This is a genomic window from Pseudomonas orientalis, assembly GCF_022807995.1.
Lineage (GTDB): Bacteria > Pseudomonadota > Gammaproteobacteria > Pseudomonadales > Pseudomonadaceae > Aquipseudomonas > Aquipseudomonas orientalis_B.
In genome coordinates this window covers 4387501-4443590 of record NZ_CP094351.1, presented here as the reverse complement: position 1 = coordinate 4443590, position 56090 = coordinate 4387501, and the positions used below count along the sequence as shown (strand labels likewise).

General features: G+C 59.5%; 51 protein-coding genes, 4 tRNA genes and 1 riboswitch (1 of these 56 running past the window's edge). Of the genes, 32 read left to right on the top strand and 23 right to left on the bottom strand.

Going from position 1 to position 56090, the window contains the following annotated elements; all coding sequences use genetic code 11:
* Positions 1-218 carry the 3' portion of a DUF2025 family protein gene (locus tag MRY17_RS19745; protein WP_181284747.1) on the top strand. It extends 106 nt beyond the left edge of the window, so only the last 218 of its 324 coding nucleotides appear in the window; the start codon falls outside the window, past its left edge; it ends in the stop codon at positions 216-218.
* A 31-nt stretch (positions 219-249) separates the two neighbouring features.
* Here the strand turns inward: MRY17_RS19745 and MRY17_RS19740 are convergent, their stop codons facing one another.
* Positions 250-570, bottom strand: a complete 321-nt coding sequence (locus tag MRY17_RS19740) for an antibiotic biosynthesis monooxygenase family protein (protein ID WP_181284748.1) — start codon at positions 568-570, stop codon at positions 250-252.
* Positions 567-1274, bottom strand: coding sequence for a CTP synthase C-terminal region-related (seleno)protein (locus tag MRY17_RS19735; protein WP_243352725.1), 708 nt, complete (start codon positions 1272-1274; stop codon positions 567-569). Before MRY17_RS19735 ends, MRY17_RS19740 begins: the two co-directional genes overlap by 4 nt.
* 80 nt (positions 1275-1354) lie before the next feature.
* Here MRY17_RS19735 and MRY17_RS19730 point away from each other — a divergent pair, with 80 nt between their 5' ends.
* Positions 1355-2239: a LysR family transcriptional regulator gene (locus MRY17_RS19730; RefSeq protein WP_191956765.1), complete on the top strand. Its 885-nt coding sequence runs from the start codon at positions 1355-1357 to the stop codon at positions 2237-2239.
* On the opposite strand, the gene MRY17_RS19725 is transcribed toward MRY17_RS19730, so the two are convergent.
* The 3 genes from MRY17_RS19725 to MRY17_RS19715 all read right to left on the bottom strand — a co-directional run bounded on the left by MRY17_RS19725 (position 2236) and on the right by MRY17_RS19715 (position 5052).
* Positions 2236-2754, bottom strand: a complete 519-nt coding sequence (locus MRY17_RS19725) for a DUF1003 domain-containing protein (RefSeq protein WP_181284751.1) — start codon at positions 2752-2754, stop codon at positions 2236-2238. The two genes, MRY17_RS19730 and MRY17_RS19725, sit on opposite strands and share 4 nt — an antisense overlap.
* A 73-nt stretch (positions 2755-2827) precedes the next feature.
* A complete protein-coding gene (locus MRY17_RS19720) occupies positions 2828-4147 on the bottom strand; it encodes a methyl-accepting chemotaxis protein (protein ID WP_191956764.1) in 1320 nt (439 codons plus the stop codon).
* Between the two features lie 278 nt (positions 4148-4425).
* Positions 4426-5052, bottom strand: coding sequence for a TetR/AcrR family transcriptional regulator (locus MRY17_RS19715; RefSeq protein ID WP_181284753.1), 627 nt, complete (start codon positions 5050-5052; stop codon positions 4426-4428).
* Between the two features lie 120 nt (positions 5053-5172).
* On the opposite strand from MRY17_RS19715, the gene MRY17_RS19710 reads away from it, so the two are divergent.
* From MRY17_RS19710 to MRY17_RS19695, 4 genes are all read left to right on the top strand, one after another.
* Positions 5173-6231: an MBL fold metallo-hydrolase gene (locus tag MRY17_RS19710; RefSeq protein ID WP_181284754.1), complete on the top strand. Its 1059-nt coding sequence runs from the start codon at positions 5173-5175 to the stop codon at positions 6229-6231.
* Between the two features lie 108 nt (positions 6232-6339).
* Positions 6340-7077, top strand: coding sequence for a hypothetical protein (locus tag MRY17_RS19705; RefSeq protein ID WP_181284755.1), 738 nt, complete (start codon positions 6340-6342; stop codon positions 7075-7077).
* 110 nt (positions 7078-7187) lie between these two features.
* Positions 7188-8729 (top strand): amidase family protein, encoded by a 1542-nt coding sequence (locus tag MRY17_RS19700; protein WP_243352724.1) that lies wholly within the window; start codon positions 7188-7190, stop codon positions 8727-8729.
* A 135-nt stretch (positions 8730-8864) separates the two neighbouring features.
* A complete protein-coding gene (locus tag MRY17_RS19695; protein ID WP_181284756.1) occupies positions 8865-9422 on the top strand; it encodes an AAA family ATPase in 558 nt (185 codons plus the stop codon).
* On the opposite strand, the gene MRY17_RS19690 is transcribed toward MRY17_RS19695, so the two are convergent.
* From MRY17_RS19690 to argH, 7 genes are all read right to left on the bottom strand, one after another.
* Positions 9352-9732: a helix-turn-helix domain-containing protein gene (locus MRY17_RS19690; protein WP_181284757.1), complete on the bottom strand. Its 381-nt coding sequence runs from the start codon at positions 9730-9732 to the stop codon at positions 9352-9354. The two genes, MRY17_RS19695 and MRY17_RS19690, sit on opposite strands and share 71 nt — an antisense overlap.
* Before the next feature lie 107 nt (positions 9733-9839).
* Positions 9840-10787 (bottom strand): hypothetical protein, encoded by a 948-nt coding sequence (locus MRY17_RS19685; protein ID WP_243352723.1) that lies wholly within the window; start codon positions 10785-10787, stop codon positions 9840-9842.
* 54 nt (positions 10788-10841) lie between these two features.
* Positions 10842-12011 (bottom strand): MFS transporter, encoded by a 1170-nt coding sequence (locus MRY17_RS19680; RefSeq protein WP_191956777.1) that lies wholly within the window; start codon positions 12009-12011, stop codon positions 10842-10844.
* Between the two features lie 152 nt (positions 12012-12163).
* On the bottom strand, positions 12164-12985 hold the full coding sequence (locus tag MRY17_RS19675; RefSeq protein WP_181284759.1) for an ABC transporter substrate-binding protein: 822 nt from the start codon (positions 12983-12985) through the stop codon (positions 12164-12166).
* 25 nt (positions 12986-13010) lie between these two features.
* Positions 13011-13775: an amino acid ABC transporter ATP-binding protein gene (locus MRY17_RS19670; RefSeq protein WP_065887758.1), complete on the bottom strand. Its 765-nt coding sequence runs from the start codon at positions 13773-13775 to the stop codon at positions 13011-13013.
* Positions 13776-13799: 24 nt separating this feature from the next.
* Complete coding sequence (locus MRY17_RS19665; protein ID WP_181284760.1) at positions 13800-14678, bottom strand: amino acid ABC transporter permease; 879 nt, start codon at positions 14676-14678, stop codon at positions 13800-13802.
* A gap of 106 nt (positions 14679-14784) precedes the next feature.
* On the bottom strand, positions 14785-16212 hold the full coding sequence (gene argH / locus MRY17_RS19660; RefSeq protein WP_243352722.1) for an argininosuccinate lyase: 1428 nt from the start codon (positions 16210-16212) through the stop codon (positions 14785-14787).
* Between the two features lie 193 nt (positions 16213-16405).
* Between argH and MRY17_RS19655 the strand changes: the two genes are divergently transcribed.
* The 3 genes from MRY17_RS19655 to vapC all read left to right on the top strand — a co-directional run bounded on the left by MRY17_RS19655 (position 16406) and on the right by vapC (position 18313).
* The gene (locus MRY17_RS19655; protein ID WP_181284762.1) at positions 16406-17365 is read left to right on the top strand and encodes a LysR family transcriptional regulator; all 960 of its coding nucleotides are present in this window, start codon (positions 16406-16408) and stop codon (positions 17363-17365) included.
* Between the two features lie 319 nt (positions 17366-17684).
* A complete protein-coding gene (gene vapB, locus MRY17_RS19650; RefSeq protein WP_034135537.1) occupies positions 17685-17915 on the top strand; it encodes a type II toxin-antitoxin system VapB family antitoxin in 231 nt (76 codons plus the stop codon).
* Complete coding sequence (gene vapC / locus MRY17_RS19645; RefSeq protein WP_181284763.1) at positions 17915-18313, top strand: type II toxin-antitoxin system tRNA(fMet)-specific endonuclease VapC; 399 nt, start codon at positions 17915-17917, stop codon at positions 18311-18313. Before vapB ends, vapC begins: the two co-directional genes overlap by 1 nt.
* A 136-nt stretch (positions 18314-18449) precedes the next feature.
* Here vapC and MRY17_RS19640 read toward each other — a convergent pair whose 3' ends face one another.
* The 5 genes from MRY17_RS19640 to MRY17_RS19615 form a co-directional block, all read right to left on the bottom strand.
* A complete protein-coding gene (locus MRY17_RS19640; RefSeq protein ID WP_124360550.1) occupies positions 18450-19097 on the bottom strand; it encodes an HAD-IB family hydrolase in 648 nt (215 codons plus the stop codon).
* A 72-nt stretch (positions 19098-19169) separates the two neighbouring features.
* Positions 19170-19883 (bottom strand): HNH endonuclease, encoded by a 714-nt coding sequence (locus MRY17_RS19635; RefSeq protein ID WP_243352721.1) that lies wholly within the window; start codon positions 19881-19883, stop codon positions 19170-19172.
* 99 nt (positions 19884-19982) lie between these two features.
* On the bottom strand, positions 19983-20561 hold the full coding sequence (locus MRY17_RS19630) for a BRO-N domain-containing protein (RefSeq protein WP_181284765.1): 579 nt from the start codon (positions 20559-20561) through the stop codon (positions 19983-19985).
* Positions 20562-20876: 315 nt separating this feature from the next.
* Positions 20877-22127: a ribonucleotide-diphosphate reductase subunit beta gene (locus tag MRY17_RS19625; RefSeq protein ID WP_243352720.1), complete on the bottom strand. Its 1251-nt coding sequence runs from the start codon at positions 22125-22127 to the stop codon at positions 20877-20879.
* Between the two features lie 765 nt (positions 22128-22892).
* Positions 22893-23162, bottom strand: coding sequence for a DUF2790 domain-containing protein (locus tag MRY17_RS19615; protein ID WP_124433734.1), 270 nt, complete (start codon positions 23160-23162; stop codon positions 22893-22895).
* Positions 23163-23562: 400 nt separating this feature from the next.
* On the opposite strand from MRY17_RS19615, the gene acs reads away from it, so the two are divergent.
* Positions 23563-25518 carry an acetate--CoA ligase gene (gene acs / locus MRY17_RS19610; protein ID WP_181285014.1) on the top strand — a complete coding sequence of 652 codons (1956 nt, stop codon included), beginning with the start codon at positions 23563-23565 and terminating at the stop codon, positions 25516-25518.
* 375 nt (positions 25519-25893) lie between these two features.
* On the opposite strand, the gene MRY17_RS19605 is transcribed toward acs, so the two are convergent.
* Positions 25894-26172 carry a hypothetical protein gene (locus MRY17_RS19605; protein ID WP_124359508.1) on the bottom strand — a complete coding sequence of 93 codons (279 nt, stop codon included), beginning with the start codon at positions 26170-26172 and terminating at the stop codon, positions 25894-25896.
* A 42-nt stretch (positions 26173-26214) separates the two neighbouring features.
* Between MRY17_RS19605 and MRY17_RS19600 the strand changes: the two genes are divergently transcribed.
* The 6 genes from MRY17_RS19600 (at position 26215) to argR (ending at position 31570) form a co-directional block, all read left to right on the top strand.
* Positions 26215-27000, top strand: a complete 786-nt coding sequence (locus MRY17_RS19600) for an ABC transporter substrate-binding protein (protein ID WP_124359507.1) — start codon at positions 26215-26217, stop codon at positions 26998-27000.
* A 92-nt stretch (positions 27001-27092) separates the two neighbouring features.
* Positions 27093-27782, top strand: coding sequence for an ABC transporter permease (locus MRY17_RS19595; protein ID WP_057723729.1), 690 nt, complete (start codon positions 27093-27095; stop codon positions 27780-27782).
* Entirely contained in the window at positions 27779-28477 is a 699-nt protein-coding gene (locus MRY17_RS19590) for an ABC transporter permease (RefSeq protein WP_181285017.1), read from the top strand. The genes MRY17_RS19595 and MRY17_RS19590 overlap by 4 nt, the downstream gene beginning before the upstream one ends.
* 1 nt (position 28478) lies before the next feature.
* On the top strand, positions 28479-29591 hold the full coding sequence (locus tag MRY17_RS19585; protein ID WP_181285018.1) for a succinylglutamate desuccinylase/aspartoacylase family protein: 1113 nt from the start codon (positions 28479-28481) through the stop codon (positions 29589-29591).
* A 27-nt stretch (positions 29592-29618) separates the two neighbouring features.
* Positions 29619-30383: an ABC transporter ATP-binding protein gene (locus tag MRY17_RS19580; protein ID WP_010208310.1), complete on the top strand. Its 765-nt coding sequence runs from the start codon at positions 29619-29621 to the stop codon at positions 30381-30383.
* A 206-nt stretch (positions 30384-30589) separates the two neighbouring features.
* On the top strand, positions 30590-31570 hold the full coding sequence (gene argR / locus MRY17_RS19575) for a transcriptional regulator ArgR (RefSeq protein WP_181285020.1): 981 nt from the start codon (positions 30590-30592) through the stop codon (positions 31568-31570).
* Positions 31571-31577: 7 nt separating this feature from the next.
* Here the strand turns inward: argR and MRY17_RS19570 are convergent, their stop codons facing one another.
* Positions 31578-37460 (bottom strand): dermonecrotic toxin domain-containing protein, encoded by a 5883-nt coding sequence (locus MRY17_RS19570; RefSeq protein ID WP_243352718.1) that lies wholly within the window; start codon positions 37458-37460, stop codon positions 31578-31580.
* A 296-nt stretch (positions 37461-37756) separates the two neighbouring features.
* On the opposite strand from MRY17_RS19570, the gene MRY17_RS19565 reads away from it, so the two are divergent.
* The 7 genes from MRY17_RS19565 to astE all read left to right on the top strand — a co-directional run bounded on the left by MRY17_RS19565 (position 37757) and on the right by astE (position 45564).
* The gene (locus tag MRY17_RS19565) at positions 37757-38977 is read left to right on the top strand and encodes an aspartate aminotransferase family protein (protein ID WP_243352717.1); all 1221 of its coding nucleotides are present in this window, start codon (positions 37757-37759) and stop codon (positions 38975-38977) included.
* 196 nt (positions 38978-39173) lie between these two features.
* Positions 39174-40193 carry an arginine/ornithine succinyltransferase subunit alpha gene (gene aruF / locus MRY17_RS19560; RefSeq protein WP_181285023.1) on the top strand — a complete coding sequence of 340 codons (1020 nt, stop codon included), beginning with the start codon at positions 39174-39176 and terminating at the stop codon, positions 40191-40193.
* 52 nt (positions 40194-40245) lie between these two features.
* The gene (gene astA, locus MRY17_RS19555) at positions 40246-41271 is read left to right on the top strand and encodes an arginine N-succinyltransferase (RefSeq protein WP_181285024.1); all 1026 of its coding nucleotides are present in this window, start codon (positions 40246-40248) and stop codon (positions 41269-41271) included.
* The gene (gene astD / locus MRY17_RS19550) at positions 41268-42737 is read left to right on the top strand and encodes a succinylglutamate-semialdehyde dehydrogenase (protein ID WP_181285030.1); all 1470 of its coding nucleotides are present in this window, start codon (positions 41268-41270) and stop codon (positions 42735-42737) included. Before astA ends, astD begins: the two co-directional genes overlap by 4 nt.
* Positions 42738-42887: 150 nt before the next feature.
* Positions 42888-44234 carry an N-succinylarginine dihydrolase gene (astB, locus tag MRY17_RS19545; RefSeq protein WP_181285025.1) on the top strand — a complete coding sequence of 449 codons (1347 nt, stop codon included), beginning with the start codon at positions 42888-42890 and terminating at the stop codon, positions 44232-44234.
* Positions 44235-44260: 26 nt separating this feature from the next.
* Entirely contained in the window at positions 44261-44548 is a 288-nt protein-coding gene (locus MRY17_RS19540) for a hypothetical protein (protein ID WP_003175651.1), read from the top strand.
* An 11-nt stretch (positions 44549-44559) separates the two neighbouring features.
* Entirely contained in the window at positions 44560-45564 is a 1005-nt protein-coding gene (astE, locus tag MRY17_RS19535; RefSeq protein ID WP_181285026.1) for a succinylglutamate desuccinylase, read from the top strand.
* Positions 45565-45695: 131 nt separating this feature from the next.
* On the opposite strand, the gene MRY17_RS19530 is transcribed toward astE, so the two are convergent.
* A complete protein-coding gene (locus MRY17_RS19530) occupies positions 45696-46205 on the bottom strand; it encodes a 6,7-dimethyl-8-ribityllumazine synthase (protein WP_057723717.1) in 510 nt (169 codons plus the stop codon).
* Positions 46206-46318: 113 nt separating this feature from the next.
* Positions 46319-46488, bottom strand: a riboswitch (FMN riboswitch).
* 190 nt (positions 46489-46678) lie between these two features.
* Between MRY17_RS19530 and ltaE the strand changes: the two genes are divergently transcribed.
* The 8 genes from ltaE (at position 46679) to mgtE (ending at position 54429) form a co-directional block, all read left to right on the top strand.
* Positions 46679-47683, top strand: a complete 1005-nt coding sequence (gene ltaE / locus MRY17_RS19525) for a low-specificity L-threonine aldolase (RefSeq protein WP_181285027.1) — start codon at positions 46679-46681, stop codon at positions 47681-47683.
* A 146-nt stretch (positions 47684-47829) separates the two neighbouring features.
* Positions 47830-50448, top strand: coding sequence for an alanine--tRNA ligase (gene alaS / locus MRY17_RS19520; protein ID WP_243352716.1), 2619 nt, complete (start codon positions 47830-47832; stop codon positions 50446-50448).
* Between the two features lie 97 nt (positions 50449-50545).
* The gene (locus tag MRY17_RS19515) at positions 50546-51787 is read left to right on the top strand and encodes an aspartate kinase (protein WP_057723714.1); all 1242 of its coding nucleotides are present in this window, start codon (positions 50546-50548) and stop codon (positions 51785-51787) included.
* A 174-nt stretch (positions 51788-51961) separates the two neighbouring features.
* Entirely contained in the window at positions 51962-52150 is a 189-nt protein-coding gene (gene csrA, locus MRY17_RS19510; RefSeq protein ID WP_003175645.1) for a carbon storage regulator CsrA, read from the top strand.
* A 62-nt stretch (positions 52151-52212) separates the two neighbouring features.
* A tRNA-Ser gene (locus MRY17_RS19505) sits at positions 52213-52303 on the top strand.
* Between the two features lie 108 nt (positions 52304-52411).
* A tRNA-Arg gene (locus MRY17_RS19500) sits at positions 52412-52488 on the top strand.
* Positions 52489-52561: 73 nt separating this feature from the next.
* Positions 52562-52638: transfer RNA gene (locus MRY17_RS19495), tRNA-Arg, on the top strand.
* A 348-nt stretch (positions 52639-52986) separates the two neighbouring features.
* A complete protein-coding gene (gene mgtE, locus MRY17_RS19490; protein ID WP_181285401.1) occupies positions 52987-54429 on the top strand; it encodes a magnesium transporter in 1443 nt (480 codons plus the stop codon).
* 95 nt (positions 54430-54524) lie between these two features.
* Here mgtE and MRY17_RS19485 read toward each other — a convergent pair whose 3' ends face one another.
* The 3 genes from MRY17_RS19485 to MRY17_RS19475 form a co-directional block, all read right to left on the bottom strand.
* Complete coding sequence (locus tag MRY17_RS19485; protein WP_003193592.1) at positions 54525-54851, bottom strand: Arc family DNA-binding protein; 327 nt, start codon at positions 54849-54851, stop codon at positions 54525-54527.
* A 382-nt stretch (positions 54852-55233) separates the two neighbouring features.
* Positions 55234-55413, bottom strand: a complete 180-nt coding sequence (locus MRY17_RS19480) for a PA3371 family protein (RefSeq protein ID WP_181285402.1) — start codon at positions 55411-55413, stop codon at positions 55234-55236.
* 11 nt (positions 55414-55424) lie between these two features.
* The gene (locus tag MRY17_RS19475) at positions 55425-55652 is read right to left on the bottom strand and encodes a hypothetical protein (RefSeq protein ID WP_181285403.1); all 228 of its coding nucleotides are present in this window, start codon (positions 55650-55652) and stop codon (positions 55425-55427) included.
* Between the two features lie 320 nt (positions 55653-55972).
* On the opposite strand from MRY17_RS19475, the gene MRY17_RS19470 reads away from it, so the two are divergent.
* Positions 55973-56049, top strand: a tRNA-Arg gene (locus tag MRY17_RS19470).
* The last annotated feature ends 41 nt before the right edge of the window (positions 56050-56090 follow it).

Below are 56090 nucleotides of genomic sequence, written 5' to 3'. Positions count from 1 at the left end.
CCTTCGGCATGGACGTGGCCGACGACGGCATTATTCCCACCGCCGAGTTCGTCTGGGTACCGGCTGCCGACCACACCATGATCCTCTCGCGAGCGCGCATTCAGTTACTGCTGGAGCAGAATATCGACGACCGGCTCAACATCAGCGAACCGTTGCGGGTGTATATGCGCCGGGTCGAGATCCCGCAGATCAGTGCGTTGCGCAGTCTGGTCAGCTAGGCCTGCACCTGTGTGAAGGAGGGCCGAAGTTTCACGTCGTGAATGCGTAATCGCGCTCTACCTTGCATACGCGAGTTTGAAACGCTGCGTACCAGAGGGAACGCCCTTGCTCTTGCACCTGTCGATGCTCGGCCTGCTGTTTCCAGGCCAGGATCGCCGCTTCGCTGCTCCAGTAGGACACGGTGATCCCCAAACCCGCTTCCCGCGCCGACTCCACGCCGAGAAATCCCGGCTGTTCACGCGCCAGTTCCAGCATGCGCGTGGCGGCCTGAGCGTAGCCGTGGTCGCCATCGGTGCGCAGTGAACTGAAAATCACCGCGTAGTAAGGCGCTGCCGGGGTCTTGGCGATCATGCCGAGGCCTCCCGGCACGCCTTCAGCAAGGCTATCGCCAGCGGTGGCGTGGTGCCTTTGAGGGCGGCGCGTTCGGGTTGGAACAGGGTAGCGATGAAAAAAGGATGATTCAGCAGCTCCATCGCGCGAAGTTCGCCAGCAGCATTATGGCCGCTGGGAATCATCTCCCCATCGAGCAGTGCATGAGCGAACTCTGGATTGATACCGAAGCTGCAACGATACCCTTCGTGGATATCCAGGCTGCCGTAGGCTTGGGTGATAAGCGTATTGGGTTCCAAGCGCACGGTGTCGCTTGCTTCCACCAGCGCACAACTCAATGGCGTGATGACTGCGCGTTTGGCGTCCGGTACCAACTCGCCGTGCTGGGCATCCGCCCATCCCAGCACGTTGCGGGCATATTCGAGCACTGCGTGCTGAAAACCCCCGCAGGTGCCGAGGAAAGGTCGCCGCTGTTCGCGGGCAAACTGGACGGCGCGCAGCGCGCCTTCGGTGTCGCGGTAAGGGCTGGCGGGTACGCACCAGAAGCCGTCGAACCCGTGCAGCGAGGCCGTGGAAGTGATGGTGTCGGTGCCGAGCCAGCGCACTTCGACGCTCAGCCTCAGGGCGTGGGCCGCTTGTTGCAGCGCTACCGGGATGGCCTGGTGCGCAATCACGTCGGGGTTGTAGTCGCCGATCAGAGCGAGGTGCAGCGGGGTGTCGTTCATCGTGTGCATCCCATGGCTTGTGGTGTCCTGGTGGGCACTATAGATTGGCGCTCACGCAATCGATATTGGCGTTTTCCCACATGCTCAATGCAGCCACGCACTATCAGCTCGACTACACCGACCTGTCGCTGGTCCTCGCTCTGGTTCGTGGCGGCACCCTGGCGCGGGCGGCGGGGTTGCTGCGGGTGGATGTGTCCACCGTGTTCCGGGCGGTACGGCGCCTGGAAGCCGCCCTGGGTCAGACGCTGTTTGAAAAAAGCCGCGCCGGCTATCTGCCTACCAGTCTGGCCAACCACTTGGCACAACAGGCCGAGCGCGCTGAACTTGCCCTGGAGGCTGCGCGCATCGGTGTGGAGCAGGGCGGTGAAGTGATCAGCGGCACGGTGCGCCTGACCTGTACCGACGCGGTGCTGCAAGGCCTGCTGCTGCCGGCCCTGGCCAGATTCATGGCGGACTATCCGGCGTTGATCCTGGAGCTGAGCACGTCCAACGATTTCGCCAACCTCAGCCGCCGCGATGCGGATATCGCGCTGCGCCTGACCAGGAACCCGCCGGAGCATCTTGTCGGACGTTGCCTGGGGACGGTGACCTATCAGGTGTGCGCCAGTGCTGACTATGCCCGTCGGCATACAGGCCAGGAACTGGCCGACCTGAGTTGGATCGCGCCGGACGAGTTTTTACCCGACCACCCAACGGTGGCCTGGCGCCGTGAACATCTGCCGGGCGTGCGTCCCCGTTATCGCTGCAACAGCATGCAGTCGGTGACTGAATTGGTACGCGCCGGGCTGGGGGTGGCGGCGTTGCCGGATTTCCTGATGAACGATGGCTTGCAACCACTGGGCCCCGCTTTGGCAGGACATGACACGGCGCTGTGGCTGTTGACGCGACCTGATTGCCGGGCGTTACGTTCGGTGGTGACACTGTTTGATGAACTGGGGCGGCATGTGCGCTGGCTGCACCATTAGGCTTTGCGCACGAAGTGCTCATGCATTTCGCAGGTCAGTGTCTCAATACGTTCGGTCAGCTGTTTGGTCATTTCGGTCAGCCGTGTGTTCTGCTCCAACAGCGCCAGCAACTGGTGGGTGGTCTGTTCTGCCTGGGCCTGGCGTGCGGTATTGGCGGTGGCCAGCGCTTCGCGATGTTGCGCGTCGGCGTCGGACTGGGCTTTGTCGCGCGCGGCCTGGCGCGTCTGGGCCAGCAGGATCAGCGGCGCGGCATACGCCGACTGCAGACTGAAGGCCAGGTTGAGCAGGATGAAGGGATAAACGTCGAAGTGGGTGATGCCGGTCACGTTCAGCACCACCCACAGCACCACGATGGCGGTTTGCGCGCCGAGGAACGTTGGGGTGCCAAAGAAGCGCGCGAAGGCTTCGGCCTTGAGGGCAAAGGTATCGTTGCCAAAGGTCGGCGCCAGGTGAGCGTGGTGGCGATGGAAACGCAAGTGGTCGACAGGGATTGGGTCGGGTTTATCTGAGGTCATGGCAGGCTCGAGTCGATGGCGTAAGGCTTACGCACTATAGACCGAGCCCTCGGCCAGGCACATGAAGAAGCCGTCAGCGATTGCCCCGTTCATTGGCAAACGCGCTCACTGCCTGCACCGCCTCGCTGGTGCCTTCGCGAATCTGCAGGATCACCGTACCGGCCTGGTTGGCCAGCTCCACGCCCTGAGCCGCACGGTCGCGGGTGGCGTCCATGCTGTCGATGGCCTGGCGGGTTTCGTCCTGGATCATGGCGATCATGCCGGAAATTTCCGCCGTAGAGCCGCTGGTGCGCGCTGCCAGTTGGCGAACTTCATCGGCTACCACGGCAAAGCCACGGCCTTGCTCGCCCGCGCGGGCCGCTTCGATGGCGGCGTTGAGGGCCAGCAGGTTGGTCTGGTCGGCGATACCGCGAATGGTGTTGACGATGGTGGTGATCTGTTGCGAGCGCTCGCCCAACTTGGCGATCAGTTGCGAAGATGCGTCAATATCCACGGCAATGTCGCGCATGCCGGTGGCGGTTTTCTGAATCACGTCGGCGCCTTTTTCGGCCATGTCCTGGGTATTGAGCGACAGGTGATACGCCTGCGCAGCGCTTTGCGCGTCAGCGGCATGCTGTTGCACACGGGCGGTGACGTCCGACGCAAACTTCACCACCTTGCACAGACGCCCGCTGGCGTCGTACACCGGGTTGTAGTTGGCTTCGAGCCACAGCGTGTTGCCGTGTTTGTCCACGCGCTCGAACTGGCCGTTGAACAGTTCACCCTGGTTCAGACGTTTCCAGAATTCGCTGTAGGCGGCGCTGCCGGCCAGCTCTGGTGTGCAGAACAGGCGGTGATGCTTGCCCTGGATCTGCGCCAGGCTGTAGCCCATGCGCTGCAGGAAATTCGCATTGGCGGTGATGATGGTGCCATCGAGGTTGAACTCGATCATCGCCATGGCGCGGTCGATGGCTTGCAACTTGGCGCTGGTTTCACTTTCGGCCTGCAGGCGTGGGGTGACGTCCATCGCGTACTTCACCACCTTGATCACGCGACCGGCGTCATCCTTGACCGGGTTGTAACTGGCTTCCAGCCACACCGATCGGCCATCGGCGCCCATCCGTTCGAAGGTGCCTGACTGGAATTGACCGTTGCGCAACTGCGTCCACAGCTGGTTGTACTCGGCGCTGCGGGCGAAGGCCGGTGTGCAGAACAGGCGGTGGGGCTGGCCGAGGATCTGTTCGGCGCGGTAGCCCATGGTCTTCAAGAAATTCTCATTGGCGCGCAGCACCGTGCCCTGCAAGTCGAATTCGATAACCGCCATGGAACGCTCGATCGCGTCCAGCAGGCTGGCCTGTTGGGCATTGTTGTGTTGCAAGGCGGTGATGGTTTTTTTGTAAGCGTTGAATAGCATGGTCGGGAGCTCGAGCAGGCATGCGTATGAGGATTCCATGTAGATGCGCCTGACCCCGTAGGGCATCTGGGCCTCACGGTTGACTTGCTCATTGCCAGCTTCCTTGTGCTGACAGAGGGGGGTGGAACAACGGGTTCAGAGTGATCGGCCAGCCAGGAAGTTCGCCGCTTGGGAGGCGTTTTTTTGACTAGGCGACCGATGGCGGCATTATGCTATCTTGGCGGCTTGACGGAGGAAGATTCAGACGAGAAGTTGTAAGACGACTCAGGCCGATTTATTTACCGGGTGTGTTGAGAATCGACCTCATAACCTGCGAGGAACAAATCAATCGCCGATTCGATCACATGGGCCTGGGACGCTGCGTCGAGGGTAGGTTGGCCAAGGGTAATCTGCGGCCAGAATGCGAAGGCCTTGAGCAGGCTTTGTATCTGGTGAGCGGCGAACGCCGGGTCGTCGCCATTCAGTCGCCCGTCTTCCTGGGCGGCGCGTACCCACTGGGTAAAGCCTTCTTCGCGCGCGCTCAGGCGGTTGACCATGTCCTGGGCGCGTTCCGGCGAATGAATGGTGGCCGCAATGGCCACTCGCGCCAGGTCGAGGAAGTTGGCATCCGACATCATCTTCATTTTCGCTTCCAGCAACTTGCGCAGTTGATCACGCAAGGGTTGGTCGCTGCTGTAGGCCACATCCAGTTGCGCGGCGCTGCTGGCCCACAACTGGTGGAGGATTTCGGCGAATAGCTCTTCTTTACTGGGAAAGTGGTTGTAGACCGTACGCTTGGAAACGCCGGCGGTGGCGGCGATCCTGTCCATGCTGGTGACCTCGAAGCCATTCTCGCGAAACTCGGCGATGGCCGCCGTCACAATGGCTTCGCGTTTACGGTTGGTGAGGCGTGGGGAGGCAGTCATGGAGAACGTTCGGCTCAAGGTGAAATTACACTTGGCAGTTTACTTGTTCAGGATTATGTTGCAATGTAGAAACTACACTGTGCAGTGTAATTTACCAGCGGACGTAGGAGTCACCGTGTAATGGCCACCCTTTCAACCCGTCTTGATCCCGCACCCACAGCGCTCAAGCCTGCCGAGCGGGACCTGGGGCATTTCAACAACGACGCGCCGGTGCCGCACGGTGGATTAGGCAAGACTCTGCGTATTTTTTGGAACATGTTGTTCAACAAACCGCGCACTACACGGCCTGTGGGCAACATCCCGGTACAACGCCTGACCCGCGAACATCTGATGGCAGCCCCTGATCACAGTGTATTCCGTCTGGGTCATTCAACCGTGCTGCTGAAAATGCGCGGTAAGTTCTGGATCACCGACCCGGTGTTCGCCGAGCGCGCCTCGCCGTTCAGTTGGGCCGGCCCGAAGCGTTTCCATCAACCGCCTATCAGCCTTGAAGAGCTGCCGCCGTTGGAAGCGGTGATCCTGTCCCACAATCACTACGACCATCTCGACCGCACGGCTGTCGTCCAATTGGCTGACAAGACGCAGTACTTTCTTGCGCCTTTGGGGGTGGGAGACACGCTGGTCAAATGGGGAGTGGATGCCGGCAAAGTGCGGCAACTGGACTGGTGGCAGGGCACGGAGGTCGATGGCATCCGCTTTGTCGCAACGCCGGCGCAACATTTTTCCGGGCGCGGCCTGTTCGACGGCAACCAGACCCTGTGGTGTTCCTGGGTGATGATCGATGACGCGCGGCGGATTTTTTTCAGCGGCGACACGGGGTATTTCGACGGCTTCAAGCGCATCGGCGAGCAGTACGGACCGTTTGACCTGACCCTGATGGAAACCGGCGCTTACAACATCGATTGGCCTCACGTGCATATGCAGCCGGAACAGACATTGCAGGCGCACATAGACCTCAAGGGCCGCTGGCTGCTACCGATTCACAACGGCACGTTCGACCTGGCGTTCCACGCCTGGCACGAACCTTTCGACCGCATCATGGCGCTGGCCTGGGAGCGCAATGTTTCGATCACTACGCCTGCCATGGGGCAGGCGTTCAGGCTCAACCAGCCCGAGCGAGGGCATGCGTGGTGGTTGGAAGTAGAGACTCATGACGCAAAGGAACACGCTGCAGGCTAACTGACGAGCCTGTGGAAAAAGGTATTTTCAGGGTATTTCAACGCTGCGACAAACGTCGGAAGGGAGTGCGATGATCCTTCGGAAATTTAATTTCGGGGAAACGTTGTCATGAACGACGACTGCAAGAAACTATGGCGATTGGGCATGCCCTGCTATTCCACGTCGCCGCACGCCTTTGCGCAAGGTGGCGCCGAACCTGGCTCTTCCAGCACTACCCGGGTGCGAACCGATGACGCCAGCCCCGGTGCTATCGTCTTCGCCGCCGAACGTGCTGAGGGTGCGGTACTCATACCCGGCTACAATGCCCTGGCGCCAATGATCAGACCCACACGAGACCCCGCTTTGTCGCTGATCGCCATCAGCGGCGTGGACCCCGCCGAGCCCGTGATGGTTGAAGTCCCCCTGGTGCAAAACAACAGTGCTTTTGGCGCCTCCCCGGTGTTAGATGGCTGGCGTATCGGCTACGTAAGCCGATACAGATGTGCGGGTCATATCGAACCCGCAGATCATAGTGCAACCTTGCGGCGAGCCTTCGCCATCCTGCGCCAGGCTGGTGCGGAGTTAGTCGCAGTGGACGCGTTGCGTACGGACGACCCGCTTGAGTCCGGCACTGCCATCGATGAGCTTGTGGCCGACCATCGTTTGGATGCCCTGGTGTCAAACGAGCAGAGCGAGGCGTTTCATGCCGCTTGCAGAAGCGGATACCCCAGTGCCTGCCAGGCACTGGAAGATGGGACCCGGCTTTGGTTTTACGGGGCCCGCTGGGCGGGTGATCGCGTGAAGGTTCTACTGCGAACTTATGCTCAACTGACATTATCCGGCGTGCCTGCAGCGGGTATGGAATGATCATACCGGGCAGCAGGATTAGCCTGCGTAAAGCTGCCGGAACAACCTCTTAGACTGCTGTCAGGCTATCGGACGATAGCCCTCATTCAGTCATTTACAGAGGGTATTTCATGATCGGACCCGTTTCGGCAGGTGGGTGGGCATCAGGCCTGCTTCAAGAACTTTCAAATCCGCCGCAGGGCTTCAAGGGCGCCTGTCAAATGGCAGGGGAGATGGCCAGCCGCGGCGCGGTCACCTCAGAGTCGCTGGTGAAGGACTCCATCAGACAAATCGCTAATATCGATCGTGGGCTGCAAGGCGGTAACGCTTTCGTAGAAACCAACCCGGATGCCCTCAAGGACGCCAGGGCTCGCGATCTGGAGCGTAAAAAGGGCCATGTGCGCGGGTATTTGCATGGCGTTCCGATCGCGCTCAAGGATGTATTCGAAACCAGGGACCGTATGCAAACAAGCGCGGGTTCCAAGGCTCTGGTGGGGAAAGCCGCCTCCAGAAATGCCAAGGTCGTGGATAACTTGCTAAGGGCGGGGGTGGTCGTTGTCGGTAAGACAAACATGAGCGAACTGTCCAACTTTCGCTCTGAATTGCCGATGGACGGCTGGAGTTCGCGGGGTGGGCAGACGCTCAATCCCCATCGCCTGGGTGGGACGGTTGCAGGGTCGAGTTCCGGTTCTGCCGTAGCGGTTGCCCAGGGGCATGTGCCGCTGGCGTTGGGGTTGGAAACCAGCGGATCGGTCATTACGCCTGCGGCTTACAACGGCGTTTTTGGCTTGAAAACCTCCGTAGGCTTGCTGAGCAATGAGGGTGTCATGACCAGTTCACGCATGGATACGATTGGCACGTTCACGCGCAATGTCTGCGATGCGGCAGAAGCGCTCAATGCCATGACCGAGACCCATGGCTACACGGAGGGCCTGCGGTCTGATGCCCTGAAAGGCAAGCGAATTGGCTACACGCCTGTGCCTGAGTTATCTGCAGAGGAGGCCAGTGATCCCGCGAAGCGGGCCGACCGTGAGCATTACGCACAGGCGCTTGAGGTGTTGCGGTCTCAAGGTGCGACCCTGGTGCCCGTGGGCACGCTCGAGGATGGCGTCGAAGAGGGAACCTACGCCGATTACAACGAAGCGTTGTTTTCAGACGTCAAACATCACATGCAAGAGTACCTTGCCGGACGCGAAGGCTTGCCTGTCAAATCGCTTTCAGAGCTGATTGCATCCATTAAGCGTCACCAGCAACCCGGTGAGCCTGATCACAAGCTGCTGGAGCTTATCAATGGCCTGGAAACCACTCAGGAGCAGCGCGATAAGCTGTGGGAAGCCGTCCTCCCTGTTTTTCAGAAAACCATTGATGATCCGATCAAAGAGCACACGCTCGACGCCATGGTGTCGAATTTTCTCTCAAATAATTATTTTTTCAGCGCTGCGGCAGGCTACCCGGGCCTGTCCGTTCCGTCGGGCATGGACGATGAAGGTATGCCAACGGCACTCTACCTTTACGGCGCGGCTAACAGCGAGGCCGCATTGCTGTCGGCTGCTTACGTGTATGAGCAAGCGACACAGGCGATCAAGGAGCCGGCTTTCCTGCCTGGCACTCCGTTTACGCCAGCACCGGTAGCGGCAGGTAACGCGCCTGAGGTACCAGCAGGGGGCGTCTGAATTGATCCAACCTCTGCTCTACGGCGTACGGCAGAGGTTGTTCCTGTGCAGCCAACTGACAAATAATGCGCAGGGTTGCGCCACTGCGGGCTCGATACCGGCAGGGCTTAAACTCAATGTCATGGAGAGAACACCATGGCTTATAGAATTCACATCCTGGGTGCTGCGGGCGTCGGCGCCACCACCCTGGGCAAGGCGTTGGCCGACTGCCTGAATGTGGCTTTTTTCGACTCGGACTTCTATTACTGGCAGCAAACCCCGGAGCCGTTCTGCGTCGCCCGGCCCAAAGATGAGCGCATCCGCCTGCTGCAAGAACACACCTCAAGCCATGAAGGCTGGGTGTTGTCCGGCTCACTATGCGGATGGGGAGATATCATGATCCCGCTGTTCACCCATGTGGTCTTTGTGCGCCTGGACCCCGACGTCCGCCTGCATCGCCTGCGCGTGCGCGAACAACAGCGCTACGGCGACCAGATACTCGAAGGCGGCAGCCGCCATGCTAACAGCGCCGCATTTCTTGCCTGGGCTGCGCGTTACGACGACGGTAACCACAGCCTGCGCAGTTTGCGTCGGCATGAAAGCTGGTTGAAACCACTGCGTTGCCCGGTAATCCGGCTGGACTCTACGCACCATTCGGTTGAGGCGTTGTTGAATCAATTGATGCAGCGGGTGAGCCCAGCAACCGGGAAATAATGCCAGGTGTGGCAGGCTCGGCCGATACGACGTCGAAGCGGCGTTTGCTCATTCCCCATCCCGGTGCAAAACCCGGGAAAAACACCAGCCCCTGGGCTTCCAGGCAAAACGCCAGGACCAATCGGGTTTCATCATCCACGTCGCCATGGCTTTCCAATTGTTGGATGGCTTGCACCGCCACACCAGCCTGACGGGCCAGTTCTTCGCGGCTCCAGCCCAACATGACGCGGGCCTGGGCGCTGTGTTGGGCGGTGAATTGATGAAGGACGATCTGCTGTTCTACGAAAGAGCTCATTGCCAGAGACGACATGGGGATTTCTCCAGGTTCGACAGGGGAGGCATAACTATACTGTGTTTTTATACAGTTGTTCCTACCGCTCATCAACTCAGGGCAATCGCTCGCGTTTCAGCTTGCGCCTACTCCACCCCTGGCGCCTCTCGGATGATCAGATGATCCAGGTTTTCAATATTCGCGCTGAACACCCCGAACGTCTGCTCGGGGTTTTTCTTGCTCGGCACTTGCCGCAGCTGCGGCGTGACGCCATAGAAAAAGCAATACAACGCCCGTTCGCTGGCTGCTGCGGCCTTGATCTGCTCCAGGAATGCCGTGCGCTTGCGGTAGTTCTCGATGAGTTTTTTGCTCAGGTAGACGTTGACGGCGTAGGGTTTTCTGTCGAGCCACACCTTCTTTTCGAAGTCGATGCGAAAGCTGTTGGTGTAGTCCTTGATGGCCTTGATCCTGCCCCAGTAGATCAGGCCCTTGTTGTCTTGCAGGTACTCGATTTTCTTGAAGAACGTCCAGTACGTCGCCGTGTGTTCGCCGATTTTCAACGGCATTGATTTGAGCTTGTCCTTGTCATCGATATTCGACACATAGCACTCCACCGGGTGGGCGAATACGCTGGTTTTGTCCGGGGGAGTGTCGTTGTTGCCGTGGGATGTGGAGACGCGATTTGAAGGGGCTTTCGTTGGTTCCTGCAGGGCGACGTTCCCGGTGCTTGTCAGGGGTCTCTTAGGTTCGTATTGACGCCGCGTAAGCACGAACTCCGAAGGGAAGTTTTCCTCGCGGTTGTCATCGCTTTCACCGGTCGCGTTCTTGTGCGCGCTGGCGTAGCGGCAACCGTCGATATGCCGGGTGCTGGTTTTGTTCTTGAAATGCGGCGTGCGTCGGTAGTTGACGTTCTTTGCGTTGAAGGTACTCAGTGTATTGCCGGCATCGAAGGCCGCGCGGCACACATCGTTGGGGCAGAGGAAGTGGTCTGTGTCGGAATCGAAGTCGGCGGTTTCGTCGAAATTCAGGTCTCGTACGTCATAGATCGATAGCTTGTCATCGAGACTCAGGCTGTAGGCCGTATCGAATTTCATGGGGCTCGGATCCGTGAGAGGTTTGGCTATTAATAGCGAGAACCTGCGCAAATATCAGCAAGAACTTGCGACCCGTCGCCCACTCAGGAAACACAGGGTTCCGCCGGCTGCGGTCAATGCCGCCAGAGCATAAAACATGCTGGCCGGCGTCGTATTGATCAGCAGATAACCACATATCACCGGGCTCATCGCTCCGCCAAACGCCGCCAGGTTCTGCGCGCCGTAGTAGCTGCCTCGCAGTGCATCGGGGGCGATGGTGTCGATAAACAGGAACTCTGCGGGGTAGATAATCATCTCGCCCAAGGTGAATACGAACATCGCCAGGCACCAGGTGACCAGACTGTCGGCCAGGCTGAACCCCATCAACCCGAGAATAAACAGCAAGGTGCCGAGCACGATCCAGTGGCGTAACTGCTCGCGCTTGAGAAAACGGCCAATCTGGTACTGCAGCAAAATCACCGTGATGGCGTTGCAGGCCAGCACGGCGGACAGAATCTTCAAGGCGGCTGCGGGCTTGTAGGCTACCAGCAGAAACTGCGACAGATACAGGGTGTAGCGCCCGTGGACAATGGTGCTCAACAAACTGCCACCGGTGAAGAGGATCAGCGTGCGGTCGCTGCGCAAGGTCTGCAGGGTGCGCAGAAAGCTTTGCGGTTTATGACGGGTATCCCGTGCGGTCGGGGCAATGCCGACCATCAGGAACAGGCTGCCAAAAGCAATCGCGCTGGCGATCAGGAACGGCGCCCAGGGCAACTGGCCGGCGATCACCACGCCGACCATGGGACCGGTGGCATAGCCGACGTTGGTCAGGGTGTAGCGCAGGGAAAACACTTTGGCGCGCTCACCCACCGCGAGGTTTTCGCTGATGATCGCCTTGGAACCGATCAGGAACAGCGCCGACGCGGCTTCAGTGATCACCAGGGTCAGCGTGGTGAGGTAGAGGTTGCTGGCAAAGGTCAGCAACAGAAAACCGATGGAGCTGGAGAGCATGGCCAGGATCAGCAGCTTGCGCTTTTCCAGGCGGTCGATGATGTAGCCGCCGTACAGACCGAGCAACGTGGCGATAAACACGGCAACGCCCATCAGCAGGCCGATATCCTGCTGGTTGAGGCCCAGTCGGGTACTCAGCCAGAGGGCCAGCAGTGGGCTGGTCATGGACCGGCTGACCACGATGGTCACCGAGCAAATCAACAGGCGGCGAATTACCAGGGAGTAGGTGGTCACGGTGGGGGAGAGCATCCTTGTTGTTGCTTAAGATCACACAGATCCAATGTGGGAGGGGGCTTGCCCCCGATGAGGGCGTGTCATTAAACGGATGTATAGCTGAACCACCGCAATCGGGGGCAAGCCCCCTCCCACATTTTCAGACCTTGTTTCTACTGGCCCGCATTGATGCTGATCTTCTCGACCGCACCCTGCTCCAGATTCCACTTTTTCAAAATCTTGCCGTACGTCCCATCATCAATCATGCCCTGCAACGCTTCACTGATCGCGGTGACCAACTCGGTATTGCTCTTCTCGATCCCAAGCCCGGTGAACTGCTTGGAAATCGCCAACCCCACCGGCTTGTACTTGCCCTTGTCCAGCGACATCAGGTAAGGAATCGTTTCGCTACCCTGCATCGCCGCGTCCAGGCGGTTCTGCTGCAGCTGCGCGCGCGCATCGGCCGAGCCTTCAGTACCTATGACCACGATCGCCGGTTTACCTGCGGCTTCGCAGTTTTCCTTGCTCCACGCGGCGATTTCCGACGGCCAGGTGGTACGGCGGCTGGTGCCGACTTTTTTACCGCACAGGTCAGTCAATTCCTTGATCTCTTCACGCTTGGCCAGGGTGTACAACTGCGGGCCGCTGGTGAAGTAGTCGACAAAGGTCACCGATTTCTGACGCTCGGCGGTGTCGGTCATGCCCGACAGCACAATGTCGACGCGCTTGGTGGTCAGGCCGCTGAGCATCTGCTCGAACCCGGTTTCCTGCCACTTGATCTTCACGCCCAACCGCTCGGCCAGGGCGTTGCCCAGGTCGAAGTCAAAGCCGGTGAGCTTATTGGTGGCCGGGTCCTTGAAATCCATCGGCGGGTAGTTCGGCACGATGGCCGCGCTGATTTCACCCTTGTCCTTGATGGCTGCGGGCAAGGCCGCGAACACCGCGCTGGAAGCCATCAGGCCGGCGAGCAACGAAGGAATAAACATCTTTTTCATGGGGGCGTTCTCGTTAGTTTTTTAGTTAAGTGCGAACGGCAGAAATAAAGCTTTGGGTACGCGGGTTTTGTGGGCTTATTAGAATGTCTTCGGGGCTGCCGGCTTCCACAATCTGGCCGGCGTCCATAAACACCATGCGGTTGGACACTTCGCGGGCAAAGCCCAACTCATGGGTGACCACGATCATGGTCATGCCGGTGGTGGCCAAATCGCGCATCACCGACAGCACTTCGCCTACCAGCTCCGGGTCGAGGGCTGACGTGGGTTCGTCAAACAGCATCAGCTTGGGGCGCATCGCCAACGCGCGGGCGATCGCCACACGCTGCTGCTGGCCGCCGGACAACTCCACCGGGTAGGCATTGCGCTTGTCCGCCAGGCCCACGCGGGCCAGCAACTCCAGCGCATCCTCGGTGGCCTCCTTGGGCGAGCGCTTGAGCACCTGGCACGGGCCTTCGATGATGTTTTGCAACACGGTCATGTGCGGGAACAAATTGAAACGCTGGAACACCATGCCGGTGGCCAGGCGCTGCCGGGCGATCTGCACTTCGTTCATCTCGTGCAGCTTGTTGCCGACCACCCGGTAACCGACCAGTTCGCCGTCGACCCACAGGCCGCCCTTGTCGATTTTTTCCAACTGGTTGACGCAACGCAGCAGCGTGCTTTTACCCGAGCCGGATGGGCCGATGATGCACATCACTTCGCCTTGCTCGACCTCGATATTGATGTCGCGCAGCGCGTGATACTGGTCGTAATATTTGTTCAGGTTGACGGCCTTGACGATGCTTCTCATGGGGCAAATCTCCTCAACCCAGGCTTACGAACGCTTGCCGGCGCCGCGGGCAAAACGACGCTCGAGGCGGCTTTGACCAAATGAAAGAACCGTCACCACCGCCAGGTACCAGATGCCCGCCACCATCAGCAGCTCCATCACCCGTGCGTTGGCGTAGTAGATGTTTTGCGCGTTGTGAAGCAGCTCCGAGTACTGGATCACGCTGGCCAGGCTGGTCATTTTCACCATGCTGATGAACTCGTTGCCTACCGGCGGAATGATCACGCGCATGGCCTGCGGCAGAATGATCCTGCGCAGCGCCTGCAGGCTGGGCATACCGATGGACTTGGCGGCTTCGTACTGGCCGGTGTCCACCGACAACAGCCCGGCGCGCACCACCTCGGCGGTATACGCGCCCTGGTTGATGCTCAAGCCGAGCAGGGCGGCCACGAATGGCGTCATCAGGTCGACGGTGTCGAGGCTGAACAGGCCCGGAATCGCGATCACCGGGAAGATCAACGCCAGGTTGAACCACAACAGCAGTTGCAGAATCAACGGCGTTCCGCGAAACAACCAGGTGTAAGTGATCGCCACGTAGCGCAGGATCGGGTTGGCCGACATGCGCATGATCGCCGTGATTACCCCGATGACCACGCCCAGCGCCATCGCCAGGATCGACATGATGATGGTATTGGCCAGGCCCCAGAGAATGGCCTCGGACGTGAGGAACTGGCCAATGTAGGACCATTCGATCTGACCATTGGCAAACGCACGCAACAGCGCCGCCAGCCCAATCACAATCAACGTGGCGAAAAACATCCGCCCGTAATACCGCCGCGGCACATGCTCGTACTGGGTGATATCGAACTGGTTCTCGGACAGCTTGCGCTCTATCTCCAGGCGCTCGGCCGGGGTTTGGTTCATGGTGATTCTCCGAAACTATTAACGCTCTAACGGGTGTACGCGGTCCAAGTTTGGGAGCTGGCTTGCCTGCGAAGAGGCCGGCCCAGACGCCAAAAAGTCCACAGACTCAAATCCGAAACCCCTGATATCCCTCAGCCCACTTGTGCTGCTCAGCCAACGCCACCTTCAACCGCCCAATCTGCTCCCGAACCCGCTCCGGCGCGGTCCCGCCCCACCCGCTGCGCGCCGCAATCGCCGCCTCCAGGGTCAAGCAATCGCGCACCTCAGGTGTGAGTCGCGCATCCAACTGCGCCAACATCGCCGGCGAGGCTTCCCACAACTCAATCTCATGCTTCTCACAGGCCTGAACCAACGCGCCGGTAATCTCATGCGCTTCTTTAAACGGCACGCCCCGGGTGGCCAGCCAATCCGCCACCTCAGTCGCCAAGGTAAAACCCATCGGCGCCTGCCGCCGCAGCTCGTCGACCTGCACCTTCATGGTCGCGACCATCCCGGCCATCGCCGGCAACACCAGCAGCAAGGTGTCCACACTGTCCAGCACGCTGTGCTTGTCTTCACTCAAATCGCGGTTGTAAGAAAGCGGCAACGACTTGAGCGTCGACATCAGCCCGGTCAAGTTGCCAATCAAACGCCCGGCCTTGCCCCGCGCCAGTTCGGCAATGTCCGGGTTCTTCTTCTGCGGCATGATCGAACTGCCCGTGGCGTAGGCATCGTCCAGCACCACCCAACGAAACTGGCGCGACGACCACAGGCAAAACTCCTCCGACAGCCGCGAAATATTCACCCCGAGCATGCCCGCCACAAACAGAAACTCCGCCACATGGTCGCGGCTGGCCACAGCGTCAATGGAGTTTTCGCACGGTCCGGTGTAACCCATTTCCTTGGCCGAATGTTCCGGCTGGCGTGCAATCGCCGAGCCCGCCATCGCCGCCGCGCCCAGGGGCGACAACGCTGCACGCGCATCCCAATCCACCAGGCGCTGCACATCGCGCAGCATCGACTGCGCATGGGCGAGCAAGTGGTGGGCGAACACAATCGGCTGCGCCTGCTGCAGATGGGTGAAGCCCGGGCAGATGCTCTCGACATGCTGCTCGGCCTGCTCGACCAATGCCTGCTGCAAACCCAGCACCTCGGTGGCGATGGTGCGCGCATGGTCACGCAGGAACAGGCGCAGGTCGTTGGCCGTCTGGTCATTGCGCGAACGCCCGGCGCGCAGCTTGCCGCCCAGGGCGCCGAGGCGCTCGGTCAATACGCGTTCGATAAAGGTGTGTACGTCTTCGTCATCCAGGGTCGGATGCAGGCGGCCGGCGGCGAAGTCATCGCCGATACGGTCCAGGGCTTCCAGCGTGCGCAGGGTCTCCGACTCATCCAGCAGCCCGGCGCGCTGCAACTCACGGGCATGGGCACGGGAGCCGGCGAGGTCATAAGGCGTGAGGCGAAAGTAGCGCTCAGGGCAGCGCGACAACGCGGCCAATGCCGCAGACGGACCGGTCTTGAAACGAGCGCCCCAAAGGCGGTCGGTGGGCTGGGACATGGGTATTCCTCACGCTTGTTTTTAGAAGAGTCGGAGGCAGTAACAAGAAAATTTCAACGCGTTGGAACCGGCGTCTGACGCGCCGTATTCAAGGTTGCCAAGGGCGGATGTTTATGTTCATTATCGCCGCCTGGCTATGTTCAAGGATTGGGTTCAAGCCTGTTGAATATGGCACTCGAGGTCAACGCGCATTATGGAAACCCCACTTTCCACTTCTGGAAACCTGCCCCCCAAACCCGGCACACGACCACCACTGCAACTGAGCGGGCTGGACTTCAAGTTGCTGCGAGTATTCATGGCCGTGGTCGAGGCCGGCGGTTTCAGTGCAGCGCAAAACGAGCTGAACGTGGGCCTGGCGGCCATCAGCAAACAGATCTCCGACCTCGAGATTCGCATCGGCATGCGCCTGTGCACACGGGGCCGGGAAGGCTTCGGGCTGACCGAAGAAGGCAAGTTGGTGTATCAAGCGTCCATTGAGTTATTTACCTCAGTGGACAGTTTTCGCGACAAGCTTAGTTCAGCGCAAAACGAGCTTATTGGCGACCTTAGTGTGGGCGTTATTGATAACACCGTCTCCGACATTAACTCGCCGCTTATTGCCGCCTTGCGCACCTTGCACAGCAAATCGCCAAAGATCAGATTGCGCCTGCACGCCTCGCAACTGGATGAAGTTGAGCGCGGCGTCGTGGAAGGGCGCCTGGTCGCCGGCATCGTCCCGGTGTACCAACGTCGCGAAGAATTCGACTACTTCCCGCTCTACGAAGAAAAGGCCCACGCCTACTGCGCCGTAGGACATCCGCTGTTCACCGCAAGCGACATCCCGCCCGAGGTACTGCGCCACTACGAAGTGGTCAACCACCGCTACGCCATCCACCGCGACAAGCCCAACTTCGTCAACCACGATAGCCAGTCCGCCTCGGCTTCCCAAGTGGAAGCCGTCGCCATCCTGATCCTCACTGGCCGCTTCCTGGGTTTCCTGCCGGAACACTACGCCGCGCCGTTGGTAAGGGAAGGGCGCCTGCGCGCCCTGTGCCCGGAGTTGGTCCACCTGAGCACCGCGTTCAACCTGATCCTGCGCCACAACGCCCCGAGAAGCCCGATGGTCAAAGCCTTCGCCACGGCGCTGGGCGTGGACCTGAAGACGCCGCTCTAAGCCCCGCCAAAGATCAAATGTGGGAGGTGTCGAGCTTCAGCGAGGCTCCGATGGGATCGACTCGGTTGCCCGCCGATCTATAAACCCGTATCGCTAGCGTTTTCGAAGCGAGAAGTGGATTTATTAACAAATTTGAGCACTCATTACTATTTTCGCGACCGCAGCGGATGATAGGTCTGTTTCACGAAGGCCGTGATCGCTTTCATGCTTGGCTTGCCGAAAATCAACGTTCGACCAGTAACGAAATGTATATCCCATTGACATATCCATTTCGTGGTGTAGCGTTGCGTAATCACACGACCACTGGAGGTAGGCCAATATGGACCAAGGTTCTGTATTTCAAAGCAACCGCAGCCAAGCTGTACGTTTGCCAAAGGCTGCTGCGTTGCCGGATGACGTAAAACGTGTAGATGTCGTCTCAATCGGTAGGGCCCGAATCATCACCCCAGCCGGTGAGTCATGGGACAGCTGGTTCGATGGCGAGGGTGTCACGCCGGACTTCATGAACGACCGAGATCAGCCTGCTGACCAAGAGCGGGAATCTTTTTAATGCTCAAGTTCATGCTCGATACCAACATCTGTATCTTCACAATCAAAAACAGACCCCAGCAGGTGCGCGAAACCTTCAGAAAGCACTATGGCCAACTAGCTATCAGTACAGTGACCCTGATGGAGCTGATTTACGGCGCGGAAAAATCACCTAACCCAGAGCGAAACTTGGCTGATGTCGAAGGCTTTGCAGCACGTCTGGAAGTTTTGAAATACGACCAGGATGCCGCTATGCACACTGGCCAACTTCGCGCTGAGCTAGCGAGAGCTGGTACTCCGATAGGCTCGTATGACCAGATGATCGCTGGGCATGCCCGTTCGCAGGGCCTGATTATGGTCACTAACAACCGGCGCGAGTTCGACCGCGTGCCAGGTTTGCGGGTAGAAGATTGGGTGTAAGCGGCGTGCTAAAACGCCTTACCGAATACGGTTTACGCACCACGCCGATCCAAATGTGGGAGCTCTCGAGCCCCAGCAAGGCAGCGATGCAGCGATCGGATCGACTCGGTGTTCCAGCCGATCCCAATGCCCCGCATCACCGCTGCAACCGAGCCCGCCTTTTCTTCTTCGCATGAAAATGCCGAAAGTGCGCATCCTGCGCCGCCGCCAGCAACTCCCGATCCCCACGCGTATCGCCCCAGGCCCTGAGCCGATACTCCCCCAGGTCCCCATACACCGCCTCAAGCCGCAGCACCTTGTTCTCACAACGGCAATTATTCCCCGTGAGCTTACCGGTCAGCACCCCGTCCACCACTTCAAGCTCAGTCCCGATCAAGCGGATCCCCAACCGATCGGCAAACGGCTGCAACACCAGCGCCGGCGACGCCGAACACAGCGTCACCACCGCGCCCGAGCCCAACTCCTGCTCCACCGACAACACCCCCGCCGGGCGCATCAACCGCGCCCAATTGCGCTGGCAATACTCCTCGGCCTTCTGCTGCACCCACGCCTTCTCCACCCCGGTCATAAAGGTACGGATCAACTGCGCCTTCAACTCATCCCGGCTGATCTGCCGCACCAAAAAGCGCAGTCCCGGCACGGCCAGCTTCACCATCCGGCCGTAAAACGCGCCTGTGCCAAAGGCAAACTTGAGGAAGGGCACGAAACTGTCGTGGTGGGTCAGGGTGCCGTCGAAGTCAAAGACGGAAAGTACTTTGGCGTCAACGGGGCCGGCTTCGAGCATGTCTGGGTTCACGGGTTGGCCTCGGTCCTATCTAGTATTTTTTGAATATGCATCAGGTGTGACAGCGGGAGTCTACTCCCGTGCCAATCTTCCGATTTTGGCGTAAAGCCCTTCGGTGAAAGCCTCCCGATCACTCGACCGGTGACAACGCTGATGGCAATTGGGGCACAAGGCTACAGCATTGGTGATGCGATCCGAACCCTTCTGGGCCAGGTGCTTGACGTGATGTACTTCAAGAAATGGCAAACCGTCGACCTCGAAAGGCGCGTTTGAACCGCAGCCTTCACAGATGCCGTTGGCTTCTTTCAAAACCCAAGCGCGTACTTTTGGGTCGCGGACGAAGGCCGTACTGAACGTGGATACTTTCTGCGGTTGGGCGATGCCGTCCGGTAGTTTTGGGAAGGCTTGCTGCTGGAGTTTGCAGGCGCGGCGGATGAGCGTTTGCTCATCGGCGGTTTGGGCGGCGTCTTCGGATTCGAATACGCCTTGTGCGGCGAGCGCTTGACGGATCCGTTTTTCTACGCCGGAGCCCACGTTCTTGGCGGGCTTATAGCCCTCGATGCGGTCCCAGCCCATACGGACCAGCACGGTGGAAATATTTTGCATGCGGAATTCAATGGAGCCCTTCGCACGGCCCGCCACCGGGCCTTCACGCAGAAGTCGGTTTTCGAGGGCTTTGTTGAAAGGTTGGCCACTCTTTTCCCAGGCCAGCATCTTTAGGTAAGCCTCGACCGCCGCTGCCAGTTCCGCGTCGCTCCAGTCCGTTTTGTCTTTCGTAATGTCCATGCAGCCGCCGAGGGTGGAAAACCCTTGGACGATACTGAGTGGTCGTTAGTGCGTCTACGAAATTTCCTACAAGCTGGTCGGAATTGGCGGTTGCCATTGTCAGTAAGTTCGCTGCTTCATTCGGAACGGTTGTATGAGCTTGCGCCACCATGGCACCTTTGCTGAATCTCCCCGGTAGGTTCTATTCACCAGCAAATACGGCATGTCTCGAAGACGTATCCAGCCCTCATCCTGCCAATGCAGCAGGTTCAATGACATCTCTGGCCAATCCAACATGCTCAATAGTGGTCGTTCCATCGTTCGGGCCTGACGATCGTCCCGCAACGTCGGAACGACTTCGTGAGTCAGCCAGCTACGTAATAGGCGGTTTCCGGGTACGTAGTGATAGATCAGCAACGCATAGGCGCCTGATTCACTGATCATCAACATTTCTTCCGGTTGACCGTGGAACAGCAGTTTTACGGTTCTCTTTTGATCTTCATCGAGCTTGCGAGTCGTTCGTTCATCCAAATGCCATCCCATTAAGCGCCCAAGATCGCGAGCGCAGAACCAGGGTTGGTTTTCCAGAAGAAGAGTATGTAAAGGAAGACTGTGACGGTTGAAGACAACGGCGATCAACGGTTCAGATGACGCTAATTCTTTAGTCGACGGCGAGTTGAATAAATGTTGGTTGGGCATTCCCTATGACCTCTACGTGATTTTCTAAAGGGCCACGACCCAACGTAGAGAATGTGGTTCTAAGAAACTCCAACCGACAAAGCCACATTACAGCGTCAATTCCGCATGACTGAGGTCAAGCAGATTTTAACTGTGTGATTGCGGCTTGCTTCTACGTTGGGCGTTTCTTAGGCACCGGCGGATGAGCCTAGGTGACATCGATATTCGTATCAACCGTTCCAAGGGTGGTCTCCTTGTAGGAAGGGTCCTGTTCATCCAGCGAGCATAAAAAAGCCCTGAGCAGTCAGGGCTTTTTAATGTTACTTGGCTTAAGAGTTAATCCCAGCTCAGCGCACCGCCGGTCTGGTACTCGATTACACGGGTTTCGAAGAAGTTCTTCTCTTTCTTCAAATCCATGATCTCGCTCATCCAAGGGAACGGGTTGGTCGTCCCTGGATACTCTTCCTTCAACCCAATCTGCGACAGACGACGGTTAGCAATAAACTTCAGATAATCCTCCATCATCGCCGCATTCATCCCCAGCACCCCACGCGGCATGGTATCCCGCGCATATTCAATCTCCAGTTGCGTCCCCTGCAAAATCATCTGGGTCGCTTCTTCCTTCATCTCGGCATCCCACAAATGCGGGTTTTCGATTTTGATCTGGTTGATCACATCGATCCCGAAGTTCAGGTGCATCGACTCATCGCGCAGGATGTACTGGAACTGCTCGGCCACGCCGGTCATTTTGTTGCGGCGGCCCATGGACAAAATCTGGGTGAAGCCGCAGTAGAAGAAGATGCCTTCCAGCACGCAGTAGTAGGCGACCAGGTTGCGCAGCAACTCTTTGTCGGTGTCGACGGTGCCGGTTTCGAACTTCGGATCGGAGATCGAGCGGGTGTACTTCAGGCCCCAGGCGGCTTTTTTAGCCACCGATGGAATCTCGTGGTACATGTTGAAGATCTCGCCTTCATCCATGGCCAACGATTCGATGCAGTACTGGTAGGCGTGGGTGTGGATCGCTTCTTCGAAGGCCTGGCGCAGGATGTACTGGCGGCACTCGGGGTTGGTGATCAGGCGGTACACGGCCAGCACCAGGTTGTTGGCGACCAGGGAATCGGCGGTGGAGAAGAAGCCGAGGTTGCGCATGACGATGCGGCGTTCGTCGTCGGTCAGGCCTTCTGGGTTTTTCCACAGGGCGATGTCGGCGGTCATGTTGACCTCTTGCGGCATCCAGTGGTTGGCGCAGCCGTCGAGGTATTTCTGCCAGGCCCAGTCGTATTTGAAAGGCACGAGTTGGTTGAGGTCGGCGCGGCAGTTGATCATGCGCTTTTCGTCGACGGCGACGCGGGCGGAGGCGCCTTCGAGTTCGGCGAGGCCTTCGGCGACGTCGAGTTTGTCCAGCTCGGCCTTGGCGCGCGCGATGGCGGCGGAGTCATTGGCGGTGACGGCGCGGGCTTCGATGGCGGCGGCGGCGCCGGCACCGTCGAGGCGGTCCATGTTGGCTTCGGTGGCGTGGCCGGCGTTGGCGCCTTTAGCGGCTACTTCGCCTTCTTCTTCTTTGTCGAATTCGTCCCAGCTCAGCATGACGTGTCGTCTCCTGCGTGAGGGCTCAAGGTACCCGTGTGAAACCGGATGGTTGGGTGTTCACACGGCCCCAGGGCCGCGGTGGATCTTAAGGAATCGTTTGTTGCAGCAGCTCGCGCAGGCAAATAAACGTAATGGGGTAACGGGTACTGCATGAGGCTTGAGGGGCGGAGCGGGTGGTGCAGGCTCCGGCGGTGGCCTCAGGTCTGGCTCTTCGTCCCTGTGTAAAGGGATATTGCAGGCCCGATTTACTCGCGCATTATAGGGAAAAAATTGGGTTTGTGTTGGGGCGGATTGTCTCGGTTGGCGGACAAAAAGGTGGGTATTTGAGCCAGAGTGAGGGATTACGGGGGGTTGGTGGGTAGGAAGTTTTTGACGGGAGGTGTCGGTATTTTACCGAGGAGGGAAGAGGAGATCAGGTTGTGGGCATTTGCCAGCGGAGATGGCTTACGACGGGGTGGATGAGCTGGAAATTCTCAGGGAGAGGGACACAATTATTCTGAGGCCAGTCAGGCCCAGTTGGTTGTCGCTGGTCGATTTGCCTAAAGTGGATGAGGTTTTTTTGCAAGAAAGGAAAGATGTCATTGAGCGTGTGAAGCCCAATTCTGGCGCTTAGAGCGGATTGCAGTGGTGCAGCATCTATCGTCTTCGCGGGCAAGCCCGCTCCCACATTTGATTTGTGGTGCATTCGAGGTGGGTTCTTGGCCGCAAGAACGATTTCCTGCGGCGACCAAGATCCGGGTTAAAGCTAAATAACGAAGTTTATTACCCGTTCGAGCAACCATTGCCCATCACATGATAATTAAGAATATGGCGCTGACCTTGCGAGTCTTCATATTCCATCTTCACCGGTACAACTTCACACACTTGCGGAATATCGCTCATGGACAGTACTTTGGCGACGTCCAGGTGAGTGCTGTAGGTGTAGTCCTCAACAATCGGCGCATTCGCGCCAGCCAGCTCGGTCGGGGCCTCGTCGGCCAGGGCGGCGGTGGCGCACAGGCTGCTGAGGGCCAAAACTACTAAAGCTTTCATTTCTCTATTTACCTTCTTCAGGGCGAAAGGGGTCACGGGGCCCTTGTGAGGCCACGTGTGTAACTTGAGAGTTGGGAAGTTCGGATTAACGTTGCCTTCGTGGGGGCTGTTACGGTGTTAATCGCAGTGCCTTGGTTGGCGGAGTTGATTCTAGGCGCCCGGGTTATATTCATATACCCGTGGTTTTGATAAACACTTTTGACGGTTTTTGTAACAATCCCTCGATGAAGGTTTTTTCAGAAGCGCGCGAAGCGCCACAGGGCGCGGGCCAGAGCGGAAAACCGGCATAGCAGGGCAATGTGCAGGGGCTTGTTACTACCATCGTCGAATGGTTCTATAGACCCACCCCGGCTACAACAGGGGCCATACAACAACAACTATTGTCACCGAGGTAAGAAAGATGAGTGCGGCTTCCCTGTACCCCGTTCGTCCCGAAGTAGCAGCCAATACGCTGACCGACGAGGCGACCTACAAGGCGATGTACCAGCAGTCGGTGGTCAATCCCGATGGTTTCTGGCGCGAGCAAGCCAAGCGTCTCGACTGGATCAAGCCTTTCACCACGGTGAAGCAGACCTCGTTCGACGATCACCATGTCGACATCAAGTGGTTCGCCGATGGCACCTTGAACGTTTCCTACAATTGCCTGGACCGCCACCTCGCCGAGCGCGGCGACCAGATCGCGATCATCTGGGAGGGCGATGACCCTGCCGAGAGCCGTAACATCACCTACCGCGAATTGCATGAACAAGTCTGCAAGTTCGCCAACGCCCTGCGTGGCCAGGATGTGCACCGCGGCGATGTGGTGACTATCTATATGCCGATGATCCCCGAAGCCGTGGTCGCCATGCTGGCCTGTACCCGCATCGGTGCGATTCACTCGGTGGTGTTCGGTGGTTTCTCGCCGGAAGCCCTGGCCGGTCGCATTATCGACTGTAAGTCGAAGGTGGTGATCACCGCTGATGAAGGCATCCGCGCCGGTAAGAAAATTCCGCTGAAAGCTAACGTCGATGACGCGCTGACCAACCCTGAAACCAGCAGCATCCAGAAGGTCATCGTGTGCAAGCGCACCAATGGCCAGATCAAGTGGAACCAGCATCGCGACATCTGGTACGAAGACCTGATGAAAGTGGCGGGCACCGTGTGCGCGCCCAAAGAGATGGGCGCCGAAGAAGCGCTGTTCATCCTCTACACCTCCGGCTCCACCGGCAAGCCCAAGGGCGTGCAGCACACCACCGGCGGCTACCTGCTGTATGCAGCCCTGACCCATGAGCGTGTGTTCGACTACCGCCCGGGTGAAATCTACTGGTGCACCGCCGACGTCGGCTGGGTCACCGGCCACACCTACATCGTCTACGGCCCGCTGGCGAACGGCGCGACCACCGTGCTGTTCGAGGGCGTGCCGAACTACCCGGATATCACGCGGGTGGCGAAGATCGTCGACAAGCACAAGGTCAATGTCCTCTACACCGCGCCGACCGCGATCCGCGCGATGATGGCCTCGGGCACCGCCGCCTGCGAAGGCGCCGACGGCAGCAGCCTGCGCCTTCTGGGGTCGGTGGGCGAGCCGATCAACCCGGAAGCCTGGGACTGGTACTACAAGAACGTCGGCCAATCCCGTTGCCCGATTGTCGACACCTGGTGGCAGACCGAAACCGGCGGCAACATGATGAGCCCGCTGCCGGGCGCCCATGCGCTCAAGCCGGGTTCGGCGGCACGGCCGTTCTTTGGCGTGGTGCCGGCGTTGGTGGACAACCTGGGCAACCTGATCGAAGGCGCGGCCGAAGGCAACCTGGTGATCCTCGATTCGTGGCCGGGCCAGGCGCGTACGCTGTACGGCGACCACGATCGTTTCGTCGACACTTACTTCAAGACCTTCCGTGGCATGTACTTCACCGGTGACGGCGCGCGGCGTGACGAGGACGGTTACTACTGGATCACCGGGCGCGTGGATGACGTGCTCAACGTGTCCGGCCACCGCATGGGCACCGCCGAGATCGAAAGCGCCATGGTCGCCCACCCCAAAGTCGCGGAAGCGGCGGTGGTGGGGGTGCCGCACGACATCAAGGGGCAGGGCATTTATGTCTACGTCACCTTGATCGGTGGCGAAGAGCCCAGCGAGCAGCTGCGCCTGGAGTTGAAAAACTGGGTGCGCAAGGAGATCGGGCCGATTGCTTCACCGGATGTGATCCAGTGGGCGCCGGGCTTGCCGAAGACGCGTTCGGGGAAAATCATGCGGCGGATTCTGCGCAAGATTGCCACGGCCGAGTATGACGGGCTGGGGGATATCTCCACCCTGGCCGACCCGGGGGTGGTGGCGCAGTTGATTGAGACGCACAAGACCATGAACGTCGCTTAAGGCGGGGTAGGTGGGACAGAGCCCCATTTGGTGAGAGCCGGGTGGGGTTTTTTTATGGGATCTTGCACACAGTGAAGGTCCCTTGTGGGAGGGGGCTTGCCCCCGATGGCAGTGGGTCAGTGGAACATGTATCAGATGACACACCGCTATCGGGGGCAAGCCCCCCTCCCACATTTGGATTGCATTTCAAGGCGTTTGCAGAGGGTGGTCTGGCAGACATGCATAACCAACAAGCCAATAAATATCGGTTTGCGCAGTAGGACGTTTCTGAATGTTACCGGTTAACGCAAATGTGTAACCCCGGGCCCATACATGAGGCAAACGGCTACGCCCCCGCCCCGAAAACCCGCATTTCAGACACCCCCAGAAATAAGATTAAACGCCACACTTGCCGTCCCAGAAGGGTTTGCGAATAATAGGCCCGCAATTTGCAGCATCAGCTGGTTTAATATCTTTTGTCTCTGCATAAAATTCAGAGGCTGTCAATGTGCTGGAACCGCTTTCTCGGTGCTTCTGTAAATTGTTGTCGCATTGAGGAAATATCGGCTTCCAGCCTGTCGTTAGAATGCCGATCACTCGCTCGTCGTCGCTGGCACTCACTGGCGCAGGACGCTGCAACGCTTTCGGTTTCACCTTCGCCGCATCGTGGGCCATGGCTCATACTGCTGTTTTGCCCTATACCGATGGAGTCCCAAGATGAAGAAACTCGTGCTGTTGGGCGCCCTGGCGCTGTCCGTGCTGTCCATGCAGGCTTTCGCCGAAGGCAAGCCTCTGAAAATTGGTATCGAAGCGGCTTACCCTCCGTTTGCCTCGAAGGCGCCGGATGGCAGCATCGTCGGTTTTGACTACGACATCGGCAACGCCCTGTGCAAGCAGATGGATGTGAAGTGCACCTGGGTCGAGCAGGAGTTCGACGGCCTGATCCCCGCGCTGAAAGTGCGCAAGATCGACGCGATCCTGTCGTCCATGTCCATCACTGAAGACCGCAAGAAGTCCGTCGATTTCACCAACCGCTACTACCTGACGCCGGCGCGCCTGGTGTTGAAGGAAGGCACCACGGTCAGCGACAGCCTGGATGAACTCAAGGGCAAGAAGATCGGTGTGCAGCGCGGTTCGATCCACGATCGTTTCGCCAAGGAAGTGCTGGCTCCCAAAGGCGCCACCGTTGTGCCTTACAGCTCGCAGAACGAAATCTACCTGGACGTGGAAGCCGGTCGCCTCGACGGTACCGTGGCTGACGCTACCCTGCTGCAGGAAGGTTTCCTCGACACGCCAGCCGGCAAAGGCTACGCGTTCACCGGCCCATCGTTCACCGACGTCAAATACTTCGGCGACGGCGTAGGCATCGCGGTACGCAAAGGCGACAAGGAAAACCTGGACCGTATCAACGCTGCCATCACCGCGATCCGTGCCAACGGCGAGTACAAAAAAATCCAGGACAAGTACTTCAACTTCGATATTTACGGGCCTGAAGCCCAGTAAACCGTCGCAGCTGTCTGTCCGAAATGGCGCAAGCAACAGAACACTCTGAAGTTTGCGCCATTTTTTCATCCCCCTTTTCGAGGACCTGAATCATGTTGAAAGGCTACGGGGCCGTTATCCTCGATGGCGCATGGTTGACGCTTCAGCTCGCCTTGTCGTCCATGGCCTTGGCCATCGTTCTGGGTCTGATCGGGGTCGCGTTACGACTGTCGCCGGTGCGTTGGTTGGCCTGGCTGGGTGACCTGTACTCCACGGTGATCCGCGGGATCCCCGACCTGGTGTTGATCCTGCTGATTTTCTACGGCGGTCAGGACCTGCTCAACCGCGTCGCGCCGATGCTCGGCTATGACGACTATATCGACCTGAACCCCCTGGCCGCCGGTATCGGCACCCTGGGTTTCATCTTTGGCGCCTACCTGTCGGAAACCTTCCGCGGCGCCTTCATGGCCATTCCCAAGGGCCAGGCCGAAGCCGGCCTGGCGTATGGCATGAGCGGTTTCCAGGTGTTTTTCCGGGTGATGGTGCCGCAGATGATCCGGCTGGCGATCCCCGGTTTCACCAACAACTGGCTGGTACTGACCAAGGCGACTGCGCTGATTTCGGTGGTGGGCCTGCAAGACATGATGTTCAAGGCCAAGCAGGCGGCCGACGCCACCCGCGAGCCTTTTACCTTCTTCCTCGCAGTGGCGGCGATGTACCTGGTGATCACCAGCGTGTCGTTGCTGGCGCTGCGCTACCTCGAGAAGCGCTACTCGGTAGGCGTAAGGGCGGCTGATCTATGATCTTCGACTACAACGTCATTTGGGAGGCCATGCCGCTGTACCTTGGCGGCCTGCTGACCACCCTCAAACTGCTCGCCATCGCGCTGTTCTTCGGCCTGCTCGCCGCCTTGCCCCTGGGCCTGATGCGCGTGTCCAAGCAGCCGATCGTCAATGGTGCGGCGTGGCTGTACACCTATGTGATTCGCGGCACGCCGATGCTGGTGCAGCTGTTTTTGATCTACTACGGGCTGGCGCAGTTCGAAGCGGTGCGTGAAAGCTTCCTGTGGCCGCTGCTGTCCAGCGCCACCTTCTGCGCGTGCCTGGCCTTTGCGATCAACACCAGCGCTTACACCGCCGAGATCATCGCCGGCAGCCTCAAGGCCACGCCCAATGGCGAGATCGAAGCGGCCAAGGCCATGGGCATGTCGCGCTACAAGCTGTACCGCCGCATTCTGCTGCCGTCGGCCCTGCGCCGCGCGCTGCCGCAGTACAGCAACGAAGTGATCATGATGCTGCAGACCACCAGCCTGGCCTCCATTGTCACCCTGATCGATATCACCGGCGCCGCGCGCACGGTGAACGCCCAGTACTACCTGCCGTTCGAAGCCTATATCACTGCAGGCGTGTTCTACCTGGGCCTGACCTTCATCCTGGTGCGAATGTTCAAGTTGGCCGAGCGCCGCTGGCTGAGCTACCTGGCTCCACGGAAGCATTGATATGGAACGTATCGATCACCTGTTGCCCTGGGGCCACCTGGGCTGTGAACGTCAGATGAGCGTGTTTCGCTTCGGCAGTGGCGAGCGCAAGGCGTATATCCAGGCCAGCCTGCACGCCGATGAATTACCCGGTATGCGCACCGCCTGGGAGCTGAAAAAGCGCCTCACCGAACTCGAAGCTCAAGGCGCGCTCAACGGCGTGATCGAGCTGGTGCCGGTGGCCAACCCGATGGGCCTGGGTCAGTTGCTGCAAGGCAGCCATCAGGGGCGTTTCGAGGTGGGCAGCGGCAAGAATTTCAACCGCGATTTCGTTGAGCTGAGCGAACCGGTCGCTGAGCGGCTGCAAGGCAAGCTGGGCGACGATCCCCATGCCAACGTGCGCATGATCCGCCAGGCGATGAGCGATGCACTCGCTGCGTTGCCCGCGCCGAGCAGCCAGTTGCAAGGCATGCAGCGCATCTTGCTGGGCCACGCTTGCACCGCCGATATCGTCCTGGACCTGCACTGCGACGCCGAAGCCGCGCTGCACATGTACGCATTGCCCCAGCACTGGCCGCAGTGGCGCTCGCTGTCGGCGCATTTGAATGTGAAGGTCGGCCTGCTCGCGGAAGATTCCGGTGGCAGTTCGTTTGATGAAGCCTGTTCGTTGCCGTGGTTGCGTTTGTCGCGCGCGTTCCCCGACGCACAGATTCCGCTGGCCTGTCTGGCGACGACGCTGGAGTTGGGCGGCCAGGCTGACACCGGCCGCGATGAAGCGATCTTTCACGCTGAAGGCATCCTGGCGTTTCTTGCCGAACAAGGCTTGATCACGGGCGAATGGCCCGCACCCCAACACGAGCCCTGTGAAGGCATGCCCTTCGAAGGCACCGAACTGCTGTTCGCGCCCCACGCCGGGGTGATCAGTTACCTGCGTAAGGCCGGCGACCGGGTCGAGAAGGGCGAAGCGATTTTTGAAGTGATTGATCCTCTGGAAGACCGTGTGAGCATTATCTGCGCGGGTACGTCCGGGGTGTTGTTTGCCGTTGAACGGCTACGTTATGCCCAAGCGGGTTTCTGGCTGGCCAAGGTGGCGGGGCGCGAAGCGCTGCGTCACGGGCGCTTGCTCAACGACTGACCACCTGTTTTTGTGAGAACCGACCGCATGTACAAGCTTGAAGTCCAAGACCTGCATAAACGCTATGGCAGTCATGAAGTGCTCAAAGGCGTGTCCCTGGCCGCCGCGGCCGGTGATGTGATCAGCATCATCGGTTCCAGCGGTTCGGGCAAAAGTACCTTTTTGCGCTGCATCAACCTGCTCGAGCAGCCCCACGCCGGCAAAATCCTGCTCAACAACGAAGAGCTGAAACTGGTGGCCAACAAGGACGGCGCCATGAAGGCCGCCGACCCCAAGCAGTTGCAGCGCATGCGTTCGCGCCTGTCCATGGTGTTCCAGCATTTCAACCTGTGGTCGCACATGACCGCGATTGAAAACGTGATGGAAGCGCCGGTGCATGTGCTGGGCGTGTCGAAGAAAGAAGCCCGTGAAAAGGCCGAGCACTACCTGGCCAAGGTCGGCGTAGGCCATCGCAAGGATGCGTTCCCCGGCCACATGTCCGGCGGCGAGCAGCAGCGCGTGGCGATCGCCCGTGCCCTGGCGATGGAGCCGGAGGTGATGCTGTTCGACGAACCGACCTCGGCACTCGACCCGGAACTGGTCGGCGAAGTGCTCAAGGTGATGCAGGACCTGGCCCAGGAAGGCCGCACCATGGTGGTGGTGACCCACGAAATGGGCTTTGCCCGTGAAGTGTCGAACCAGTTGGTGTTCCTGCACAAAGGCATTGTCGAAGAGCGTGGCAATCCTCGCGAAGTGCTGGTTAATCCGCAGTCCGAGCGCCTTCAGCAGTTCCTCTCCGGCAGCTTGAAATAGTCCTTTGCTGTTGGAGCTGCTTTATGTGGGAGGGGACTTGCCCCCGATGACGGTGTGTCGGTCAGTACAGGTGGATCTGATACACCGCTATCGGGGGCAAGCCCCCTCCCACATTTGATCGGCATTGTTTTTGAGATTTGTGTTGGTTTACCGGCTAGCATTGGCCTTTGTCTTCATTACCGTTCTTCGCTTCGGATAGCTCCCACATGACCGCCCACAAAATTGGTTTCCTGATTTGGCCCAGCACAAAAGCACTCACGCTTGCGCTGGCTGAGGAGGCCTTGCGCGTTGCTCAGCGGGTGCATCCGGAGGTGGTCTACGAGTTATCGTTTCTGCTCGCGGAGCCGGCAGGCGAAGGTGCCTGGCAACTGCCGGGCGAACCCTGGGCGGGTAAGCTCGAAGGTTTCCAGAAGCTGTTCCTGTTGGCCGATGAGCCGCCGACCGTTATAGCCTCGCAACTGAGCACCGCGCTCAAGCAACTGGTTCGGGCGGGGTGTGTGATCGGCGGGTTGTCGGCGGGTGTGTACCCGCTGGCCCAGCTCGGCCTGCTCGACGGCTATCGCGCCGCCGTGCACTGGCGCTGGCAGGACGACTTCGCCGAGCGCTTTCCCAAGGTCATCGCCACCAGTCACCTGTTCGACTGGGACCGCGATCGCCTGACCGCCTGTGGTGGCATGTCGGTGCTCGACCTGCTGCTGGCGGTGCTCGCCCGCGACCACGGCGCCGAGCTGGCCGGCGCGGTGTCGGAAGAACTGGTCGTGGAGCGCATCCGCGAAGGTGGCGAGCGCCAGCGCATTCCGCTGCAAAACCGCCTGGGTTCCAGCCATCCTAAGCTGACCCAGGCGGTGCTGCTGATGGAGGCCAATATTGAGGAGCCGCTGACTACCGACGAAATCGCTCAGCACGTGTGCGTGTCGCGACGACAGCTTGAACGGATCTTCAAGCAATACCTCAACCGCGTCCCCAGCCAGTATTACCTGGAACTGCGCCTGAACAAGGCGCGCCAGATGCTTATGCAGACCAGCAAGTCGATCATCCAGATCGGCCTGTCGTGCGGCTTCTCCTCGGGGCCGCACTTCTCCAGCGCCTACCGCAACTTTTTCGGCGCCACCCCGCGTGAAGACCGCAACCAGCGTCGCAGCAGCAGCCCGTTTGAATTGTCGTCGGTACCGTCCGAGCGCGGTTGATCGACGTTCAGTCTTCCTCGGGGTCAGGCCTGGCCGCTATCAGAGGTGTACCTTGGGCATCCACGGTAGCGGCCGCAACCTGGAAGTCCACGCCTGTGCGTTGGTAGTACTGGCGCAAGCGCTCAATGCTTTGCGCCGACAGCGGGTTGCCGCTCAAATCGCAGTCGCCGTTGAGGGTTGCTGACGTCTCCAGCAAGTCCGCCGGTATCTGCTGGATTGCGTTGTTGCTCAAGTCCAGCGTTTGTAGTTGCTCCAGGCCAAAGACGCCCTGCGGAACTTCGCTCAGTGCCGCATTGCTCAAATACAGCGATACCAGTTCATGCAGGGCGCTGACGTCAGGGGCGTGGCCCAGGGGGTTGTGGCTCAGGTTGACGAACTCAAGTTCGGTCAGGGCGCTCAGCCTGCCGCGCGTTTGGGGTGTCAGTCGTATCGCGCATTCCGTCATATCCAGTGTGGACAGCTTGGGCATGTGCTGGATCGCCTCGGGCAGGGCGCCCAGGGAGCACTTGCTGAGCCTGAGTGTCTGCAGATGGGGAAAGCTGCGCAATGTGCCGTCGACGCCGGTCGTCGTGCCATTACCGTCCAGTTGGAGCAAGGTCACGTGGTTGAAGGTGGCGTTCACCTCCGGCAGGTCGCCCATTACCGGTGTGTCGAGTACCAGCTGATGGGTCAGCTCATCGTCCAGGCTTTCTTCATCCTCGGGGCTTTCTCGTCGCCACGCCTGTTCCAGCAGCGTCTTGAAGTTGCGCCGCCTCAGTTGGTCCTGGGCGCGGGTTTGTTCGTCAATCGGCACATCCAGGATCGGATGTCGATCCGGAACAGCTTGCACCCATAGTTGCAGGTCGTTGCTCAGTTGCTCGTATTCAGCTTCCAGATGCGTCAACATCGGGTCCACTGACGTCATGTCGCCGGGCAGGTTGAAGATGAATCGATCCGCCTCGCTGTCCAGGAATGAAGGGTATAGCTGTTGCGTGCGCCTGCGTTGAGCTTCGGGTGCCTGTGCAGCGAAGCTTTCGCCGGTGCGCTGGCAGTAGCGTTTGATCGACTCCAGGGATTGGGGCGTCAAGGGGTTCACGGACAGGTCCAGGCCGCTGGTGCTTGAGGCCGGCATGGAAAAGAGCGCCTCGGGCAGATGTTCAATGGCATTTTTACTCAAGTTGATCGACTGGCGTGGCGGGCCGCCCAGCAGGCTAAGGGGCACCTGCGTCAATCCGGTGTCTTTGAGCGAGAGGGTGCTCAGTTTGGGCAGGTGACTGAAGTCCGGCGTGCGTGCCAGCGGATTGTGGTCCAGGTTCAAGTATTCAAGGCCGGTCATGCCTTGCAACCCCGCTACGCTGGTGGGGCTCAGCTCTATCGAGCAGCGTGGCAGCGCCAGTATGGACAGTGTCTGCAAATTGAACACCGGGGCAGGAATGTCGCCGAGCGCCACGTTTTTGATGTCCAGGATAGTCAGGGCCGGGAAGCTGTCGATAAAGGTCGTTGATCCCATCGGCTCGCCGCTGCCTTTGATCATCAGCGAGCCAACATGCTTGAAGCGTGCACTCAGCGTGGGCAGCTCGCCGGCGAGCGTCGCGGGGATCTCCAGCGTATGGGCGAATTGACTGTCCTGCGGGGTCTCCCTGCGCCAGCTTCGTTCAAGCAATGCATGGAGTTCGCTGCGCCGGGCGGCTTCCTGGGGCGGCAGCTGCGGTTGTCGGGCCCACTGGCTGAGCTCGGACTTCAGCGTGTCCCATTCACCGGCCAGCCGTGCCAACTCGCGTTTACCCGCTTCCAGGTCGCCCGGGAGGCTGTAGATAAACTGGTTGATCTGATTGGTGTCCAGCGCGGGGTAGAGCAACATTGCATCGCGTACATCGACGGCTGGAGCATCAGCTTCCCAGTAGGTACCGTGCTGCTGATAGTAGGCTTTGACCCGCTCGAGGACGGCTGATGACAGGGGATTGTCAGACAGGTCGAAGGCCACGCTGGTATGCGATGGCAAGTCGAAGAGTGCCTCGGGCAATTCACTGATGCGGTTGCCGCTGAGAAAGGCAGCGCTCAGTTCGTGACGGGTGAGCAAGCCGGGAGGCAGGCGGTCGATGCCGGTTTCGGACAGATCCAGAGTGTTCAGCTCGTTCATTGACTCCACGCTGGGTACCCGCCCCAGCGGGTTTTTATGCAGGTCCAGTGTCAGCAAGTGGGTCATCGAGGCGAGCTGGGCCTGGCTGTGCGGCGTCAGGGTAATTGCGCAGTCGCTCAGGCTCAGTACGTTCAAGTCGCGCATCTGAAAGACTGCCGGCGGCACGTTGCCCAAGGAAATACTGTCAATGGTCAAATGGCGCAGGCGGGGAAAGTAGCCCAGGAATGCGGTTGCTCCCAGCGTGTGGTTGCTGCCGGACATGGTCAGCATTGAAACATGATCGAAGTTGGCGGACAGCCGTGGCAGTTCGCCGCGGATGTGGTAATGCAGGTTCAGTCGGTAGCCGTCGCGTGTCGGGTCTTCGAAGTAATCATCGATGGGCAGTTCCCTGCGCCAGCAGCGTTTGAGTTCACTGGCAATGAGTTCGCGATTGCGCTGCTCGTACTGACGCTGGCGTAGGCTCAGGAGGGAGCCGTTGCCGGGGTTCTGAAGCGGAATGTCGCGCTGCCAGGTATTCAGGTCGCGCTCCAGTTGGCGGTATTCGATGGCCAGCGCTTCCAGCCCGGCGATCGCTCCGCCAGGCTGTGAGTGCAGGTGATTCACCAGGGTCGCCAATTGGTGTTCGCGAAGTTCGGGGTACAGCGCGCGCGCGCGCTCAAGCAAGCCTGGAAGGCCCAGTGGTGCCGGTGCCTGGGCACGATAGCCGTTGTCGCTGCCTAACAGACGCAGGGTTTCAGTGAGGCGTTGCGGCGGGGTGTCCGGCGTGAGCAGCACGCGCAGCTCACTGCGCGGCAACGGTGCCTGGCGCAGATGCTGTTTGAGTGCTGCGCCCTGGTGAATGTCCAGGCCGAGTTGGTCGCGCTGTTGATCGGGCAGGGCACTTAAAATGGCCGAATACAGATCGGTCTCGCTGGAGAGTGCGCCCCGTTCATCATGGGGGATGTAACGGCCGGTTTCGGTGCGCACCAGAGTGCGATGGATCGGCGCGTCGGTTGGGCCGATCTGCAGCCAGGTTGGCCCGCTCGGCGAGTGATGGCGGGCCTCAAGGCGCATGTCTGCCGACCAGCCCGGCAGCAGGCGCAGGGTATTGAGTTCAAGCCGATCGGTGTCCAAGGGTTGCAGCGCGTCCAGATGCTGGCCTTCGTAGGCGCGGTTGATGCGTACTTCGCCCAACGCGGTGCGTGCCAGTTCGGCCAGGCGTGGGGGAGTCGTATGCTCATGCAGCGCTTCAAGTTCTGCTCCGCTCGCCTGGCTCACCAGGGCTTGCGCAACGCTTGGGGGCAACTCGGGTGTGGTGGTGAGCAATTGCTGCACCGCTGGTTCGGCGACCGGCAGCGGTGCATAGCGCGATTCGAACAACGCGCCGCGTACGCGTTCGGCAATGTCGGCCAGGCTATGGCGCAGCAGACGGCTGCGGTTGTCCAGGCTCAGTTCGGGGTCGCTGGCGCGCTCATCGAACTGGGTGCGAATTTCTTCGCGGGTCAGCCCGCGCAAGACGGTTTTGAGCAAGTCGCCATTTTCCAGCTGGGCTTCGTTTACCTGAATCACCGGCATTGTCTTGTCGCCGAATTCCCAGGCGGTCTGACCCTTTTCATCGACGATGCGCAACGCTTTGGTGCGTGGCCAACGGCCGTGGGTCGTCAGCAATTGCAAGGTGTCTTGAGGGTCAATCTGGTGATACACCGCCGGGTCGTCGCTGCGCAGCTGGTCGATCAGCCGTTGGAGGCTGCGGTCGATGCGCAGCCGATTCAAGGTATCGCTCAGCAGGGGCGAAAGCCGCTCGCCGTTGACGTGCATTTTGCGCACGGCATCTTCATGCAGGCCGCTGATGCGCAGGGCCAGTTCCCGGTCCGCCTCGCTCAGGTCCTGGACACTGTGCCCCAGCCGACGCAACAGCGTAGGTCTGTCCCACGCCAGCGGTTGCTCAAGCTCGGTATGCCAGGCGCCTGCCTGGTTGTGTCGTACCACGGGGCGATAGGCGTCAGGGCGGCGTGGATGCCTGATGCGATAAAGCTCGCTGTCGGCGGTTTTTTCAATGGTGTAGAGCTTGCCTTCCAGCGGCAGAATCGACTCCCTGCGCACCTCGTGCAGGCCCAACTCGTTGATGCCGATGCGCGGTGGCAAGGCGGATGGATATTCGTAGGGCGCCAGGTCCGGTTTCCAGTAGCGTGTGGCACCGTTGGCCAGGCTCACCGGTTTGAAGCGGTCGATGTACGCGAGGACATTGCCCGGCAGCACTTTGCGCAGCTCGGCCGGGCCGATCTGGCTGCCTGCAGCGAACGCCCCCATTTGCACCAGCGATTCCAGCACGCTCATGAGATGACCAAAGGCTTCCTTGCCCAAGCCTTCGGCCCAGTCGACGATGCCTTCGAACACGTCATCCAGCAACTGGTAGGCCATGTAGCCGAGCATCAGTTCGCCCAGGCCCGGCACGAACGGAGCCACCACCATCAGGGCAGTGTTGAGGATCGAGGACGCTACCTCGACGAAAGAGTCCCACAGCCGCCAGCGCGCCTCGCGATCGACGCTTGCGGTGGAAACGGCCAGCGTGCGGGCGTCGTTGAGAATTTTGTCGAGTTTGCGATGGTACAGGTGCAACCAGGGATCGCCTGAAATCGGCTGCGCCTCAAACTGCAACTTGGGGTCGTTGATCGGTGTGCTGCGCCAGGGGGCCTGGCCGCTGCCCTTGACCGGTGGGTGCCAGGTGATCCGCGACAGGCGCTGGCTCAGGCCGGAAAAAAACACTCCGCGTTGAGCGTGGGGCACAAAGCGGCTGAAGAAGGTCTGGTAGTCGCGGTCACGCAGTTGTCGGGTCAGTTCCTGTTTGAATGCCAGGGGGGACGCATATTCTTTCAATGGATGCTGCGGATCATCGGGAACGTAGGCCACCAGGCGCTGCGGTGAGCGGGGCTTTTCAAGATCGGGAGAGAACAGTTGGATGCCTGTCAGGGCAATGTCCATCATGCGCAGGTCCTGACAGCCCAAGGGCGCGCCGTCGAGCCTGAGGTTGGGCGCGCCGGAGATCAGGCCGTGGATCAAGTCGGCGTAATCTTCGCTCACATCGCCCTTGATGCGGGCCAGTTGCAGCGCTGCGCGCAGGGCGGCTTTGTGGCTGGCGTCGACCTTCAGGCGCAGTACCGCGGCGGCAACCGGGTTGGACATGCCCAGCGCATCGTTGAGGTAGCGGGCGTAGCGCGCTCCGATGTCCAGGTCACGGCACAGGCTGGCGAACGCCGCGATCGACAACTTGCGCTTGACCTGCACCAACGTGTCGAATTGCCCGCTGGCCGAGGGCTGCGTGATAAAGGTCGAGGCCGGCTCGTAGGCGTCCGCCAGGGTTTCCTTGTGTTCAAAGTTATGCAGGGCGGCATCCAGCAACGAGACCGTCCAGGTTCGCGCTGCGCCGGAGCGTATCGGGAACCACGGGGTGCGATCGGGGATATACAGGCGTAAATAGGTTGCCTCCACGTCCAGGTCCAGGCCGTAGTCGGCTTGCAATGCCTGTGTGAGGAGGGGCCTGGCGAATGCCTTGGCGTCCTGCACCTGTTGCAATGCCTGATCCACGCGGTTTTGCGCTTCCCAGTGGGCGCCGGTCAGTCGCGCAAGCGCGGCGCGTTGCTCGGCGCTGCCCGGCAGCAGCTGCGGCGCGGTGGTGGCCAGTGCCTGGCGTTTGTCGGCGCCGGCATTCCCGAGCCAGGAGGGCAGGGCGCTGGTCAGCAGTTGATAGTGGCTGTCAGGCAGGCGGGTGTCGGAATAATCGAGGTCTGTCATGGAGCGGATCCGTGCAAGTCATGAGGCCTGGCAGTAAACCAGCCGGTTACACAGGGGGGACTTTAGATAGTTAGGGCGTTGCTACCCTTTCTCTGGATAACCCTGACGCAAACCTGGCGCAGCGTTTAAACTGCGCCATTGCGACGCTATTTGTCGCATTAGCGTAAACCCCCCGAAAACGCGGGTTGGCGTTATAAGAAGTTGTCGCTTGGCGGCAAGGCCGCGCTGAAAACTGTCCTTACAATCCCTGCATCGCCCGCCAGTTTCAGGCAGGCGTTCCTCTTCAGGAGACTCCGATGTCCGTTGAGCAAGCCCCGGTGCAACGTGCCGATTTCGACCAGGTCATGGTGCCCAACTACGCACCCGCCGCTTTTATCCCCGTGCGTGGCGCAGGTTCCCGTGTGTGGGATCAAGCGGGTCGCGAGCTGATCGACTTTGCCGGCGGCATCGCGGTCAACGTATTGGGCCACGCCCACCCGGCGCTGGTCGGTGCGTTGACTGAACAGGCCAGCAAGCTGTGGCACGTCTCCAACGTCTTCACCAATGAGCCGGCCCTGCGCCTGGCCCATAAGCTGATCGACGCCACGTTTGCCGAGCGCGTGTTCTTCTGCAACTCCGGCGCCGAAGCCAACGAGGCCGCCTTCAAGCTGGCCCGTCGCGTGGCGTTCGACCGTTTCGGCAGCGAGAAGTACGAGATCATCGCTGCGTGGAACAGCTTCCACGGCCGTACGCTGTTCACCGTCAACGTCGGTGGACAGTCCAAGTACTCCGATGGTTTCGGGCCTAAAATCACCGGCATCACCCACGTTCCTTATAACGACCTGGCTGCATTGAAAGCCGCTGTGTCGGACAAGACTTGCGCTGTAGTGCTGGAGCCGATCCAGGGTGAAGGCGGGGTATTGCCGGCCGAACTGGCCTACCTGCAAGGCGCCCGTGAACTGTGCGATGCCAACAATGCGTTGCTGGTGTTCGACGAAGTGCAAACCGGCATGGGCCGCAGTGGCCACCTGTTCGCCTACCAGCATTACGGCGTGACGCCGGATATCCTCACCAGCGCCAAGAGCCTGGGCGGTGGTTTCCCGATTGCGGCGATGCTTACCCGTGAAGACCTGGCCAAGCACCTGGTGGTCGGCACCCATGGCACCACCTACGGCGGCAACCCGCTGGCCTGTGCCGTGGCTGAAGCGGTGATCGACGTGATCAACACCCCTGAGGTACTGGCGGGTGTGAAAGCCAGGCACGACCTGTTCAAGGCGCGCCTGGAGCAGATCGGCAAGCAGTACGGCATCTTCACCGAGGTACGCGGTATGGGCCTGCTGATGGGTTGCGTGCTGAGCGACGCGTTCAAAGGCAAGGCCAAGGACGTGTTCAACGCCGCCGAGAAAGAAAACCTGATGATCCTGCAAGCCGGCCCGGACGTGGTGCGTTTTGCGCCAAGCCTGGTGGTGGAAGAGGCGGACATCAATGAAGGGCTGGATCGTTTTGAACGTGCTGTGAAGATGTTAACGCAAGCCTGATAGCGACACCTTTAGCAGGCCGGACCGTTTCCAAATGTGGGAGGGGGCTTGCCCCCGATGGCGGTGGATCAGTCACCTGATTTATCAACTGACAAACTGCTATCGGGGGCAAGCCCCCTCCCACATTGGATCTGTGTGAACTCAGATCCCGTGCCCGGCATTTTTCCTATGAGTTTTAGAGTTAAGGAGTGACACCATGCTGGTGATGCGCCCCGCGCAAATGGCTGATCTGGGCGAGGTACAGCGTCTGGCTGCAGACAGCCCGATTGGTGTCACTTCCTTGCCGGATGACGTTGAACGCCTGAGCGACAAGATCGCCGCCAGCGAAGCGTCCTTCGCGGCCGAGGTAAGTTTCAACGGTGAAGAAAGCTATTTCTTCGTGCTCGAAGACACCGAGACCGGCACGCTCGCCGGCTGTTCGGCCATCGTCGCCTCGGCCGGCTACTCGGAGCCTTTCTACAGTTTCCGTAACGAAACCTTCGTGCACGCCTCCCGCGAGCTGAAGATCCACAACAAGATCCACGTGCTTTCCCAGTGCCACGACCTGACCGGCAACAGCCTGCTCACCAGTTTCTACGTGGTGCCCGAGCTGGTCGGTTCGCCCTGGTCGGAGCTCAATTCCCGTGGCCGCCTGCTGTTTGTCGCCAGCCACCCCGAGCGCTTTGCCGATTCGGTGGTGACCGAAATTGTCGGCTACAGTGACGAGAACGGTGATTCGCCGTTCTGGGACGCCATCGGCCGCAACTTCTTCGACCTCAACTACGCCGCCGCCGAGCGCTTGTGCGGGCTGAAAAGCCGCACCTTCCTCGCCGAGCTGATGCCGCATTACCCGATCTACGTGCCGCTGTTGCCCGACGAAGCCCAAGAGGCGATGGGCCAGGTGCACCCACGGGCGCAGATCACCTTCGACATCCTGATGCGCGAAGGTTTCGAGACCGATCACTACATCGACATCTTCGACGGCGGCCCGACGCTGCACGCACGGGTCTCCGGCATTCGCTCGATTGCCCAGAGCCGCGTGGTGCCGGTGAAGATCGGCGAGATGGTCAAGGGCGTCGGCCGCCAGTACCTGGTGAGCAACGCGCAGTTGCAGGATTACCGCGCGGTCATGCTGGAGCTGGACTACGCGCCGGGTAAACCGGTGACGTTGGACCTCGCAGCGGCTGAAGCCCTGGGTGTTGGCGAAGGCGCCAGCGTGCGCCTGGTAGCGGTTTAAAAGAGAGTTTCGCGGGTGGCTGCAAAAGCAGCGGCCCGTTCGAGGAGATAGCATGATCGTTCGTCCCGTACGCAGCAGCGATTTACCGGCCCTGATTGATCTGGCGCGCAGCACCGGCACCGGCCTGACCACTTTGCCGGCCAATGAAGAGCGCCTGACCCATCGCGTGGGCTGGGCCGAGAAAACCTTTCGCGGCGAAGCCGGGCGCGGGGATGCCGACTACCTGTTCGTGCTGGAAAACGACGAAGGCCGGGTGGTGGGGATTTCGGCGATTGCCGGCGCGGTCGGCCTGCGCGAGCCGTGGTACAACTTCCGGGTCGGGCTGACGGTCAGCGCCTCCCAGGAACTGAATATCTACCGCGAAATTCCGACGTTGTTCCTGGCCAACGACCTCACCGGCAATTCCGAGCTGTGCTCGTTGTTTTTGCACGCCGATTACCGAAACGGCCTTAACGGCCGCATGCTGGCCAAAGCGCGCATGCTGTTTATCGCGGAGTTCCCGCAGCTGTTCGGCAACAAGATCATTGCCGAGATGCGCGGCGTGTCTAACGAAGCGGGGCGCTCGCCGTTCTGGGAAAGTCTGGGCCGACACTTTTTCAAGATGGAGTTCAGCCAGGCCGATTACCTCACCGGTGTCGGCAACAAGGCGTTTATCGCCGAGCTGATGCCCAAATTTCCGCTGTACAGCTGCTTTCTCTCCGAAGACGCGCGCAACGTGATCGGCAAGGTGCATCCGGACACCGAGCCGGCGCTGAGCATGCTCAAGAGCGAAGGCTTCAGCTACCAGGGCTATGTGGATATTTTCGACGCGGGCCCGGCGGTGGAGTGTGAAACCAGCAAGATTCGTGCGGTGCGCGACAGCCAGTCGCTGGTGCTGGCGATCGGCACGCCGGGGGACGACGCCACGCCGTTCCTGATCCATAACCGCAAGCGCGAAGACTGCCGCATCACCGCAGCGCCGGCCCGTCTGGCCGCAGGTACCCTGGTGGTCGACCCTCAGACCGCCAGGCGCCTGCAGTTGGTGGTCGGTGATCAAGTGCGCGCTGTTGCGTTGTCTGCTGCTCGGGAGTCGAAATAATGAATTCGTTGTACATCGCAGGTAGCTGGCTGGCCGGCCAGGGTGAATTGTTCGAGTCGCGTAACCCGGTGACCCAGCAAGTGCTGTGGAGCGGCAATGGCGCGACGGCCGAGCAGGTCGAGTCCGCCGTGCAGGCGGCGCGTCAGGCCTTTCCGGACTGGGCTCGTCGTTCGTTGGAAGAGCGTATCGTCGTGCTCGAGACCTTCGCTGCTACCCTGAAAAGCCGCGCCGATGAAATCGCCCGCTGCATTGGTGAGGAAACCGGCAAGCCGCTCTGGGAATCGGCCACTGAAGTCACGAGCATGGCCAACAAGATCGCGATCTCGGTGCAAAGTTATCGCGAGCGTACCGGCGAGAAGAGCGGCCCCCTGGGCGACGCTACCGCTGTGCTGCGCCACAAGCCGCACGGTGTGGTGGCAGTATTTGGCCCCTACAACTTTCCCGGCCACTTGCCGAACGGGCATATCGTCCCGGCGCTGCTGGCGGGTAACACCGTGCTGTTCAAACCGAGCGAGCTGACGCCGAAAGTTGCCGAGCTGACCGTGCAGTGCTGGATCGAAGCGGGTTTGCCGGCGGGCGTATTGAACCTGCTGCAAGGTGCGCGGGAAACCGGTATCGCGCTGGCGGCCAACCCAGGCATCGACGGTTTGTTCTTCACCGGTTCCAGCCGCACCGGCAACCACCTGCATCAGCAGTTCTCCGGGCGTCCGGACAAAATCCTGGCCCTGGAAATGGGCGGCAACAACCCGCTGGTGGTGGACGAAGTGGCCGACGTGGATGCGGCGGTGTACACCATCATCCAGTCGGCGTTTATCTCCGCCGGCCAGCGCTGCACCTGCGCCCGTCGTTTGCTGGTGCCGGAAGGCGCCTGGGGCGATGCGTTGCTGGCACGTCTGGTGGCGGTCAGCGCGGCTATTGACGTGGGCGCATTCGATCAACAACCGGCGCCGTTCATGGGCTCGGTGATTTCCCTGGCAGCCGCTAAAGCGCTGATGGACGCCCAGGAACGGATGCTGGCCAACGGCGCCGTGGCGCTGCTGGAAATGACCCAACCCCGGGACCAGGCTGCCTTGCTGACCCCGGGCATCATCGACGTGACGGCGGTGACCGAGCGCGAAGACGAAGAGCTGTTCGGCCCGCTGTTGCAGGTGATTCGCTACGCTGATTTCGCCGCGGCAATTGCCGAGGCCAACAACACCCAGTACGGCCTGGCCGCAGGCTTGCTGTCGGATTCCGAGGTGCGTTACCAGCAGTTCTGGCTGGAAAGCCGCGCCGGCATCGTCAACTGGAACAAACAGCTGACCGGCGCCGCCAGTACTGCGCCGTTTGGTGGGGTAGGGGCTTCGGGCAATCATCGCGCCAGTGCGTATTATGCGGCCGATTATTGCGCGTACCCGGTGGCGTCGCTGGAGACCCCGAATTTGGTGGTTCCAGCCACGCTAACACCTGGCATTACGCTTATTTGAATGTGGGAGGGGGCTTGCCCCCGATGGCGGTGTATCAGTCACCTGATTTATCAACTGACAGACTGCTATCGGGGGCAAGCCCCCTCCCACACTGAATCTGTGGTGTGTTGAAGATTGCCTATAAAAACAGATGTTCGTGGAGCGTCGCCGATGAAATCCTGTGAAGTCAATTTTGACGGTCTAGTGGGGCCGACCCATAACTACGGCGGTTTGTCCTTCGGCAACGTCGCGTCCCAGAGCAACAGCCAGCAGCATTCCAACCCCAGGGAAGCGGCGTTGCAGGGGCTGCAAAAAATGAAAGCGCTGATGGACATGGGCTTCGTACAAGGCGTGCTCGCACCCCAGGAGCGTCCGGATGTGGCCGCCCTGCGCAACCTCGGTTTCGGCGGCACCGACGCTCAGGTCATCGAGCAGGCGGCCAGGCAGGCCATGCCTTTGTTGGTGGCGAGCTGCTCGGCGTCGAGCATGTGGGTGGCCAACGCTGCCACGGTCAGCCCCAGCGCCGACACGGCGGATGGCCGCGTGCACTTCACCGCCGCCAACCTCAACTGCAAATACCACCGCAGCATCGAACACCCGACCACCAGCCGCGTGCTGGGGGCGATGTTCGCCGAGCAGAAGCACTTCGCCCACCACGCGGCGTTGCCGGCAGTGGCGCAGTTTGGCGATGAAGGCGCGGCGAATCACACGCGCTTCTGTCGTGAATACGGTGAAGCTGGCGTCGAATTTTTCGTGTTTGGCCGCAGTGCGTTCGATGCTCGCTACCCGGCCCCGCAAAAGTACCCGGCGCGCCAGACCCTGGAGGCTTCCCAGGCGGTTGCACGTCTGCACGGCCTGAAGGATGAAGGGGTGGTCTACGCCCAGCAGAACCCGGCGGTGATCGATGCCGGTGTGTTCCACAACGACGTGATCGCCGTGGGCAACGGCGAGGTGCTGTTCTACCACGAGGACGCGTTCCTCAACACCGAGCAGATGCTCGCCGAACTGCAGGGCAAGCTAGGCAAGCTGGGCGGCAGCTTCCAGTCCGTGTGCGTGCCGCGTGCTCAGGTCAGTGTCGAGGATGCGGTGCGGTCCTACTTGTTCAACAGCCAGCTGCTGACGCGTCCCGACGGCTCGATGCTGCTGATCGTGCCGGAAGAATGCCGCGCCAACCCGCGCGTCTGGGGGTACCTGCAACACCTCACGGCCAGCGGCGGGCTGATCCGCGAAGTACAGGTATTCGACCTCAAGCAAAGCATGCAGAACGGCGGCGGCCCGGCGTGCCTGCGTTTGCGTGTAGCGTTGAACGAAACCGAACTGGCGGCGGTGAACCCAGGGGTTATCATGACCGCGCCGCTGTACGACACGCTGACCCAGTGGGTCCACAAGCACTACCGCGACAGCCTGCGCGAAACCGACCTGGCTGACCCGCAATTGTTGCTTGAGTGCCGGACGGCATTGGATGAACTGACGCAAATCCTTAAACTGGGCTCGGTTTATCCTTTCCAGATCAATTAACGCCGTACGGCTGAGAACTTTTATTTATGACCGACACCCTGAAGCTGATCCTTGAAGACACCGACGGCACCCAGCTGGAAACCTCCTGCACCCGCGTTGCCGTGGTCTGGCAGGGCAAAGAGATCTGGATCCAGCACGACGGCCGTGGCCAGTTGCTGATCGGCGTGGATGTGGAAGAAGGCGACGCCGAGTACGCCAACCTGCTGATGCGCCCACTGGCCACCAACCTGATGAGCTTGCAACTGGAAATGGAACCGGCCGACGTCGAAGGTGATGACGACGATCACGTCCACGGCCCAGGCTGCAACCACTAAGGAAGCTGCTTATGCTCGCCCTCGGCAAATTGCTTGAACTGACGCTCGCCGGCCGCGAACCGGCGCAAAAAATTCAACTGACTGTCGACGGCGTGCAGATGCGCTGGCTCAGCGAGGGCGCGCTTGAAGTGCGTCCGCCGCAAGCCGAGGACAATGGCAGCGACCTGCTGTTGTCGTCCGGCATCCATGGCAACGAGACCGCGCCGATCGAACTGCTCGACCGCCTGTTGCATGGCATCGCCCGTGGGGAGATCAAACCCCGCACCCGTATTCTGTTCCTGTTCGGCAACCCCGAGGCCATGCGCCGCGGTGAGCGTTACCTCGAACTGGACATCAACCGGCTGTTCAACGGCCGGCATGAAAGCAACATCGGCCCCGAAGCCATGCGCGCCGCCGAACTTGAACAGTTGGCCCGCAGTTTTTTCAGCCAGCCGGGCCGTTCGCGCCTGCATTACGACCTGCATACCGCGATTCGTGGCTCGAAGATCGAGCAGTTCGCGCTGTATCCGTGGAAAGAAGGGCGCCAGCATTCGCGCCGTGAGCTGGAGCGCCTGCGCGCCGCCGGCATGGAGGCGGTGCTGTTGCAGAACAAGGCCTCTATCACCTTCACGGCGTTTACCTATGAACAACTCGACGCCGAGGCCTTCACGCTGGAGTTGGGCAAGGCGCGTCCCTTCGGGCAGAACCAGGGGGTGGATGTGTCCAGGCTGGAGACGCGTCTGAAGCACATCATCGAAGGCACCGAGCCTGAGTCCGACAGCCTCGACGGCCTGAAGCTGTTCGCCGTTGCACGCGAAGTCATCAAGCACAGCGACGCGTTCCTGCTGCATTTGCCGGCGGATGTGGAGAACTTTTCGGAATTGGAAAAGGGTTATCTGCTGGCCGAAGATGTGGCCAAGACGCGTTGGGTGATCGAGGAGGAGGGCGCTCGCATTATTTTCCCTAACCCGAAGGTGAAGAATGGCTTGCGTGCGGGAATTCTCATCGTGCCGACCACAGAAGCTGGCCTTGCATAGATCTCAGGCCTGACTGGCTTCAAATGTGGGAGGGGGCTTGCCCCCGATAGCGGTGTTTGAGCTACAGATGAGCTGACTGACACACCGCCATCGGGGGCAAGCCCCCTCCCACACTCGTTTTGCGGTGTTGCTTAGACCGCTACAGCACGCGGCTCGCTGCGACGGATCGCCCGTACCTTGTGCAGGGTATCGGCGCAGGTACGCGCAGCTTCCTGGCCTTTGTGCACAAAGTGCTCATAGAAGAACGTGGTGTGCTCGCTGCCGCCGTGGAAATGGTGCGGCGTCAGGGATACCGAGAACACCGGCACTTCGGTTTCGAGCTGCACCTGCATCAGGCCGCTGACCACCGACTGCGCGACGAATTCGTGACGGTAGATCCCGCCATCGACCACCAGCGCGGCGGCGACGATACCGGCGTAACGGCCGGTCTTGGCCAGCAGCTTGGCGTGCAGGGGCATCTCAAAAGCGCCGCCGACTTCGAAGAAATCGATGTCCGATTCCTGATAGCCCTGGGCGATCATTTCAGCGAGGAAGCCTTTGCGCGACTGGTCGACAATATCCTTGTGCCAGCAGGCTTGGATAAACGCGACACGCTCGCCGTGATGGTTTTTGCTTTTGCTGTCGATTGCGGTGGGTTGCATGTTCTGACTCCTGTTTAAGAAAAAAACAGGGCGTTATGAATCGAATGGGATTTAAGGGTATGCACCACTGTTTCATGCAGGCATGAGATCAGCGCGCGGCCCTTAGGTGCCAATCCCGTTCTCTCTTCATCCGGACTATGACCGTCGGCCCCGGGATCACACCGGGTCTGCTGACCTTGTCGCCGTTCTGCCTGAGCAGTTCGAGGCGCCAAGCGCTCGCGGGCTATGCACATTGCGCGCAATTACCGCCGGTGGGGAATTGCACCCCGCCCTGAGAACGTTGCCACCAGAACCCTGGCGGCGCAGAGTTTTTAACATGGTTTTTCAAAAACTGCACGGTTGCCGTATCGATAAGCTATATCGGTTTGTTTGGTTGGTATTCGATTGAATGCAGCGGGGACTTGATATTGCGTGGCTTTGCCCGCAGTAATCACTCACAAAAGGACTTATCCATTCCGTTAGAGGCCCCCTTCATGACCCTGATCGACCTGCGCAGCGACACCGTGACCCAACCCACCCCCGGTATGCTCGACGCGATGGCCCGCGCCGTCAGCGGTGATGATGTCTACGGTGAAGATCCCAGCGTCAACACACTGGAGGCCGAGCTCGCCAGGCGCCTGGGTTTCGACGCCGCGCTGTTTGTGCCCACCGGCACCATGAGCAACCTGCTGGCATTGATGGCCCACTGTGAGCGCGGCGAGGAATACATCGTCGGCCAGCAGGCCCATACCTACAAATACGAAGGGGGCGGGGCGGCCGTGCTGGGTTCGATCCAGCCGCAGCCGCTGGAGGTGCAACCCGACGGTTCCCTTGACCTGGACCACGTGTTGGGGGCAATCAAGCCCGATGATTTTCACTTCGCCCGCACACGCTTGCTGGCGCTGGAAAATACCATGCAAGGCAAGGTGTTGCCGCTGGCGTACCTTGCCAAGGCGCGTGCATTTACCCGTGAACATGGTCTGGCCCTGCACCTGGACGGCGCGCGGCTCTACAACGCGGCGGTCAAGCTGGGTGTGGATGCGCGTGAAATCGCCGCACATTTCGATTCGGTGTCGGTGTGCCTGTCCAAGGGCCTCGGTGCGCCGGTCGGTTCGGTGCTGTGCGGCTCCACGGCGTTGATCGCCAAGGCGCGGCGTCTGCGCAAGATGGTTGGCGGCGGTATGCGCCAGGCCGGTTCCCTGGCGGCGGCGGGCCTGTATGCCTTGGATCACCAGGTGCAGCGTTTGGCCGATGACCACGCCAATGCCCAGTGGCTGGGGGATGAGCTGCGCAAGGCTGGCTACACGGTAGAGCCGGTGCAGACCAACATGGTCTATGTGCAAATCGGCGACCAGGCGCAGGCGTTGAAATCCTTCGCCGCCGAGCGCGGGATCAAGTTGAGTACCGCGCCGCGCCTGCGCATGGTCACGCATCTGGATGTCAGCCGGGCACAGATCGAGCAAGTCGTGCAGACATTCGTCGCCTTTTCGCAGAAATGACAGTGCAAGCCGTCTAATTGACTGTATCTATCACATAAACACGCTGTACCACCGGCGAAGGGCCGATATAATGCGGCCCTTTGCCGTCGCTTCGTCTGATGATGTTGCGCACTGGCCTTTGGCCGCAGCCTCCGTGGAAGAACCTAATGAAAAGCGCAGAAATCCGTGAAGCCTTCCTTCGCTTCTTCGAAGAGCAAGGCCACACCCGTGTAGCCTCAAGCTCCTTGATCCCAGGCAATGACCCCACCCTGCTGTTCACTAACGCGGGGATGAACCAGTTCAAGGACTGTTTCCTGGGCCAGGAAAAGCGCGCCTATACCCGCGCCACCAGCAGTCAGAAGTGCGTACGCGCCGGCGGCAAGAACAGCGACCTGGAAAACGTCGGCTACACGGCGCGTCACCACACCTTCTTCGAAATGCTGGGTAACTTCAGCTTTGGCGATTATTTCAAGAAAGATGCGATCACCTTCGCCTGGACCTTCCTGACCGGCGTGCTCAAGCTGCCCAAGGAAAAGCTCTGGGTGACCGTCTATGCGACGGACGACGAAGCCTATGACATCTGGACCCAGCAAATCGGCGTGCCTGCCGAGCGCATGATCCGCATCGGCGACAACAAGGGCGCGCCTTACGCGTCCGACAACTTCTGGACCATGGGCGATACCGGCCCGTGCGGCCCTTGCACCGAGATCTTCTACGATCACGGCGCCGACATCTGGGGTGGTCCGCCGGGTTCGCCGGATGAAGACGGCGACCGTTACATCGAAATCTGGAACAACGTGTTCATGCAGTTCAACCGCACCGCCGATGGCGTGTTGCATCCATTGCCGGCGCCGTCGGTGGACACTGGCATGGGGCTGGAGCGGATCAGTGCGGTCATGCAGCACGTTCATTCCAACTATGAAATCGACCTGTTTACCAACTTGCTGAGCGCCTCGGCTGCGGCCATTGGCTGCGCCAATGAAGGCCAGTCTTCGCTCAAGGTGGTATCGGATCACATTCGTTCCTGCGGTTTCCTGATTGCCGATGGCGTATTGCCGTCCAATGAAGGTCGTGGCTATGTGCTGCGCCGCATTATCCGTCGCGCCTGCCGCCACGGTAACAAATTGGGTGCGAACGGCAGCTTCTTCTACAAGATCGTGGCTGCGCTGGTGGCCGAGATGGGCGACGCCTTCCCGGAACTCAAGCAGCAACAAGCCAACATCGAGCGGGTTCTCAAGGCTGAGGAAGAGCAGTTCTCCAAGACCCTGGAGCACGGCCTGAAAATTCTCGAGCAGGACCTGGCTGACCTGAAAGGTACCGTGGTGCCGGGCGACGTGGTGTTCAAGCTGTACGACACCTACGGTTTCCCGATGGACCTGACCGCCGACATCGCCCGTGAGCGCGAGCTGACCATCGATGAGGCCGGTTTCGAGCGTGAGATGGAGGCACAGCGTGTGCGTGCGCGTTCGGCCAGCTCGTTTGGCCTGGACTACAACACCTTGGTCAAGGTTGATGTGCCAACTGAGTTCATCGGCTACAAGGCGACCGCCGGTTCAGCCAAGATTGTTGCCATTTATAAAGACGGCAAGTCAGTCGATGTGCTGAACGAGGGCGATGAAGCGGTCTTGGTCCTGGACCAGACGCCGTTCTACGCTGAGTCGGGTGGTCAGATCGGTGACTGTGGATTCCTGGGTTCCACATCCGGTCGTTTCGAGGTGCGCGACACCACCAAGACCGGTGGTGCGTTCCTGCACCATGGTGTGTTGGTGCTGGGCAATCTGGTCGTGGGTGCACCGGTCGATACTCAGGTTGATGCCGAAGTACGGCATGCAACCGCGCTGAATCACTCGGCCACTCACTTGCTGCACGCTGCGTTGCGCCAGGTACTCGGCGAGCATGTCCAGCAGAAGGGATCGTTGGTCGATAGCCAGCGCCTGCGTTTCGATTTCAGCCATTTTGAAGCGATCAAGCCTGAGCAGATCAAGGCGCTGGAAGATATTGTCAACGCTGAAATCCGCAACAATACCCCGGTTGAAACCGAGGAAACGGATATCGAGACCGCCAGGAACAAAGGCGCCATGGCGCTGTTTGGCGAGAAATACGGCGATCAAGTGCGCGTACTGAGCATGGGCGGCAGTTTCTCGGTAGAGCTGTGCGGCGGTATCCACGCCAACCGCACCGGTGACATCGGCCTGTTGAAAATCATCAGCGAAGGCGGTGTGGCCTCGGGTGTGCGTCGTATCGAAGCGGTGACCGGCGCCGCGGCGCTGGCCTACCTGAATGCCGCTGAAGAACAACTCAAGGAGGCGGCCGGCCTGATCAAGGGCAGCCGCGAAAACCTGATCGACAAGCTGTCCGCCGTTCTTGAGCGCAACCGTGCGCTGGAGAAACAGCTGGAGCAGTTGCAGGCCAAGGCAGCCAGTGCGGCGGGCGACGACCTGTCGTCCTCGGCGGTGGAGGTCAAGGACGTAAAAGTTCTCGCGGCGCGCCTGGACGGTCAGGACGGCAAGGCATTGTTGGCCTTGGTCGATCAGTTGAAGAACAAGCTCGGTCGCGCAGTGATCCTGCTCGGCAGTGTCCATGAGGATAAGGTCGTGCTGGTTGCTGGTGTAACCAAGGACCTGACTGGCCAACTCAAAGCCGGTGATTTGATGAGGCAAGCCGCTGCGGCAGTGGGCGGCAAGGGCGGTGGTCGTCCGGACATGGCGCAAGGCGGTGGTGTGGACGCCGGCGCGCTGGATGCGGCCCTGGCCTTGACCGTGCCGTTTGTCGAAGCAGGTATTTAAGGCGCTGTTAATGAGCCCATGGTCTAGTCATGGGCTCGCTCGGTTGCTGGAAGATTCGTTTATTGGGCGCCCCTTTACGGGCTGAGGCGGCTTAGAAATGGCTTTGATCGTACAGAAATTCGGAGGCACCTCGGTCGGTTCTGTCGAAAGAATCGAGCAGGTCGCCGACAAGGTTAAGAAGTTCCGTGATGCTGGCGACGACCTGGTCGTGGTGCTGTCGGCCATGAGCGGCGAGACCAATCGCCTGATCGACCTGGCCAAGGCCATCAGCGGTGATCAACAGCCGCTGCCGCGTGAGCTGGATGTGATTGTGTCCACCGGTGAGCAGGTGACCATTGCGTTGCTGGCCATGGCGTTGAACAAGCGCGGTGTACCAGCGGTGTCCTACACCGGCAGCCAGGTGCGCATCCTCACTGACAGCGCGCACACCAAGGCGCGCATCCTGCAGATCGACGATCAGAAGATTCGTGCCGATCTGAAGGCTGGACGCGTGGTGGTTGTAGCCGGTTTCCAGGGCGTGGACGAGCAGGGCAATATCACTACCCTCGGGCGTGGCGGTTCGGACACCACTGGCGTGGCACTGGCTGCGGCTCTCAAGGCTGACGAATGCCAGATCTATACCGATGTGGATGGCGTCTACACCACCGATCCGCGCGTCGTGTCCGTGGCTCAGCGCCTGGACAAGATCACCTTTGAAGAGATGCTGGAAATGGCCAGCCTCGGTTCCAAGGTGCTGCAGATCCGCGCGGTGGAGTTCGCCGGCAAGTACAACGTTCCGCTGCGCGTATTGCACAGCTTCAAAGAGGGTCCGGGCACCCTCATTACTATTGATGAAGAGGAATCCATGGAACAGCCGATCATTTCCGGCATCGCTTTCAATCGCGATGAAGCCAAGCTGACGATCCGTGGCGTGCCAGACACTCCGGGTGTGGCCTTCAAGATCCTCGGGCCCATCAGCGGCGCAAACATCGAAGTCGACATGATCGTGCAGAACGTTTCGCACGATAACACCACCGATTTCACCTTCACCGTGCACCGCAACGAGTACGATGCGGCCGAGCGTATCCTGCAGAACACCGCGAAAGAGATTGGTGCCCGTGAAGTGATCGGCGATACCAAGATTGCCAAGGTATCGATCGTGGGCGTGGGCATGCGCTCCCATGCGGGTGTTGCCAGCCGCATGTTCGAGGCGCTGGCCAAGGAAAGCATCAATATCCAGATGATCTCTACCTCGGAAATCAAAGTCTCGGTGGTGATTGAGGAGAAGTATCTGGAGTTGGCTGTACGCGCGCTGCATACCGCTTTTGAGCTGGACGCTCCGGCCCGACAGGGCGAGTGAGGCGATGTCAGGAAGGCGCGGCTTACCGCGCCTTTCATTTTTTTGTTGGGCGCATGTTCTTTTGCGTGGGCTCGACAATACTTAGGTGGTAGGACTATGGCCTTTTGGTTGTAGGTCGAATGCCTTTTTTTTGCAGACTGTTGTTCCTGAAATGAATTGCGTGAGGTGAATGGTATGTTGATTCTGACTCGTCGTTGCGCAGAAAGCCTGATTATCGGTGATGGCGAAATCACCGTGACCGTGCTCGGCGTCAAAGGCAATCAAGTGCGTATAGGGGTTAACGCTCCGAAAGAGGTAGCGGTCCATCGCGAGGAAATCTACCTGCGGATCAAGAAAGAGAAGGACGAAGAACCAAGCCTTTAATTTTTATCGTTTTTTATGTTTGCAAACGGGGAGGAACGTGGTTAATATACGCCCCGTGTTGCGGAGAGCTGGCCGAGTGGCCGAAGGCGCTCCCCTGCTAAGGGAGTACACCTCAAAAGGGTGTCGGGGGTTCGAATCCCCCGTTCTCCGCCATTATTTGCTTAGTACGTTGCAATCTGGTTTTTTCGGTAAGTTGTTGAAAATACTCGAAAAAATAGCTTTACATAGAGATTGAACGGCCTATAATGCGCGGCAACAAATGCACTCGTAGCTCAGCTGGATAGAGTACTCGGCTACGAACCGAGCGGTCACAGGTTCGAATCCTGTCGAGTGCACCATTTAAGAGTTGGCTGTAGCAATGCAGGTGACTTGGCTTCAACCAGTTGTGGTCTGGTATAAAAAGCACAATCTGCACTCGTAGCTCAGCTGGATAGAGTACTCGGCTACGAACCGAGCGGTCACAGGTTCGAATCCTGTCGAGTGCACCATATAAACAAAAAGCCCGCCTAGTGCGGGCTTTTTGCCGTCTGGGGTTTGTGTAGGCTTTATCCTGGCGTACGCCTTTTTCTATTTCCCATGTGTTTTCCCTTCCGGCTGCGTCGTCGCAGTTCATAGATGCAGTCAATACTCAACTTTGGCCTGCAAGCGCTTGTTCTTTCCAGTTTTTTGACGTTAAAAGTGGCCAGGCGGTGTATCATGCGCCGGTCAGCCCCGCCGGGGCTTGTGGACTGCCTCCATGGACTTACCCAGTAGTTACTCAGTACCTCGCTTTACCAATCATGAATTGACTGATTGATCCTTCCGGCGCGCCCCGCTGCTGGGAGTGGAGTTCGCCTATGACCGAAGTAGAAGTAAAGAAAACACAAGAAAGCCTGCAGGATCGTCTGGCTCAAGTTATCGAGCTGCTGCAGCGCCAGCGCGTTGTCGAAGACCTCACGCACCGCCAGGATGGTCCGCACCACGATCGCGTCGAAAACCTTGTCCACCGGCAAAATCTCGTTGAGCTGCAACGCAAGCTTGATGACCTGCACTCCGCCGACGTTGCTTATATTCTCGAAGCCTTGCCGCTGGATGATCGACTGACACTCTGGCAGTTGGTCAAGGCTGATCGCGACGGCGACATTCTTCTCGAAGTGTCCGATTCGGTCCGGGAAACCCTGATCGCCGATATGGACGATCATGAGCTCCTGGCTGCGGCCAAGGAGATGGATGCGGACGAACTGGCCGACCTGGCGCCCGAATTACCGCGTGATGTTGTTCATGAGCTGATGGAGGCATTGGACACTCAGCAGCGTGAGCGCGTGCGTTCGGCGCTGTCTTACGATGAAGACCAGGTCGGCGCGCTGATGGACTTCGAGATGGTCACCATCCGCGAAGATGTCAGTCTGGAAGTGGTGCTGCGCTACCTGCGTCGCCTCAAGGAGCTGCCGGGCCATACCGACAAGCTCTTTGTGGTTGACTACGAAGGCATCCTCAAGGGCGTATTGCCCATCAAACGCCTGCTGGTGAATGATCCGGAGAAGAGAGTTGCTGACCTGATGGCCAGCGATACCGTGAGCTTTCACCCGGATGAAGACGCCTACGACGCGGCCCAGGCTTTTGAACGTTACGACTTGATCTCGGCTCCGGTGGTCGACAAGAACGGTAAGCTCATCGGCCGTCTGACAATCGATGAAATCGTCGACCTGATTCGCGAAGAGAGTGAAACTGAAGTCCTCAACATGGCGGGTCTGCGTGAAGAGGAAGATATTTTTGCATCAGTCTGGCGTTCGCTGCACAACCGTTGGGCTTGGCTGGCCGTCAATTTGATCACCGCGTTTATCGCGTCCCGCGTGATCGGGCTGTTTGAAGGCTCCATCGAAAAGTTGGTGGCCTTGGCAGCTTTGATGCCGATAGTGGCTGGTATCGGCGGCAATTCCGGTAATCAGACGATCACCATGATCGTGCGCGCCATGGCGCTGGATCAGGTCAGTACCGCTAATTCTTCGCGTCTGTTGCGCAAGGAGTTGGCGGTGGGCCTTATCAATGGCCTGGTGTGGGGTGGAGTGATAGGGGTGGTGGCTTACCTGCTATATGGCAGTTGGTCACTGGGCGTGGTGATGACCGCGGCTATGACCCTCAATTTGCTGTTGGCTGCCTTGATGGGGGTCTTGATTCCTATGACCCTGGCGCGGCTGGGGCGCGACCCTGCCATGGGCGCCAGTGTGATGATTACCGCCATGACTGACAGTGGGGGTTTTTTCATCTTCCTGGGCTTGGCCACAATCTTCCTGCTCTGACCTTTCCTGCGGGGGCAAATCTGCCCTCGCTCCCTTGCTCAAATCCCAGGCAAAAAAAAGCCAGCATATAGCTGGCTTCGGCTTTCAAGCGTAAATCAGTTGGCTTCCGCCGCCGCCTCTACGTCGTGCGCGATCAGCGAAACGAGAGCATTTTGCTGGCGGTGGGAAAGCTGACGAAAACGCTGCAGCAGTTCGCGTTCGTGCAGTGACAGCTCTGGACTGTCCAGACGCATGCTCAGCTCTTCACCCAAGGCACCTTCCTGAATAAGGCTCTGTTCCAGGCGAGCGATGATTTCGGAGTTCATGCTGCGATGATGATTGCGAGCCACCTCGGCAATGCGTTCCCGCATTCCGTCTGGCAGACGTACGACGAACTTGTCAGCCGTACGGCTGGAATAAATTGCCTGTTTCAATGGGCGCATATATTTAACCGGTTAGTTCAGGGGAGCGGTTTTTGGAATTGGCCGCAAGATGAGTGTTAAGACAAGGCTCACGACCAAAGTTCAACCCGAATTGCAAAGAGGCCGCATCATGCCTCAGTTTTGACATTTCCTTGGCGTCAATTCTGTGACAAATATTGAACCGCCTACAGGCTTTATGCCAGCACTGATTTGCATTTTTGCGGACTGGTTAGAAAAGTTTTAACGTGAATCGGTCATCACCGATCTACGCACAAGGCTGGTTCGACATCGAGTTGATGAGCGCGCGCCCTATGCAGCATGGCCTTTTGCCCTCATCTATTATAAGGGTAGTGGCGGTTGGCTGAATTACTAGCGCGGGGCGACGTAAGGTAGGGGGAGGGGACTAGCGTAGCACCGGGTCAAACTTGATACGACGACCGACTGCAAGCGACACGATCAGCAGGCAGCCGAAGACGGCGCTGGCGATGAGTGCAAGGGTTGCGCCTTCTTGCATATCGTTACTCAAGCCTAGTAGGCCTGTCACGAGCGTCAGGCAAAGAAATAGCCATGCGAATTTGGACATGAGTAGCGCTCTCAAAATACCCAGTGTTCGGATTGGGGTGCAGGCTGGGCGCCTTGGGTCAAACGAACTGGCGATTGAGCGTTTGCAGTCATCACTGCCAATTGCGGGCGTTGCTGCAGGTGGTGGGGGATAGGTTGATTGATCTGGGCGGAGTCTTGCACGTTGGCAGGCTGGAAATGAAAGGTTGCCAGCGCGGCGAGTGCCAATGTATTGAGAGCGAGCAATAGGGCGCTGTTCATGGGTCGTCTCCGGATGCCTTGGTCAAATCGGTTTTTGTGGAAGATCTATTGCAGCTCTCGTGCCAACCTATTAGTTCAATATAAACAACGGCTTGCGTGTCAGTTAAGGTCGCAGAGCATTGCAAATTGCAATGATGGCAGTTTGATGGAGTGCAATCTGCACGATGGCGGAGGCGGCCTTGATCTATAGAGCTTTGCCGCGTTCGTGATTGCAGGATTCGCCTACGATCAAAAAACCAACGGATGACATGACAAAATTTACCTTGGCCGTTAACATGCACGCCGTCCGTCGCTGAGCCTTTGGCTCAATGGCGCGATTTGTCCCAGTAGCTCAATTGGATAGAGCATCCCCCTCCTAAGGGGAAGGTTGGCCGTTCGAACCGGCCCTGGGACACCATCTCCTTAGCTGTATGTTCTATTGGCGTTCGCCGTACACAA

Excerpts from the sequence above, each read along its gene's own strand:
- MRY17_RS19740 (WP_181284748.1), bottom strand. The coding sequence starts at position 570 with ATGATCGCCAAGACCCCGGCAGCGCCTTACTACGCGGTGATTTTCAGT.
- MRY17_RS19735 (WP_243352725.1), bottom strand. The coding sequence starts at position 1,274 with ATGAACGACACCCCGCTGCACCTCGCTCTGATCGGCGACTACAACCCC.
- MRY17_RS19730 (WP_191956765.1), top strand. The coding sequence starts at position 1,355 with ATGCTCAATGCAGCCACGCACTATCAGCTCGACTACACCGACCTGTCG.
- MRY17_RS19725 (WP_181284751.1), bottom strand. The coding sequence starts at position 2,754 with ATGACCTCAGATAAACCCGACCCAATCCCTGTCGACCACTTGCGTTTC.
- MRY17_RS19720 (WP_191956764.1), bottom strand. The coding sequence starts at position 4,147 with ATGCTATTCAACGCTTACAAAAAAACCATCACCGCCTTGCAACACAAC.
- MRY17_RS19715 (WP_181284753.1), bottom strand. The coding sequence starts at position 5,052 with ATGACTGCCTCCCCACGCCTCACCAACCGTAAACGCGAAGCCATTGTG.
- MRY17_RS19710 (WP_181284754.1), top strand. The coding sequence starts at position 5,173 with ATGGCCACCCTTTCAACCCGTCTTGATCCCGCACCCACAGCGCTCAAG.
- MRY17_RS19705 (WP_181284755.1), top strand. The coding sequence starts at position 6,340 with ATGAACGACGACTGCAAGAAACTATGGCGATTGGGCATGCCCTGCTAT.
- MRY17_RS19700 (WP_243352724.1), top strand. The coding sequence starts at position 7,188 with ATGATCGGACCCGTTTCGGCAGGTGGGTGGGCATCAGGCCTGCTTCAA.
- MRY17_RS19695 (WP_181284756.1), top strand. The coding sequence starts at position 8,865 with ATGGCTTATAGAATTCACATCCTGGGTGCTGCGGGCGTCGGCGCCACC.
- MRY17_RS19690 (WP_181284757.1), bottom strand. The coding sequence starts at position 9,732 with ATGTCGTCTCTGGCAATGAGCTCTTTCGTAGAACAGCAGATCGTCCTT.
- MRY17_RS19685 (WP_243352723.1), bottom strand. The coding sequence starts at position 10,787 with ATGAAATTCGATACGGCCTACAGCCTGAGTCTCGATGACAAGCTATCG.
- MRY17_RS19675 (WP_181284759.1), bottom strand. The coding sequence starts at position 12,985 with ATGAAAAAGATGTTTATTCCTTCGTTGCTCGCCGGCCTGATGGCTTCC.
- MRY17_RS19670 (WP_065887758.1), bottom strand. The coding sequence starts at position 13,775 with ATGAGAAGCATCGTCAAGGCCGTCAACCTGAACAAATATTACGACCAG.
- MRY17_RS19665 (WP_181284760.1), bottom strand. The coding sequence starts at position 14,678 with ATGAACCAAACCCCGGCCGAGCGCCTGGAGATAGAGCGCAAGCTGTCC.
- argH (WP_243352722.1), bottom strand. The coding sequence starts at position 16,212 with ATGTCCCAGCCCACCGACCGCCTTTGGGGCGCTCGTTTCAAGACCGGT.
- MRY17_RS19655 (WP_181284762.1), top strand. The coding sequence starts at position 16,406 with ATGGAAACCCCACTTTCCACTTCTGGAAACCTGCCCCCCAAACCCGGC.
- vapB (WP_034135537.1), top strand. The coding sequence starts at position 17,685 with ATGGACCAAGGTTCTGTATTTCAAAGCAACCGCAGCCAAGCTGTACGT.
- vapC (WP_181284763.1), top strand. The coding sequence starts at position 17,915 with ATGCTCAAGTTCATGCTCGATACCAACATCTGTATCTTCACAATCAAA.
- MRY17_RS19640 (WP_124360550.1), bottom strand. The coding sequence starts at position 19,097 with ATGCTCGAAGCCGGCCCCGTTGACGCCAAAGTACTTTCCGTCTTTGAC.
- MRY17_RS19635 (WP_243352721.1), bottom strand. The coding sequence starts at position 19,883 with ATGGACATTACGAAAGACAAAACGGACTGGAGCGACGCGGAACTGGCA.
- MRY17_RS19630 (WP_181284765.1), bottom strand. The coding sequence starts at position 20,561 with ATGCCCAACCAACATTTATTCAACTCGCCGTCGACTAAAGAATTAGCG.
- MRY17_RS19625 (WP_243352720.1), bottom strand. The coding sequence starts at position 22,127 with ATGCTGAGCTGGGACGAATTCGACAAAGAAGAAGAAGGCGAAGTAGCC.
- MRY17_RS19615 (WP_124433734.1), bottom strand. The coding sequence starts at position 23,162 with ATGAAAGCTTTAGTAGTTTTGGCCCTCAGCAGCCTGTGCGCCACCGCC.
- acs (WP_181285014.1), top strand. The coding sequence starts at position 23,563 with ATGAGTGCGGCTTCCCTGTACCCCGTTCGTCCCGAAGTAGCAGCCAAT.
- MRY17_RS19605 (WP_124359508.1), bottom strand. The coding sequence starts at position 26,172 with ATGGCCCACGATGCGGCGAAGGTGAAACCGAAAGCGTTGCAGCGTCCT.
- MRY17_RS19600 (WP_124359507.1), top strand. The coding sequence starts at position 26,215 with ATGAAGAAACTCGTGCTGTTGGGCGCCCTGGCGCTGTCCGTGCTGTCC.
- MRY17_RS19595 (WP_057723729.1), top strand. The coding sequence starts at position 27,093 with ATGTTGAAAGGCTACGGGGCCGTTATCCTCGATGGCGCATGGTTGACG.
- MRY17_RS19590 (WP_181285017.1), top strand. The coding sequence starts at position 27,779 with ATGATCTTCGACTACAACGTCATTTGGGAGGCCATGCCGCTGTACCTT.
- MRY17_RS19585 (WP_181285018.1), top strand. The coding sequence starts at position 28,479 with ATGGAACGTATCGATCACCTGTTGCCCTGGGGCCACCTGGGCTGTGAA.
- MRY17_RS19580 (WP_010208310.1), top strand. The coding sequence starts at position 29,619 with ATGTACAAGCTTGAAGTCCAAGACCTGCATAAACGCTATGGCAGTCAT.
- argR (WP_181285020.1), top strand. The coding sequence starts at position 30,590 with ATGACCGCCCACAAAATTGGTTTCCTGATTTGGCCCAGCACAAAAGCA.
- MRY17_RS19570 (WP_243352718.1), bottom strand. The coding sequence starts at position 37,460 with ATGACAGACCTCGATTATTCCGACACCCGCCTGCCTGACAGCCACTAT.
- MRY17_RS19565 (WP_243352717.1), top strand. The coding sequence starts at position 37,757 with ATGTCCGTTGAGCAAGCCCCGGTGCAACGTGCCGATTTCGACCAGGTC.
- aruF (WP_181285023.1), top strand. The coding sequence starts at position 39,174 with ATGCTGGTGATGCGCCCCGCGCAAATGGCTGATCTGGGCGAGGTACAG.
- astA (WP_181285024.1), top strand. The coding sequence starts at position 40,246 with ATGATCGTTCGTCCCGTACGCAGCAGCGATTTACCGGCCCTGATTGAT.
- astB (WP_181285025.1), top strand. The coding sequence starts at position 42,888 with ATGAAATCCTGTGAAGTCAATTTTGACGGTCTAGTGGGGCCGACCCAT.
- MRY17_RS19540 (WP_003175651.1), top strand. The coding sequence starts at position 44,261 with ATGACCGACACCCTGAAGCTGATCCTTGAAGACACCGACGGCACCCAG.
- astE (WP_181285026.1), top strand. The coding sequence starts at position 44,560 with ATGCTCGCCCTCGGCAAATTGCTTGAACTGACGCTCGCCGGCCGCGAA.
- MRY17_RS19530 (WP_057723717.1), bottom strand. The coding sequence starts at position 46,205 with ATGCAACCCACCGCAATCGACAGCAAAAGCAAAAACCATCACGGCGAG.
- ltaE (WP_181285027.1), top strand. The coding sequence starts at position 46,679 with ATGACCCTGATCGACCTGCGCAGCGACACCGTGACCCAACCCACCCCC.
- alaS (WP_243352716.1), top strand. The coding sequence starts at position 47,830 with ATGAAAAGCGCAGAAATCCGTGAAGCCTTCCTTCGCTTCTTCGAAGAG.
- MRY17_RS19515 (WP_057723714.1), top strand. The coding sequence starts at position 50,546 with ATGGCTTTGATCGTACAGAAATTCGGAGGCACCTCGGTCGGTTCTGTC.
- csrA (WP_003175645.1), top strand. The coding sequence starts at position 51,962 with ATGTTGATTCTGACTCGTCGTTGCGCAGAAAGCCTGATTATCGGTGAT.
- mgtE (WP_181285401.1), top strand. The coding sequence starts at position 52,987 with ATGACCGAAGTAGAAGTAAAGAAAACACAAGAAAGCCTGCAGGATCGT.
- MRY17_RS19485 (WP_003193592.1), bottom strand. The coding sequence starts at position 54,851 with ATGCGCCCATTGAAACAGGCAATTTATTCCAGCCGTACGGCTGACAAG.
- MRY17_RS19480 (WP_181285402.1), bottom strand. The coding sequence starts at position 55,413 with ATGTCCAAATTCGCATGGCTATTTCTTTGCCTGACGCTCGTGACAGGC.
- MRY17_RS19475 (WP_181285403.1), bottom strand. The coding sequence starts at position 55,652 with ATGAACAGCGCCCTATTGCTCGCTCTCAATACATTGGCACTCGCCGCG.